Origin of the sequence: Peribacillus sp. NPDC097295, assembly GCF_044761665.1 — a bacterium.
Taxonomy (GTDB): Bacteria; Bacillota; Bacilli; order Bacillales; family DSM-1321; genus Peribacillus.
Map to the genome: position 1 here is coordinate 313,022 of NZ_JBIWCW010000003.1, position 57,671 is coordinate 370,692.

The following is a 57,671-nucleotide window of genomic DNA, read 5'->3' on the forward strand; positions in this document are numbered from 1 at the left end:
TGTTTTTTACTCTTATTAGTTTAGCACGTAACGGTAAAAATACAATCACTACGTTTGTAGAAAGAGAAAATAAGGGGAATTGGCCACTGAAAATAGAATATATTAGGAGGTTTTTTGGTTGTACGGTAACGAGGTAAAGAAAATTTTAGTAGTCATAATTGGTGCATTTTTAAATGCTGTTGCAATGAACTTTTTCCTGATTCCCGCCAACGTCTATGCAAGTGGATTTACGGGGGTGGCCCAGCTATTATCAAGTATTATAGGATCTTTTGCACCATTTAATGTTTCTACGGGTATCTTACTCTTTCTCTTAAATATTCCAGTCACAATAATTGCCTGGAAAAAAGTCGGGAAGTCCTTTACCTTTTATAGCTTCCTTAGTGTTATATTGATGAGTTTATTCATGGAAATCATTCCACTTACACGATGGTCGCCCGACATTTTATTAAATGCTGTGTTTGGTGGTGTAATAGCGGCTGTTGGAGTTGGGATAACCTTGAAATACGGTGCATCAACAGGTGGTATGGATATAATCGCCATGCTTTTATCGCGTAAAAAAGATAAGCCTGTCGGAACTTATTTATTTCTTCTGAATGGCATAATCATCTTGTCGGCGGGCGCAATTTATGGACCGGAAAAGGCTTTATATACGCTCGTTACACTCTATACATCAACTCGAGTGGTGGATGCCATACATACACGCCATGAAAAGTTAACAGCGATGATCATTACTAAGCAAAGCGAGGAACTGAAAGAAGCCATTCATGCGCAATTGGTTCGAGGCATTACAAGGTTACCTGCCAAAGGGGCATTCACCAATGAAAGTAAGGAAATGCTGATGATTGTCATCACCCGGTATGAATTATATGATCTGGAGAGAATCATTCAAGAAGTCGATCCACATGCCTTCACGAATATCATTGAAACGTCAGGAATTGTCGGTACCTTCCGAAGAGAATAAAAGAGCGTTTTTACCATTTTTTTCAAAGTCGTTGCACTTCAGTGACAAATGGAGAGATGAGGTTGATTTACGTTTAGGGCCTGTACAAAATGGATAAATAAGGAACGTAACGCCAAGAACAAATCTTGATAAGGAGTGATTAACAATGGATAAGGCTGAAAAAATGAGTAGGGAAGAAGCCGGACGTAAAGGTGGCGAAGCCACTTCAAAAAATCACGACAAGGATTTCTACCAAGAGATTGGACAAAAAGGCGGAGAAGCAACTTCGGATAACCACAACAAAGAATTTTATCAGGAAATTGGTCAAAAGGGTGGGGAAGCCACATCCGATTCCCATGGTAAAGATTTTTATAAAGAAATCGGTGAAAAAGGCGGCAAGGCCAGGAATAACGAGTAAGAGAGAAAAGCCTCCAGAAATTCTGGAGGCTTTTCTCTCTTACTTATTTAAGATGGTTTTCCAATTTTTCCTGAAGTTCACGCAACTGCTCTTTTTCAGCGTTATTCGTATTGGCATTCGCCGAGGAAAGAGCATTTTTAGCGATTTCCACAGTTTTTTGGTCGCCATCCTGCTCAGAGTGGAGAGCTTCGTCAACAAATTCCCTTGCTTGCTGGAATAATTTGTTTCCCATTAGAAGCCACCATAGCTTTGTTCTGACATAATTCTTAATCTGTCCTTTTCAGCCTCTGCATACGTAGTGTGATAAGGGATTTTTTCAGCGTGTTTGGCAACACTTTCTTTGCCTTGCTGTACAAACCGTTTTGATTTTGTTCCCATTATTATCTCCTCCATATCTGAGCGTTTGACAACAACTTTCAAGATGTTGTCTCTACTAGTGTGGCTTTTTGAAGGAATTTTATAAAGGTAAAAAATGACGTTATTTCAGATTGAATTTTTCCTCAAGGAAAATGGCAATGCCATCTTCTTCATTGGTTAAGGTGGTCGTATTCGCCACGTTTTTCACCAGTTCTATGGCATTCCCCATTGCGACACCAGTTCCTGCGTAATCAAGCATTTCTAAATCATTATCCTCATCCCCGAATGCGATGATCCGATTTTTGGGGATGTCCAAATAAGTGGATACCCTTTGAAGCCCGACAGCCTTACTTAAGCCACTTTTAATGATTTCAATGATGTGAAAGGGCTCTGCCCAACGACGGTGATCCACCAATTCGGCGTGAACATCCGATAAATGCTGCCGGATTTGACCGACATATTCACTATCGGTATGGATGAGCATCGATGTAGGGGAATCCTTCAGGAAATTCCTGAGGTCGCCGCTTGTCATTTTTGGATTTCCCACATTGAACATATCCATCAATTTTTCGTCATGATGATGGACATATAAATCATCTCTGACCTCAGCGATGATGTTATGATAGCTGAATTGATCACATGCATCGACGATTTCTTTGGCAATCTTGATGTCGAGGGGTGAATGGTACATCCCCCAGCTTGTCTGCAAAGGATGGTGGACAAAAGCTCCATTGAAATTCACGATGGGTGTAGTCAATCCCAATTCACGATAATAGAGTGCGCTTGAGCGGTAGGGGCGGCCTGTTGCAATCATGACCTCATGCCCATCGCTTTTCAATTTTAAAAGGGTCTCTTTTGTACGTGGGGATATTATTTTCTTATCGGTAAGTAATGTTCCGTCAAGATCCAATACGATTAAATGTTTTTCAGTCATATATAGCACCTTCTGTTCTTTTTAATTTCATTATATGCGAATATTGTTAAGCTTAGTTTAAAGGAATTGTAATTCTTTTTCATTCTTTATGCATTCCTGTATGATATTACTAAATGAACGGTTATAATATTCACTGGATTGTAGCGGACTATTTTTCGAACATACTTAAAAAGTTTTTTTAAAATTATGGTTGAGTCACCTAGTGGTCAATCTGCTGTAAACATGAATTATTCGGAGGGATTGAATTGGTAATAATTGAGAAGGAATTAATAGGGCATATTCCTGTTTTGCATGTTGGTGAGCAGTCTGTTTTTAATGACGAACTACCGCTTGTGATATTCATACATGGGTTTCAAAGTGCAAAGGAACATAATCTCCATTATGCCTACCTGATGGCTGAGAAGGGGTTTCGCGTGATTCTTCCCGATGTTGTCTACCATGGTGAGAGAGAGGCAGGTCATAGTGAATCCGAGTTGATGCCACGCTTTTGGGAAATGGTATTACAGACCATAAAAGAATTGCCTTTACTTAAGAACGATTTACTTTCTCGTAAATTGATCGATCCTACAAGTATCGGCATTGCAGGCAGTTCAATGGGTGGTATTGTGACACATGGGGCGCTAGCCACCTATGATTGGTTATCAGCCGGGGTGAGCTTGATGGGCACCCCCTCATACGTTGCTTTTGCGGAACTCCAAATTGGGGAAATTAAAAAAAGAGAAATCGATTTCCCTCTTACCGAAGAGGAAATCACCCAATCGATTGCACAGCTCAAGCCATTTGACCTTAGCTTGAATCGAGATAAATTAGCTAATCGTCCATTATTGTTTTGGCATGGTGCTAAAGATCATGTTGTCCCTTATCAATATGCATATCGCTTTTATGAAGAGCTAAAATCAAGTTATAATGAAATGGATGATAAGATAAAGTTCATTCTCGATAAGAGGGCGGCTCATAAAGTAAGTAGGGAAGGTGTACTACAAACGGTGCAATGGTTTGAGAAACATTTATTGCCAACTATACAAAAAGCTTAAATGAACACGTAAAATCTGTTATGATTCTAATATGAAGATAGTGTTAACTATTTTACTATCATCATCCAGCATAAATATCGTGGTATATGGATTACAAAAGGAGTGAATTAGATGGATCAAGATACAAAAGACATTATTATGGGAGCTTTGGAGCAGGTAATTGACCCAGAGCTTGGAATAGATATCGTGAATTTAGGTTTGGTATATGATGTGGATATGGATGAAGCAGGATTAACGACTGTGAAAATGACATTGACGGCAATGGGCTGTCCATTGGCTGGAACTATCGTGGACCAAGTGAAATTAGTGCTGGAAGATATTCCGGAAGTAAAAGAAACGGACGTGCAAATTGTGTGGAGTCCACCATGGTCCAAGGACCGCATGTCCAGATATGCAAAAATTGCGTTAGGCATTAAATAAATTTCCGTGTATAAGAATGAATATAAAGCCAGTCAAAAAACGGTGAATCCTCATTTTGTGGAGCAGCTTTTTATTGGTCTGGCTTTTTCTAATCCACGAGGGCTAGGGGTGGTTAGTTGACCAGTCAAATAAAAGATTCTTTAGATAGGCCATTAAGAGATTTAAGGATTTCCGTCATCGATCGCTGTAACTTCCGTTGTCAGTATTGTATGCCGGCTGAAATTTTTCACGAAAATTTCCAGTTCCTCCCTAAGAGTGAGCTTTTATCATATGAAGAAATTATAAGGATTTCAACAATCTTTGCAAAACTAGGTGTGAAAAAGTTAAGGTTGACGGGTGGGGAACCGCTTTTGCGTAAAGACCTTACTACACTTATTTCTGAACTTGTCTTAATTGAAGGAATAGAAGATATAGGGTTGACCACCAACGGCGTGTTTTTGAAGAAACATGCTGCCGGTTTAAAGGCTGCCGGTATACAGCGGGTGAATATCAGCCTGGATAGTCTGGACGATGATCTATTTAAACAGATGAATGGTCGGAATATCGGGATAAAACCAGTTTTGGAAGGCATTGAGGCCGCTAAAAAAGCGGGACTTGGGGTCAAGGTTAACATGGTTGTTAAAAAAGAAACGAACGAATCCCAAATCCTGCCCATGGCTCGTTTTTGTAAACAAGAGGGCATTCAACTACGATATATAGAATTCATGGATGTGGGCCATACAAATGGCTGGCAGCTTAAAAATGTTATAACGAAAAAAGAATTGCTCGAAATGCTACAGGGAGAGTTCGATTTGGAACCCGTGGAAGAAGATTATTTCGGGGAAGTGGCAAAACGTTATCGTTATAAAGGAACCACAACAGAGGTAGGTTTCATCACCTCTGTTTCCGAGTCGTTCTGTTCAAGTTGTACACGGGCACGTCTTTCTGCAAACGGTAGCCTATATACCTGTTTATTTAATGGAAAAGGGCATGACCTGAAGTCTTTGGTTCGTTCAGAGATGACCGATGAAGAATTGACAGCCCATATCATCTCCCTTTGGAACCATCGTGATGATCGTTATTCGGATGAGCGGGTAGAAGGTACTGTGAAAAAACAAGAAAAAATTGAAATGTCCTTTATTGGCGGTTAACGTTCAATCTTGATAGGACAAGCAAAAAAACGGGGTGGCAATGATGCCATCCCGTTTTTTTGTTTATAGGCATGAATGAATAAATTATGCGATTTTTATGCATGTATATGTTGAAATAAGATATAATTTTTTGATTTATTCAATACAATTGGATGGAGAAGAGCGGAAGTTTTCCAAGTATTCTATGAGAACACATGCAAAAGTACAACTGAAAGAGGTTGGGAGATATGGGAGCCACATTACAAAATGTATAGATAGGTGCATGAAGGTGGCAGTGAAAGCTTTTTATACAGGAAAACACCAGTTGGATCTGACCCTTAACCGAGTGAAAGGCCCAGGGGCCGGCAGCTTAATCGAAAAATATATCAAATAGTAGTAACAAAAGAGAGAATTTTTTATATAATTTAGTAATTTCATAAAAATACATTTGATTTTATTTTTATTCAATCATATAATAGTAGAATCAAAGAATGACAGGGACTAGAATATAGGAGTGGTTTTATGAACGTTTCAATTGTCGGAGCTACAGGATATGGAGGATTGGAGCTAATAAGGTTCCTGAATAATCATCCTCATCTGCAAATAGAATCCTTACATACTTCTTCCCAATTTGGTCGGAGTATTCATGAAGATAATGCGCATTTAATGCATATGAAAGATAAATTAGAAGCCATTGATCCGGAAAAAATCGCAAAAAAATCTGATATTGTTTTTCTCGCTACGCCTTCGGGTGTTTCCTCGCAATTGATTTCGGAATTTTCTGATCTTGATTTGAAAGTGATTGATTTGTCAGGGGACCTCAGGCTTCAAACTCCAGGAGAATATGAACGTTGGTACAAAAAAGAGGCTGCCCCTCAATCAATCATTGAAAAAGCTGTATACGGTCTAGCAGAATGGAATGCCGAGGAAATCAGGCAATCCACTATCATTGCAAATCCAGGTTGTTACCCAACCGCTACATTGCTTGGCCTTGCCCCTTTATTTACGGAGGGATGGGCTACAGGGTCAGATGTTATTATTGATGCTAAATCCGGGGTGTCCGGGGCGGGGAAGTCTCCTTCGGTTGTAACCCATTATAGTGAAATGAATGAAAACTTCAAAATATACAAAGTGAACCAGCATCAACATATACCAGAAATTGAGCAACAGCTTGGACGATGGTCAAAAGATATACAGCCGATATCTTTTAACACCCATCTCGTCCCGATGACAAGAGGGATCATGGCCACAATGTACGTTAAACTAAATCGGCAAACTTCAACGGCCGAATTAAGGGATTTGTATGAAACCATTTATGAAAACCATCCATTTGTCCGAATGCAGCCGCTAGATCGTTTTCCTTCTACAAAACAAGTATATGGCTCGAATTTTTGCGATATAGGTGTCGCTTATGATGAAAGAACAGGAAGGGCCACAATTGTTTCTGTAATTGATAATTTAGTGAAAGGTGCCGCAGGGCAGGCCATTCAAAATGCAAATATACTAATGGGGATGGAAGAAACAGCAGGATTGTGGAATACCCCGCTTTATCCATAAATTTTTTTGGAGGGAAATAATGAATACACTACAGCCAGTTGAAACAATCAAACAAATTAAAGAAGGAAACATCTTAACCCCACAAGGTTTTAAGGCATCAGGCGTTCATGCAGGTTTGCGCTACGCAAAAAAAGATATAGGTGTCATATTTTCGGAAGTCAACGCATCAGCTGCTGCGGTTTATACACAAAATGTCGTACAAGCCGCTCCAATTAATGTGACGAAGGAAAGTATTTCCTTTACGGGCAAACTTCATGGCATCGTTGTGAATAGTGCCTGTGCAAATGCGTGTACAGGAGAGCAAGGTCTAAGGGACGCGTATGAAATGCGCAAGCTTACGGCACATAAATTCGGTTTGGAAAATCATGCATTCGCCGTTGCTTCTACTGGAGTTATTGGTGAATACTTGGATATGGAAAAAATTAAAAATGGAATAGATTTAATTGAAATTTCGGATACCCAAGAAGCTGCAGAAGATTTTGGTTCAGCTATTTTGACAACGGATATCGTTACGAAGAGCTGTGGATATGAAACGGTCATTGACGGCAAGGTCGTGAAAATGGGCGGTGCCGCGAAAGGGTCGGGAATGATTCATCCTAATATGGCAACGATGCTTGGGTTCATCACAACGGATGCAGTTATAGAAGCCGCTTCTCTACAGGAAGCCTTATCTGCGATTACAAATGATACTTTCAATCAGATAACGGTTGATGGTGATTGTTCCACGAACGACATGGTTCTGGTCTTGGCAAATGGAGAAGCAGGGAATGCTTCTTTATCCAACGCGCATCCAGAGTGGCCTGTTTTTTTGCAATTGTTGAAACAGACTTCTGAAAGTCTTGCAAAACAAATTGCAAAAGATGGAGAAGGCGCAACAAAATTAATTGAAGTCAATGTCCATGGCATGGAGGCGAAACAAGATGCTCAGATGATGGCAAAAACGATTGTCGGTTCGAATTTAGTGAAGACGGCAGCGTTTGGGTCGGACGCTAACTGGGGGCGCATCATTGCCGCTATGGGAAGAAGCGGCGTGAATTTTCAGCCTACACAAGCAACGATTGCCTTTGGGGAGATCGTTGTCCTGAAAGACGGTGAACCCGTACAATTTTCTGAAGAAGAGGCTAAAGCCTATTTAGAAAATGAAAATATCACGATTAATGTCTTCTTACAAGATGGTAACGAATCAGGTACGGCATGGGGCTGCGATCTAACCTATGATTATGTGAAAATAAATGGTAGCTATCGATCATAAGGGGGATGAATGTGTGGGGATTTTAGTCATCAAATGCGGCGGCAGCATTATTAACGAATTATCCGAATCATTCTTTACAAGTATAAAAGAATTACAAAGCCGTGGTTTTCAAATCGTCTTCGTTCATGGAGGCGGTCCTGATATTAACTCGATGCTTGAGAAATTTGAAATTGAACCAGTCTTTGAAGATGGTTTAAGGAAAACGACCTCTGAAGTGTTGGAAGTGGTCGAACTGATGCTGGCAGGCAAATCTAATCGTTGCCTAGTACACAAGTTGGAAGAGCATGGAATAAAGGCTGTAGGCCTAAATGGATCGGATGGCGGCATCCTGACAGGTGAATTCATTGATGAAAAGAAACTGGGAGCGGTGGGGGAAATCCATCAAGTCGATACCGAATTACTGGAACTTCTGTTTGAAAAAGGTTACTGCCCAGTATTGACGCCTATCTCGTGTACAGCAAATGGAAATAAACTAAATGTGAATGCCGATATGGCAGCAGGTTCAGTGGCTAAAGCCCTTTCGGCAGGCATGTGTTTATTTGTAACAGATGTCAAAGGGGTAATGAAGGATAACCAAATCATCGAAAAGCTTTCTGAAACGGAGACGAAGGCCTTGATTGCAGATGGTAGCATCTATGGTGGGATGATTCCGAAAGTAAACACTGCACTATCCGTGTTGGATAAAGGTGTGGAAGAAGTGATGATTGTAAGCGGGAAAGACCTTTTCTACGATAATGGAAATTTTATTGGCACGAAGTTTTTACAGAAAGAAGGGGTATTTAAATGAGTTCTTTATTTCCAACGTATGCAAGATGGGACATAGAACCAGAAACAGCGAACGGAACGAAGCTGTTTAGTATCAAGGGTAAGGAGTATCTTGATTTCACATCCGGAATCGGAGTGTTAAACCTCGGTCATTGTCATGAAAAAGTGAAAGATGCCGTTACTGAGCAGTTGAATAAATACTGGCATGTATCGAATATGTTTCAAAGCTCTTTACAGGAAAAGGTTGCAAAGATGCTTGCAGATGCCTCTGGATTGGACCAGGTTTTCTTTGCCAATAGCGGAGCAGAAGCAAATGAAGCGGCAATCAAACTTGCCCGAAAAGCGACAGGGAAAAGTAAGATAGTCACATGCCTGCAGTCTTTCCATGGGCGGACCTTTGCGACAATGGCGGCAACCGGGCAGGAAAAAATCAAGAAGGGTTTCGGTCCGATGTTAAGCTCTTTTGAATATGTACCATTCAATGATAACGAAGCTTTAGCGGCCGCAGTGGATGATGATACGGCAGCGGTCATGATTGAAATCGTCCAAGGGGAAGGTGGGATTCATGTTGTTGAGCAATCCTATTTGGATGCAATAGCGGCTGAATGCAAAAAGCATGGAGCACTCCTAATCGTCGATGAAATCCAAACAGGGATAGGACGGACAGGTAAACCATTCGCCTTTCTTCACTTCGATATCCAGCCAGATATTCTTACTACTGCCAAAGGGCTTGGAAATGGACTACCTATAGGGGCAATGATCGGCAAAAGGGAATTGGAAGAATTCTTTGGGCCTGGCAGCCATGGTTCGACATTTGGAGGAAACCCCGTGAGTGTCGCAGCTGCAGAAGCGGTCCTAACTGAAATATTACAACCGGACTTCTTAAAAGAAGCAGAGGAAAAAGCTGAGTATCTGAAAAGTGGATTGGTTAAGGCGTTTGAGGGTGTAGGAGAGGTAGTTGAGGTTCGGGGTCTTGGGTTGATGATCGGCATAGAATGTAAACAGGAAGTTCAGGCATTTATATTGGAGATGCAAGAGGCTGGTCTGCTTTTATTAAGTGCCGGACCGAATGTTCTTCGTTTGCTGCCGCCCCTTACGGTGGATAGATTGGAAATGGACCAGGCTATCGGGAAGATAACTAAAGCATTGAAAACAAAACAAATATTCTAAATTATTAGTATTTTTATAGATTAAAATGAATAATTATGCTACTGTTTATATAAATATACATCTTCAGAAGAGGTGAAGAACTTGAAAAACTATTTATGCTTAGAAAACGGTTCTGTTTTTGAAGGGGAACTGCTAACTAAACCGACCAAAAAAGCAATCACCGGGGAGATCGTCTTTTTTACCGGCATGACCGGATATCAAGAAGTATTGACTGATCCTTCCTATAAAGATCAAATCGTCATTTTCACCTATCCTTTAATAGGCAATTACGGAATTAATAAAGTGGATTTTGAAAGTAAGAAGCCACATGTGGCCGGTGTTATTGTATATGAAGGTAATATGCACCATTCACATTTTCAAGCCGAATATTCCCTTAGTGAATATTTAGATAAATGGGATATCCCACTGTTGAGCCATGTGGACACAAGGGCTGTCGTCAAGAATATCCGTCAAGAAGGCTCCATGCAGGCGGCCATCGCGGTGGACGGCCAATATACTTTCGAATCCAAGCTAGATGGTCTAGCTGCGCATGTCGCCGTCGTTTCAACTAAACAGTTTGAAAGTTACGGGGAAGGCGACAAGCATATTATTTTGATGGATTTCGGTTATAAAAAATCCATTCTGACTTCATTGATCGAGCAAGGTTGCCGTATTACCGTCGTTCCTTTTGACACCACATTCGAACAAATCGCGAAATTGAAACCGGATGGCATTTTGCTTTCAAATGGGCCTGGGGATCCAAAACAGCTTGAATATTTGTTAGCTAATATCAAGAAAATCATTTCGAATTTTCCTACAATGGGCATTTGCCTGGGGCATCAATTGACCGCACTTGCTTTTGGAGGCAATACGAAAAAAATGCTGTTTGGGCACCGAGGTGCGAACCAGCCCGTGGTCGATTTGAAAACGAAAAGGGTATATATGAGTTCACAAAACCATAGTTATGAGGTGGATGAACCAAGTTTGGAGGGAACATCACTTCAAGTACGGTTCCGGAATGTGAATGATCATACTGTGGAGGGGCTTATGCATAAAGACCTTCCGATTTTTACGACACAATACCATCCTGAAGCAAATCCAGGACCGGTTGAAAGTTCTCTGTTATTCAATGACTTTTTACAAATGATAAATGATTATAGCGGGAGAGAGAAAGCATATGCCTAAAGACAACACGATACAGACAATCTTAGTAATTGGTTCAGGCCCGATCGTCATCGGTCAGGCCGCTGAATTTGACTATGCAGGAACACAGGCCTGCCTCGCTCTAAAAGAGGAAGGATATAGAGTCATTCTTGTCAATAATAATCCGGCGACCATCATGACGGATGAGATGAATGCGGATGCAGTCTATTTCGAGCCATTGACAGTGGATGTATTGGAAAAAATCATTGCCAAGGAAAAGCCAGACGGTCTGCTTGCCACATTAGGCGGTCAAACCGGGCTAAATCTTGCGTACCAGTTAGATGATGCAGGGATTCTTACAAAATACCAGGTCAAATTATTGGGGACACCGATTGACTCCATCAAAAAGGGGGAAGATCGTGAACTTTTCCGTCAACTGATGCTTGAAATTAATGAGCCAGTACCGGACAGTACAATCGTCCATACGTTAGAAGAAGCTTTAGCTTTTGCCGAAAAAATTGGTTTTCCAATCATTGTTCGACCGGCCTATACACTTGGTGGAACGGGTGGCGGGATTGCGGAATCCATGGAGGTTTTCAAGGAACTTGTACGGGGTGGGCTTCAAGAAAGCCCGATTACACAATGCTTAATTGAGAGGAGCATAGCTGGCTTTAAAGAAGTAGAGTACGAAGTCATGCGTGATGGAAACAATACGTGCATCACCATCTGTAATATGGAAAATATCGACCCCGTGGGCATTCACACAGGCGATTCCATTGTCGTGGCACCATCACAGACATTGTCTGATGATGAGTTTCACATGCTGCGTTCTGCCTCTATTAAAATCATTTCCGCCTTAGGGATCATCGGGGGCTGCAATATTCAATTTGCACTTGACCCTAACAGTAAACAGTATTATTTGATTGAAGTGAATCCGCGTGTCAGCCGTTCTTCTGCATTGGCTTCCAAAGCGACCGGATATCCAATTGCCCGTATCGCCGCAAAACTGGCTGTCGGCTATCATTTATCCGAGATTATCAACCCAGTAACGAAGAGTACGTATTCGAGCTTCGAACCTGCCCTGGATTACGTAGCTGTCAAGTTCCCGCGTTGGCCATTCGATAAATTCACCACGGCACACCGTAAATTGGGTACACAGATGAAAGCGACAGGAGAAGTGATGGCGCTGCACCGTAATTTCGAAGGCGGCGTACAAAAGGCCATTGATTCTTTAGAATTAAAAACGAATGGGCTTCAGCTGTTATCGTTAAAGGATAAATCCGTACCCGAACTATGGGAAAAGCTTGCAGAGAAATCGGATGAAAGAGTTTTTGTCATTTTTGAGATGCTACGTAAAGGTGTGACGATTGAAGAAATCCATGAGGCCACCGCGATTGATTACTATTTCCTTCACTCTTTCGCTTTGCTGATCGAGACTGAACATGAAATCTCTGCAAAGACCATCGAATCGGTCACCAAAGAAGAAATGCAGCTGTACAAGGAAAAGGGGTTTTCAGATCGCTACCTCGCTTCTGTATGGAATGTTAGTGAAATCGACGTGAGGGCACATCGTAAATCACTTGGTATAACCGCAGTGTATAAAACGGTGGATACATGTGCTGCCGAATTTGAATCACATACGAACTATCATTATTCGACTTATTTTGGTGAAAATGAACAAAAGACAACGGAAAAGAAGAAAGTCCTGATGATTGGCAGTGGCCCAATCCGAATCGGCCAAGGAATCGAATTCGATTACTGTTCCGTTCATGGCGTTTATGCACTTCAAGATGAAAATGTGGAAACGGTCATGATTAATAATAACCCTGAAACGGTCAGTACGGATTTTGCGACGGCAGATCGTCTATATTTCGAACCTTTGACTTTGGAATATGTTTTGAACGTCATCGAAGCGGAAGATATCGAGGATGTCATTGTCCAGTTTGGGGGACAGACTGCAATCAATCTGGCAAAAGGGTTAGAAGACTACGGAATCAATCTGCTTGGTACTTCATTTGACATGCTTGATCAGTTGGAAGATCGCGATCGTTTTTATCAACTATTGCACAACCTGGAGATTCCCCATGTACCAGGGACAATGGCGGATAGTGTAGAACAGCTAGTTGAATATGCGGAAGAAATCGGATTCCCGGTCTTATTACGCCCTTCCTATGTCATCGGTGGTCAAGGTATGGAAATAATCCGTTCAAAGGAAAGCTTGCTGAACCGAATCGAAAATGGCGTGGCACTTGTGTATCCGGTCTTGATTGATTCTTATATTCCGGGCAAGGAAGCGGAAATTGACTTGATAGCGGATGGTAAGGAAATCTATATCCCAATTGTAGCCGAACATGTGGAAAAAGCAGGGGTTCATTCAGGAGACAGCATGGCTTTACTGCCTGCACAGTCCCTTTCGGATGATATCAAAGAAAAGATGACAATGTATGCAGAAAAGCTTGTAAGAGAGCTTGGATATAAAGGGCTTATGAATATCCAATTCGTCATCGAAGGCAGCAATGTCTATGTACTCGAAGTGAATCCGCGTGCTAGCAGGACGATTCCAATCATCAGTAAAGTGACGAACGTCTCCTTAGTGCAAATTGCGACAAAAATATTGCTTGGGAAATATTCTTTAGCAAATATGTTTGAAAAAACAGGTTTAATGGAGGATATTCCGTATTCGGTCGTTAAATATCCAGTGTTCTCAACCTTCGCCTTAAGCGGCCTTGATTCAAAAGTAGGACCGGAAATGAAATCCACAGGTGAAGGCATCGCAATCGGGGAAACCATGGCTGAAGCGCTAACGAAAGTGTTTCACGCTCAAAAGGCCAAACATACGACAGGTGTATATCAATCTGAATCAGTCCAACTAAGCGAAGGGTTGCTTAAGCAAATCCATGGGGCCGACCTGGAACTAACAAATTCGGACTTTGATCAATGGCTAAAGGAAGGCAATGCTGCCGTTGTTTTGGCTTATGGAGCCACTGAAGAAGATAAGAGATTAAGGTTATTGGCTGCCAAATATCGACTGCTGGCCTTCACAGAAGAAGAAACATTTAAAGCTTATCTACAATCACTGAAGCAGGCTGACCCAACTGTTACCTCATTGCAGGAATGGCTTGTAACTTATTCGAAAGGGGTATCACACGTATGAATGCATTGATGGCACAGACGCACTCGAAAATTTTGAGCGGAAAAGATTTCTTGACGATGAAAGAGACTACATCAAAGGAAATTTCAGCGTTGTTAGAATTGGCACAAAACATAAAAGCCAAATTACATGCTGGCGAGGAATATAAGCCATTGACAGGGAAAACATTGGGGATGATTTTTGAAAAATCCTCCACTAGAACCCGTGTATCCTTTGAAGTCGGTATGTTACAGCTTGGGGGCAACGCTTTGTTCCTAAGCAGCAATGATTTGCAAATCGGGCGTGGAGAACCCATTTCCGATACGGCGAAAGTCCTTTCCGAATACATCGATGGCATCATGATCCGTACTTTCGAACATGAAAAAATCATGGAATTGGCTGAGAATGCATCCATTCCAGTCATTAATGGGTTAACCGATCTTGCACATCCTAGCCAAGTGATGGCGGACTTCCTGACCATTCTGGAATTGAAAGGGAAGTTGACAGGGTTAAAAATGAGTTACATTGGCGACGGAAATAATGTAGCCAATTCCTTGATGGTTGGCTGCGCCAAAATGGGGATGAATTTCTCTCTTGGATGTCCGGAAGGCTATAAACCGGACGAAGAAATCGTTGCCTATGCGAAGGGAGTTGCAGCTGAAAACAACTGTGAAGTGGTCGTTACGACTTCAGCAGTGGAAGCAATTAAGGACGCAGATATCGTTTATTCCGATGTGTGGACATCCATGGGCCAAGAACTGGAAAACAGCATCCGTTTAGAAGCGTTCAAGAGTTATCAAATCAATGGGGAACTGGTTAAGCATGCAAAGAAAGATTATATATTCATGCACTGCTTACCTGCACATAGAGAAGAAGAGGTGACTGCGGAAGTCATCGATGGACCGAATTCAGTCGTTTTCCATCAAGCGGGTAACCGTCTGCATGCCCAAAAGGCGCTTCTCGTAGATTTACTGTCCTGATAAATTAGGCGCCTGCTTTTTATGGCAGGTGCCTTTTAGATTTGCACCACCTCAAGCTCTTTTCCCATATAAAGTTTCGGTCATGAAAGTAAAAAAGGTGGCAATAATAACAGGGAAAGCAAGTAAAGGGGTGAAATGCATGGGGCAAAATCGTCAATTCAAGCCAGGGCAAAAAGCGCCGAATAATGGGGCATATGTGGAAATAGGTGAAACAGGCAGTATGGTAGTCAATCCGAAAATGGTAAAGCTTGAAGCAGGGGACACCTTTCCTGAAACTTCGAATCATAACCGGATATGGACCTATCAAAGAAAGCCATAATAAAATGAAAAGCAGGAAAAGGATGTAACTTCCCTTTCCTGTTTTTTTATTGGTACATTATTCTTGAGTATATCCGAAAATATTCGAGATTTCTAAAAAACTCTTCCGTAAATATCTACTTAAAGGCTTTTCGTGATGATCTGGTATACTTTCCGTGAATCCGACTGCTGTAATGGCTCCCAAGAGTTCGGCATTATAATTGAAAACGGGTATCGACATGGATGAAACGGAAGGTACCAGAGGTTCTTTTGCAAAAGCAATTTTATGGTTCTGGATCGACTGATATTCATTCGTTCCTGGAAGCAGTGCTTTGGAAACGTGCTTTTCATTTTTTATCCAATCTGCCGTCAAGGACGGGTCCTGAAATACAGTGAAAATCTTTCCGGAAGAAGAAGCAGGAGGCAGCCTTGTACCCAATTGGGCACCGATATTTAAGATCTGATTGGAGTTGCAAATTTTTGCCGTAATTGGTCCTTCGTATGTCCACAGGGAAAATAGGATAGTGCAGGAGGTTTGGTGGCTGATTTCCTGTAAATAAGGAGCAATGCGGCTTGTGACATCCTCATTCCCTATGGCGGCCATTCCGTATTGAATTAGCTTGCTACCAAGATGATACATTCCGGTTGTTTTATCACGATATAGAAGGTCAAGCTGAGTTAAAGTATTTAAATATTTATAAAGGTTGCTCTTTGTGATCGTAGTCAATTCTTGAATATCTGAAAATCTAAGAGGGTTTCTTTGTGAAGCAAGTAAATCGATAATACTCATCCCAATTTGTAAGGATTGAATCGTAGAATTAGATTTTACAATTTCCATATAACAATCTCCCTAATCTGTTTTAATTATGTCTAGTATATCAGAGTCAATAAAACTACTAAGAAAACAAAGCTCAATTGTATCAGGTTTAGAAAAAGATTTTGGAGACTCCAGCACATGTTGTAGATAATATCATTTTTACAAAAAAAATCAAATTGGATTCTTGACAATTTTCCGAAAATTAAGTTATTATTTATATGCATAGTGAACAAAGTTATCTATAAGTGAAAAAATGTGGTGTGTGAAAGGTGTATTCTTTTTGCTGAAAATATGCTGTCTCAGTTATTATCTATTGAAAGCGAATACAATTGATAAAGTATACAATCACAGGCCCAGTAACGTGCATCAATAAAATTAACGAGGTCTTTAAACAAATATGTGGGAATAAAGGAGAATGACATGAAATTAGTTACTTTTAGCCGCGAAGGATTTACACGTATCGGAGCAATTATCTCAGATAAAGAAGTAGTGGATTTAAACTATGCTTATCAAGCTCTTTTGGAAAGTGAAGGAAAAATCCGTAGTGAACAAATTGCTGAAGCGTATGTTCCTTCCACAATGGAAGCGTTCTTACAAGGTGGTAAAGAAAGCGTTTCACTTGCAAAAAAAGCAGCTGACTTTGCGTTGAATAACCGTGACTCTTTCAAACATAAATTGATACATGCTACTGAAGATGTAAAATTAGAAGCACCAGTAACGAAACCAGGAAAAATCATTTGTGTAGGACATAATTATCGTGAACATATTGCAGAAATGGGACGCGAATTGCCGCCATTCCCTGTCGTATTTGCGAAATTCGCCAATACTGTCATCGGGCCTCAAGATGATATACCTTTCTTCCCGATTTCAGAACAATTGGATTATGAAGCGGAATTTGCATTTGTAGTGGGACAACGGGCACGGAATGTTTCTCAAGAAGATGCGCTTGATTATATAGCAGGTTATACGATTGCAAACGACGTAACATACCGTGACATTCAGCGCCGCACGCTCGAATGGCTACAAGGGAAAACCGTGGAAGGCAGTGCACCGATGGGGCCATGGTTGGTGACATCAGATGAATTGACTGATCCTTCTGGTTTAAATGTGCGTTTGACTGTCAATGGCGAAGAACGTCAAAAAACGAATACGTCTAACTTTGTATTTGATGTAAAATACTTAGTCGAATTTTTATCCAACTTAATGACTCTAGAGCCAGGCGATATCGTTCTTACTGGAACACCAGGAGGAGTAGGTGTGGCACGTGATCCACAAGTATTTCTAAAAGATGGTGATGTTGTCAAAATTGAAATCGACAAAGTTGGCTATCTTGAGAACCGCGTTAAACGTGCGGAGGGGGGCAAATAAGGATGAGTTATCAAACAATTGGAACATCGATTCCATCCATTAAACAATCAATCGATCAAATTCTAGAGGTAACGGCTAACCTTTCTGAAGACACAATCCGTTGGAACCCTTCAGAGGAAGAGTGGTCAATCTTGCAAATTCTTTCTCATTTGACGGAAGCCATTCCTTACTGGTTAAGTGAGATTGAAACGGTCGTAGATGCTCCAGGCTCAAAATGGGGTCGTGGTTTGCAAGATCCAGCTCGTCTGGCCGCAGTTACAGACACGGAAAAGCTTTCTGTTGAAGACATACTAAAGCAAACAGAAGAATTGAAGCAAAAAGTTGAGGACGGACTTGGGAAATTAGATGAAGAAACATTATCTAAAAAATCACCCCACCGTAATTTTGATAAATTTGGTAACAAGTCCGTTTCTTATATCGTAGATCATTTCATCGATGAGCATATTGCAGGTCATTATAATCAAATTAAGCGAAATCTTTCTAAAATTAAATAAAAATTTTTAAAAGGAAAGCAGGGATTAATGTGGCTGAAAAAACGGAATACATGAACAGTACAATCGTAAAGGATTTTACAAGGGATATTCAGCAGTATAATCTTGGTCCTCTGTGGGAGGCCATTCCCGCATTAATGGATCATGAACCTAAACCTCATGCCCAAGCTTATTTATGGAAAGAAGAGCTATTGAACAAAAAGTTAATGGAAGCTGCTGAAATCTTTACACCAGACCGTGGTGGAGAGCGAAGAGCTATTTATTTCCAAAACCCAGGTTTAACTTACCGTCAGCCTTGGGGCTGGGCTTCAACCACTCAAACGCTTTATGCAGCGGTTCAATTATTGTTGCCTGGTGAAATTGCACCTTCACACCGCCATTCACAAAGTGCGCTTCGGTTCATTACGAATGGCGAAGGTGCCTATACGATTGTTCAAGGTGAAAGAATCTTCATGGATGAGGGAGATTTTTTAATAACGCCTAAAAATCTTTGGCATGGACATGGTCATGTAGGAAATAAACCGATGATTTGGATGGATGCCCTTGATATCCCTACTATCTATTCAATCGGCGGTACTTTCTTCGAACCATATCCAGATCGAATTGAAAAGCCAAAAAGTCCGGATAATTTTTCAGAACTACGTTACCAAGGCGGGATGGTCCGTCCGGTATCTGATCGTTATTCACAAGTCGCACCTCTTGCTAACTACAAGTGGAAAGGCACGAAAGCGGCGATTGATGGTCTCATGAATTTTGATCCAGATCCATATGAAGGCTTTGCAGTAGAATACATTAATCCGTCTAATGGACAAACGGCAAACCCAACGATGGGGGCCTGGATGCAAAAACTTTCTAAAGGATTCCATTCTAAAGCCCATCGCCATACGCATTCAACAATTTATCAAGTGCACGGGGGGGCTGGCTATACTGTCATTAACGGAGTGAGGTTCGATTGGGCTAAAGGAGATTACTTTGTTGTTCCGAATTGGGCTTGGCACGAGCATGTGGCAGAAGCTGATTCTTACTTGTTCTCGGTCAACGATCTTCCAATCATGGAGCGTTTTGACTTGGAACAACAACAGGAGCTCGATACGAACAATGGCTTTCAAAAGGTCGAAAGTGAATTCAAGCCAGTTTTAGTTTGAAAAAACAATCAGGTTGGATATCCAGCTTGATTTTTATAGAACGAATGAAAACGCTTACCTAACGTTTGTCTGACTGTATTTTAAGGGGGAATGGATGATGAATACTAAAGGAAACCCATTTATCGTTATCGGTGGAGGAATCGGCGGATTAGCTACAGCACTTGGGATTGCTGAAACAAATCAATATGTAAAAGTCTTAGAGCAAGCTCCTGAATTTGGCGAAATTGGAGCCGGCATTCAGCTTGCGGCGAATGCAACTAATGTTTTGCAACGCTTGGGAGTTATGGATAAAATAAGTGAAATCGCCGTTTTTCCAAAAAGATTAGTGTTGATGGATGCTTTTACTGGTAAAGAGCTTTCAGCGTTAGACTTAGGTGACGTATACAAAGAAAGATATGGCGCGCCTTATATCGTGTTGCATCGATCAGATTTACATAAAGTGCTAGCTGAAGAGTGTGCCAGCAATCCATATATTGAACTAGTAACGAATCAATCAATAGTTGAAACAGTTGAGAATGAGGGGCAAGTTACCGTTACATCTGCAAATGGCGATCAGCATTCAGGAACAGCTGTAGTTGGTGCGGATGGTTTATGGTCTAAGGCTCGCAAATTATTCGCAGAGGATCAACCGGTTTGTTCTAAGTATGTCGCTTATCGTGGAGCCATTCCGATGGAAGAGGTTACGAGCCATGAAGATTTAGATGATGTATATATGTGGATTGGACCGAATCTTCACCTTGTCCAATATCCAGTTAGAAGAGGAGAGCTTTATAATCAAGTGGTAGTTTTTAAAAGTTCCCAATATACTGAGGAAATTGAAAAAACGGATCAATGGGGTACCCCTGAAGAAATGGACCATGTCTTTGCAGGAACATGCGACCTAGTGCAAAATGCGATTTCCTTTATTCAACGACAACGTCGCTGGCCAATGTATGATCGTGTACCAATTAATAACTGGACAAAAGGGCGTATTACACTAACGGGAGATGCGGCACATCCTATGCTTCAATACTTGGCGCAGGGAGCGTGTCAAGCTTTGGAAGATGCTGCTTACTTGTCCGATATGATACAAAAACATGGCGAAAATGTTGAGCAAGCATTTTTGGAATATCAAGAAGAACGCATGCCTCGTACAGCGAATGTTCAAACTAGTGCAAGGATGTGGGGAGAAATCATCCACAATACTACAGATGCGGGGATACTGCTTCGAAATACCATTCTATCCAATCGAACCGAAAAGGATTTCAAATTCATTGATCCGTTCCACGGCTATAATAAATCACTTGTTAAAGCCTAGCATGTTGGAACGAATAGGTGATAAACATGCTAGTAGTGGGATAATCTTATAAAAAAGCAATGGCCTTTCTTCTCATTGAAGAGAGGTTTTTGCTGTTTTAACTTCAGTTCACAAACCGAGGCCATACCTGTATAGATCTCTGGAAGTTAGGTTGTAATGTGTTTATAGCGGAAATTATCAATGTCCCATATAACTTTTCTTTACAAGGAAAGAATAAGCAGTATAATGAAAATATAAAAGGTCAAAATTGGTCAAACGCTATGGGAGTTCGTATATGGAAACATTGAATGGGAGGTTTTAAGATGGATTTTAATGCTATGACAGAAAGAACCCAGCAAGCATTTATAGGTGGACAGGAGCTGGCCAAAGATAGGAAAAATCCAGAACTTACCGAGCTTCATCTATTAAAAGCCCTCATGACACAGGATGAAAGCTTACTAATAAGAATTTTATCGGAAATGGATCAGTCGCTCAGTCATTTTGAAACGGCGCTGAATGAAGAACTGAATAAGTTACCTGAAGTGAGCGGAAGTTCCGCTCAAGTTTATATGTCGAATTCGCTTCAAAATGTTCTATCGACGGCTGAAAAGGAGATGAAGAGCTGGGAGGATGAGTATCTTTCCGTTGAACACGTTTTACTTGCTCTTTTAAAGGAAGGTAAACCGAATGTAAGAAAACTATTTGCAGACTATGGGATAGACTACGGGAAAGCGAAGCAAATTATCCAATCAATCAGGGGGGATCAGCGAGTGACTAGTCAAAATCCAGAAAACACATATGAAGTCCTTAAGAAATATGGAAGAGACCTTGTAGCCGAAGTGAAGGCAGGGAATGTCGATCCTGTCATTGGCCGTGATACGGAAATTCGAAATGTCATTCGGATTTTGTCACGCAAGACAAAAAACAACCCTGTTTTAATCGGAGAACCCGGGGTTGGTAAAACAGCCATCGTCGAAGGCCTGGCACAAAGAATTGTCAGAAAAGATGTACCGGAAGGGCTGAAAGATAAAACGGTTTTCTCACTTGATATGAGTGCCCTTGTTGCTGGGGCCAAATTTCGCGGTGAATTTGAAGAACGATTGAAAGCTGTTCTGAATGAAGTGAAAAAGAGCGATGGGAACATCCTTTTATTCATCGACGAGTTGCATACCATTGTCGGTGCGGGTAAAACGGATGGGGCACTGGATGCTGGAAATATGCTGAAGCCAATGTTAGCGCGGGGGGAATTGCATTGTATTGGTGCGACCACCCTCGACGAATATCGTAAGTACATTGAGAAAGATCCTGCCCTTGAACGCCGTTTCCAGCAAGTCCTTGTTCCAGAGCCAGACGTAGAAGATACGATTTCCATTTTGCGTGGTCTGAAGGAGCGGTTTGAGATACATCATGGGGTAAGAATCCATGATCGATCCATTGTTGCAGCGGCGGTCCTATCGAATCGCTATATTACGGAAAGGTTCTTACCTGATAAAGCGATAGACCTTGTGGATGAGGCTTGTGCGATGATCCGGATGGAGATCGATTCGATGCCTTCGGAACTAGATGCCATAACACGGAAGGTCATGACGCTGGAAATAGAGGAAGCGGCCCTGAAAAATGAAGAGGATCCTCAAAGTAAAGCAAGACTGGAGGTGCTCCAAAAAGAACTTTCCGAATTGCAGGATCAAGCTACCAGCATGAAGGCCAAGTGGCAAATGGAGAAATCTTCCCTTCAGAAAGTTCAGGATCAGAGGGAAGCGCTTGAAAAGTTAAGGCACGAGTTGGAACAGGCGGAAAATGATTACGACCTGAACCGGGCTGCCGAGCTTCGACACGGGAAGATTCCTCAGCTTCAAAAGGAATTGGAAGCAATGGAAGATGAACTGGAAAATGGTAAACAAGAGTCGAGATTGCTCCGTCAGGAAGTGACAGAGGTAGAAATTGCTTCGATCGTTGCCAGGTGGACGGGTATTCCCGTAAGCAAGCTAGTGGAAAGTGAGAGAGAGAAACTGCTTCGCCTTTCCGATATTCTTCATGAACGGGTAATCGGTCAAGGGGAAGCGGTGGAACTTGTGTCGGATGCGGTTTTACGGGCTAGAGCCGGAATCAAGGATCCAAACAGGCCGATAGGTTCGTTTATTTTCTTAGGACCGACAGGGGTTGGGAAGACAGAATTGGTCAAAGCATTGGCAGAAACGCTATTCGATAGCGATGAACATATGATACGAATCGATATGTCTGAGTATATGGAGAAACATTCGGTTTCCCGTTTGGTCGGGGCGCCACCGGGATATGTGGGATTTGAGGAAGGCGGTCAATTGACCGAGGCTATTAGACGAAATCCATACTCAGTCGTGCTGCTTGATGAAATCGAAAAGGCCCATCCGGAAGTTTTCAATATCTTGCTGCAAATGCTGGATGATGGAAGGATTACGGACTCCCAAGGCAGAACGATCAACTGTAAAAACACGGTAATTATCATGACCTCCAATATCGGCTCACATTTCTTGCTACAGTCCAATAGAGATGATGGGGCCATTGAAGAGGGGATAAAAGAACAGGTTTTCACAGAATTAAGAGGACATTTCCGTCCGGAATTCTTGAACCGTGTAGATGATATCGTACTTTTCAAACCGCTCACGAAACAGGAAATCGTCGGCATAGTTGAAAAGATGATTCAACAGTTACAAGTAAGGCTGACTGAGCAGAATATCACTCTTGGTGTCACGGATGCCGCTAAGGAATTTATTGCTGAACAAGGATATGATCCTGTTTATGGAGCAAGACCCTTGAAGCGATTTATCCAAAAGCATGTCGAGACGAAAGTTGCCCGCAAAATCATCTCGGGAAGCATAGGGAATCAAGAAAGCATCACGATCGATTATAATCAAGATGAATTGGTCTTGAGGTAAAATTTTCTAGTTAAGTTTAAACCAAGGCTGAAAACGGTATAGAAAAAGGACATCCAAGTAAAAGGATGTCCTCTTTTTGCTTCTTAATGTTGATGTGAGTCTTTTGATGGCCCTTCAGGCATAACAGCAGGGATGATACAAACTAAAACAGCCGTAATAAGTCCTAGAATTGTTCCCTGTGTAGCATCGTATGAAACTCCGATCATGGAAGAAACAACATATACAAGCATATGCACTAATAAGAATGTCCAAAGAATTGTCCAAGCATAACGCATCGAATTTCACCTCATTCCACTACAATCTTTTTTATCTTACCATAATTAATATACAGTTAAAACGGCTTTTTCATAATAACTGATAAATAATTCGTAGCCCTTTAACTTATGTAGAACGATTAGGCATAATGAGCCAAGGTTTTGGAAGGATTGCTTCCAATATCATTGAAATCGCTGGTTAAAGATAAATTAAGATTGGAAGATAGGCGTCCCCCCTTACCCTTTTGATATCTCAACATAAATTACTAATAGTACTATTTATTCCTAAAAGGAGTTAGTTTAGATGGAACAGAGAACTTTTCAAATTGAAGACCAATGGAATATCGTCTATTATCCGGAACAGCCTAGTGGATTTTCCGTCTTGGTTATTGGGGACCGCAGTTCTTTTGTAGATAAGGATAGTAGCTTTTGGCTTCAGCATCCTGGCAGGTTACGTATATTAGAGTATTTGAAACAATCCGGCTATACCCTATTTTCCTCGAATTTTTACGGAGCCAATTGGGGGAGCTCGAAGGCACTTGCTCTGTCGTTGAACTTATATATGCTCTTTATGAAAAATGAAATAGTCAATCGTAAAATCCATGTTCTTGCAGAGGGGACAGGTGCTCTTCTTGCACTAAAACTAATGAAAGAGATGGGGAGTCAAATTCGTTCCGTAGTCCTCATTGACCCCATTTTATCTCTTAAGGTACAACTTGAAAAAGAAAAGGAAAATAAATTTTTTTATAAAAAGTGGTTATCGGAGGCAGCTGCTGCTCACGAGTTGGATCCAACTGAAATGGAGAAGGAAATAATTGATTCTCATGAGCAGGCATTTCCGGAAAACATACCAGTGAAAGTGATTCTAGTTTTCGGAAGTTTTCGTAAAGAACAAGCCTCCTTCTATCGAAGAATCCAAAGAACTAGGAGAGCCCACTTGCATTTAACCTATTTATTAGCCGAAAAAAGATATAAAATCCCTTATCAAATCCAGAAATTCTTTAAAGAGAATGAAGAGTCTTTATGAGAATGGATATATTTTCACTGTGCTTTGCATACGATACAGCATCTGAAAAAAAATGTGGTACCGGATAAGCGAGCTATTGCATAAGGGGAGGCTGAATCATGGGAACATATATTGTCGTTGGGGCTTATCAATTTGTAGGATTTCATATGACACAATATCTGTTGGGGCAGGGGGAAGAGGTAATCGGAATTGATTGGGAAGATTCTCAAACCAATCAATATATTATAGAAGAAAAGGAACTTGAAATTGGGCGTAACGCCAATTTTACTTATTTTCCAATAAACAAACTTCGGTTATTGGATGTTTCGGAGCAATTCACCGTTATTTTGTCTTTTTATGATAGTAGAAAAGGTAAAGTAGGCTTAACCGATCTTCAAGTAGATGATATTGTTACTTTTTTGGGGAAATGCAAAAGAAATGACCATGTCAATAATTTGGAAATCATGATCCTCTTGCCGATTGATGGTGATACAGATGAATTTCAGCCTGTACTAAGCGCCTGCGAAGGACTTAAATCAGTCAAAATGGTTTTTTTACCGACGGTTTATGGTCCTTGGCAACCCGAAAGCATGAGTTTCGAAGCGGCAACCAGACAACTTGAACAAGCGGCCATCGAAGCTACCCTTGCTTCGGAATTCAGGGAGGATGCACTCTTCATCACGGATTTTCTCGCTGCTTTTGAACAAATCCTTTCCTCAAAAGATAAAAATATTCACCTTTGCAGTAGCATAGAGGATCACTGGGAGAAATGTGCCAAGCTTGTGTTCAACCAAGAGGTGATGGACTCACTAACCCCACAGCCTCCTTCTAAGGCTAAGAAAGGGACCATTTATAAAGTCCCTAATAAAACGAGTCCTGAAGAAGGCATCCGATTACAAAACGAGCAGAATAAACGGTTTAACCTTCTTGAAAAATGGCGAATGCGTGACGAGAAAGAATAAATATTTCGTATATTCAGTGGTATAAGAATTATCCAAGAAACGGTTCATACCTTAGTAACGGGGAGTTATCCTTTGCTATCCTTGTGGTGGGAAACGCTTAGAATATTCATTTAGGCACGTTTCTGGCTTTACGAATGAACTTTGGGGAATTATGATAAGAATGAACCCTATTCTTTGGTTTTAATGGGGTTACGGCCCATTGGCCAAATCAGTTCCATAAGTCATAAAGGTAAAAGTATTGTAAAAGACCAAGTATATAAGGAGGCAAAAAAATGAGTTCAGATAAAACCCTTGAATTTATGGGCATTGCTATGAAGTACTTCCCGGAAGCGAAAGCAAAGTTAGAGGCAAGCGGGATTCCCGTTTCAATGGACATGGCAGAGCCGTTTATGGATCTATTTAAGAAAGTCATGCAAGAAGCTTATGACCTTGGTAAACAAGATGCCCAAAGGTAAGTAAGAGAAGGCTGCCCAAGGTATTCGGGCAGCCTTCTGACTTATTCTTCCTTTTTTAGCATTTTCGTAATCATGGGGTTCACTTTCTGAATGGCAGGTTTAAATTGGTCATATAAACCTACTAACGTCTCCACACTGGTCATCAATTGCATATAATCAATCTCTGTCCCCTCTTGATCAGGCTCTTTTTCGGGTTCGTTCTTTCCTGTTCCAAACATCATTTTGGAAAAGGGATCCTGGTTCCTTCGATTGTTGCGGTTAAAGATATCCATAGTGACATCCTCCCTTCTTTTTTCTATAATGTATGCGAATGTGAGGCCTTGGGTTAGGCCCTTGTCCGATTTCATAAGCGGATTAATTTTGACTTTCAAACTATACTCTTGCAAGGAGATGTTTTTTTATATAAAATTAGTACCAGGTAATAATAGATGATGATAATAACTCATTAAAATATAAGAATAAGGGGTTGGCATAAATGAATGCTGGTATATTGGGGCTTGGTCGTTACTTACCCGAGAAGATTGTCACAAATGCGGACTTAGAGAAAGTAATGGACACTTCCGACGAGTGGATTCGAACGCGTACAGGTATCGAGCAAAGAAGAATAGCCAATGATGATATAGATACTTCGGATATGGCATATGAAGCGGCTACCGCTGCTTTGAAAAATGCGGACGTTTCGGCTGAGGAGATAGATTTAATCCTCGTTGCAACGGTAACGCCGGATCGGCCTTTCCCTTCCATGGCTTGTGTGATTCAGGAAAGGTTAGGTGCAAAGAAGGCAGCGGCAATGGATGTTAGTGCGGCATGTGCTGGCTTTATGTATGCAATGATCACGGCTCAACAATTCATTCAAACAGGTGTCTACAAGAATGTATTGATTGTAGGCGTAGAAAAGCTTTCCAAGATCACCAACTGGGATGATCGCAATACGGCTGTCCTATTTGGAGATGGAGCTGGAGCCGCTGTTGTAGGACCTGTATCGGAAGGTAGAGGGATCCTTTCCTTTGAATTAGGGGCAGACGGTTCTGGTGGAAAGCATCTATTGCAAGATGGCGAATACATTACCATGAATGGACGAGAAGTATTTAAATTTGCTGTCCGTCAAATGGGAGAATCCAGCTTGAATGTACTGGATAAAGCAGGATTAAAGAAAGAAGATGTGGACTTATTGGTGCCACACCAAGCTAATATTCGTATAATGGAGGCCTCAAGGGAACGTTTGGGCCTGCCTGTTGAAAAAATGGCAAAGACCGTTCATAAGTATGGAAACACTTCAGCAGCTTCCATACCAATTGCTCTTGTGGAAGAGATGGAAGCAGGTAAAATTAAAGAAGACGACTTGATTGTCATGGTTGGTTTTGGTGGAGGACTCACTTGGGGAGCTATTGCCCTAAGATGGGGGAAATAAAAACAATTAAAAAAATATAGATTACCTTTAAATAAGGAAGGAGCCATTTTAATGACGAATCGCCGTGTTGTTGTTACAGGACTTGGAGCAATTTCTCCAGTTGGAAATGATGCAGAAACTGGATGGAAGAATATAATTGAGGGAAAATCCGGGATTGGGCCACTAACCCGTCTTAATCCAGATGATTTTCCTGCTAAAGTTGCGGCTGAAATAAAGGATTTTGATATTGAAACATATATCAATCGTAAAGAAGCGCGCAAAATGGACCGTTTTACACATTATGCCATAGCTGCATCGGTCATGGCTCTCAATGACAGCAAGCTAGAAATTACAGATGAAAACGCCACGCGGGTGGGAGTTTGGATTGGTTCTGGTATCGGTGGGCTTGAGACGCTTGAAACACAGCATGAGAACTTCTTGAACAGGGGCTATAAGCGTGTGAGTCCGTTCTTCGTCCCAATGATGATACCGGATATGGCAGCGGGCCAGGTATCCATTTTACTTGGTGCCAAAGGGATCAACTCATGTACCGTCACAGCTTGTGCAACGGGAACGAATTCCATCGGAGATGCTTTTAAGGCCATTCAGCGGGGAGATGCTGATGTCATGATCACTGGTGGTGCGGAAGCGCCGATAACAAAAATGGCTGTTGCAGGCTTCTGTGCGAATACCGCCCTTTCCACCAATCCGGATCCCAATACGGCAAGCCGTCCATTTGATGCAAACCGCGACGGGTTCGTTATCGGAGAAGGTGCCGGTGTAATCATTCTGGAAGATTTAGAACATGCCATAAAACGTGGAGCGACTATTTATGCCGAAATAGCAGGATACGGTTCAACCGGAGACGCTTTCCATATTACAGCTCCAGCACCTGGTGGTGAAGGCGGTGCAAGAGCCATGAAAATAGCGATTGAAGATGCAGGGTTAAAACCTGAGGATATCCAGTATGTTAATGCCCATGGTACAAGTACACCTTACAATGATAAATATGAAACGATGGCTGTCAAAGAAGTGTTTGGAGAGCATGCTTCTAAACTAGCATTGAGTTCGACAAAATCAATGACAGGCCATATGCTGGGTGCAGCAGGCGGTATCGAAGCTATTTTTACGATTCAAGCGATCAGGGATAGCATCCTGCCCCCGACTATTAATATAGAAACACCTGATCCTGAGTGCGATTTGGACTATGTGCCAAATCAAGCAAGGGAATGTGAAATCAATGCCGCTATCAGTAACTCACTAGGTTTTGGCGGACATAATGCAACCATCCTATTCAAGAAATATCAATGATAAAGAGGAAGAGCAAATCTTTGGATTTGCTCTTTTTTGTGTGGAAGATGAAGTGTGAATTATGTGTCATTGGGCATTTATGGAACATACAATATAATAGGATTAAGATGTGGGGGCGAAATGGATGGGAGTTATTTCAACGAATGAGTGGATGAAGAAAGACTTTGACCGTCCGGTTAAGATGATGGAGAGGTTGAAAGAGGAATTCGATGAAACTGTAGAGGTAGACATGATCTACCGCCATTTACAAAGCCACGGAATGTACCTGCCTAACCAATATACGAAAAAGACACTCGATGACTTGCAAGAAAGAAGTGCATGGGCCAAAACACAAAGTTTATTTATTACGTATAAGAAATTATGGGAAGGACCGGATATCCCCATCTATATCTTTCCTCTAGTAGCCTCAGGAAGAAAGCAATCGAATGATTCAAAATCAGGATTGGCTTTCAAAGATAAATTATTTCTTTTTTATGATAATGGAATATCCGAAAAAGAAATGGAAGCGGTGCTGATTCATGAATACCATCACGTCTGTCGTTTGCATCACTTGAAAAAGTCAGAGGAAAACTATACCCTACTCGATACGATGATCATGGAGGGGCTAGCCGAGAGGACAGTCGGCAAGTATTTGGGATCGAACTATTTGGCACAGTGGACACAATTATATTCAGAAGAAAAGCTTCAACAGTTTTGGAGTAGCTATCTAATAGAAAACGTGAACAAAAAACGCTCGGATCCACTACATGATACCCTGCTTCTAGGGAAAAAAGGGTATCCGGCGATGTTAGGCTATTGCAGTGGTTATCGTCTAGTAAATAGGTTTAAACATTTCTCCGTTAAAAAGTCTTTCATTATCCCATCTGAAGAATTCATATCAGAAAAGGGTTAATTTATACTGATTTTTTTCAAAATCTGTTTTTTGAAATAGGAATAAATTGTCTGGTTTCTGCCTATACTGATTGACAAACAGAAATTTGTTTAAGTGAGGGATGGATGATGTTATATCTTCATGATGTATGGGTCAATTGGTTTGAAGGAGAGGAAAATGGCTATAATATTTGTCATTTTCACGAATGGAGGAAGGATGACGGCATTGAACTGCTAGATCAAGTTCCTCTAATGAAAGTTTCAGCAACTTTGTTCCACTACATAGAAAATGACCTATCTGAATTACCAAAGGCATTACTGAATGATGTCTACCAAAAAGCATATGCCAGGAAAAATCATGAGCGGATTCAGCTTGACTACTGTTTTATCGTTACAGATGGACAGGGAATACTTGCTGTCGACACAATAGGGTACCATATCCCCATCCGGAAAAGCAGAATTATTCCTCGTCAGGAACAAATTGTTTATGACATGATTGAAAATCACGATGAGATGGATTATACCTTTACCGAAAATCCTGCAGCGGAGAAGGAATATCATATTTTGTCTCCCTCGCCTTTATTCATGAATGGATTGACCAGAAAAGAAAGGCAGCTGAAACAGCTTCTTTTCATGGCCATGGACCAGCTGTTCACTGCCAAGAATACAGCTGAAATTCGATACTGGTATACTGAGTGGGCTCCAGAAAAGTATGAGAGCATTCAGGATATGGATTTCCAACTAGCATGGCTTGAGTTATATGAAGAAATGAAGGCAGGGTGGTCAGAGAAACACCTTCAGCTATGTGAGAATTTGGTGAAGGGGCAACCCTTTTTTGAAAAGCTTTGGCAAGTAGAAGCTGGCGATAGTCCATCCATATTATAGCTCCAAAAAAGACGATCCGATGCGGATCGTCTTTTTCTATTATCTTTTTCTGCCAAGTCCCATGCCGTTATACATTTTTCTGATCATTTTATTGGCTTCCATATTTGCTTTTTCAGCCCCGCGATCTAAAATTTCATCAAGTTCAGGGGAATCGATCAACTTATAATAACGCTCTTGAATTGGTAGGATTTCGCCCAATACCACTTGAGCTAAATCACTTTTGAAGTCGCCATATCCTTTTCCAGCATACATCTCTTCAATTTCATCGTACGTTTTTCCACTGAAGATGGAATAGATGGACATTAAGTTCGATACACCCGCTTTATTTTCTTTATCATACCGAACGATGCCTTCAGAATCAGTTACGGCACTCTTAATGTTTTTCTCGATTTGCTTAGGATCATCGAGTAGGGCAATTGTGGCTTTTTTATTAGGATCTGATTTGCTCATTTTCTTAGTTGGTTCTTGAAGAGACATAATACGCGCACCAGCCTTTGGAAGACTGATTTCAGGAATCTTGAAGATATCATTGTACTTATTGTTGAATCGTTCAGCTAAATCTCGGGTTAATTCGAGATGCTGTCTTTGATCTTCACCAACAGGAACAACGTCCGTATTGTAAAGAAGGATATCAGCTGCCATCAATGGCGGATAGGTAAGAAGTGCTGAGGAAACCCCTTCTTTACCAGCTGATTTGTCTTTGAATTGGGTCATTCTTTCCAGTTCGCCAATATAAGCAATACTTTGTAATATCCAACCTGCCTGTGCATGCGCAGGAACTTCGGATTGAATGAAAATCGTATTCTTTTCAGGATCCAGGCCAATTGCCAAATATAAAGCGGCAAGAGTTTTGATGTTATTTCTTAATTTAAGTCGATCTTGCGGAACTGTAATTGCATGCTGGTCAACGATACAAAAGAAACAATCATATTCATCCTGTAAGTTGACAAATTGCTTCATTGCACCGATATAATTTCCTATCGTAATGGAACCAGATGGCTGAATGCCAGAGAAAATCCTTTTCAACTGCTAGTCACTCCTCTAAATACGTTTAATTAATTCATTGGATATTCGCTCTTCATTATTGTAAGGATAAATAGGGAAGGAATCCACTTCAAGTAAGTGAAGTGTAAGAGCTCATTTATTTCTTGCAAGGCAGGCCATATAGAACGAGGCTTACCTAGAGATACGAATTTCCCACTATATTTGTATTTTAGCATTTATTCATAAGAAATGTAATCCAAACAGCATGTCCTTATTTCCTTATATATATACGTTCCTTAATAAAGCTGATCCGTCATTTTTTTGGTTTTTTTTATTCATCAATGTGATATCGATTTTAGGGCAGGATAATAAATATAATTGAATTGAATACAAAAAACGATATGTAAAAGTTACTTTTTTCATAAGAATTCCCAGGGCAAAGCGTGAAGACAGCCACTTTTTTGAGATTTTTCATTTTATAGGAGTAAAACTTTGCTGTTGTGGTATTAAACAAAGGAGTCTGTTGTATTATTTGTGAAAAGTAATTAATGATGATGCTGATGTGAATGAGGTGGAGGCGTGAGAACACTAAGTAAATGCTTGATGGCTGGTGTGTGTCTGTTCATGATCCAGCAACCTGCCCAGGCCGAGAGTGCTCAAGGTGCCAGACAGGTGGCGCTTGAACAGAAGGAAATACCAAAGATGGTCCCAAGGTTCGTATATGATTCTGGCTTGAAGTTTGAGTATCCTGATGCGGTACGAGGACTTTATGTGACAGGACATGCTGCTGGCGGAAACAAGTTAAACGAACTCATAAAATATGTGGATGATACAGATTTAAATGCAATGGTCATCGATATCAAGGATGACCGGGGGAATGTCACATATAAACCTGAAGATCGAGATTCTCCTTATATGAACATTGGGAAAGACTACATAAAAAATCCGGTGAACATGCTCAAAAAACTTGAGGATAAAAAGATTTATCCGATTGCCCGTGTCGTGGTGTTCAAGGATACCCTTCTTGCAAATGAAAAACCCCAATGGTCGTTTAAAGATGGTGATGATGTCTGGAAGAACGGGCGTGGAGAATCTTTCGTCAACCCATTCATGAAAGAAGTATGGGATTATAATGTTGGCATTGCCATCGAAGCGGCAAAGATGGGGTTCAAAGAAATTCAATTCGACTATGTTCGATTTCCTGAAGGGTTTGAGAATAAAGAAGATGACCTAAAGTATGATATGGGTGAGTATGAAAATGGAAAAATGACTCATACTGAAAAACGGGTACAGGCCGTAACCGATTTTGTCGCATATGCAAAAAAACAGTTAGAACCATACGGAGTGGAAGTATCGGTTGATATATTCGGCTATGCTGCCACCTTACCTGAAGCCCCTGGAATCGGGCAAAATTTCTCCAAAATATCTGAAAACGTGGATGTTATTTCCTCGATGATTTATCCGAGCCACTGGACATCCTATTTCGGGATCGAAAAACCCGATTTAAAACCATATGAGCTTGTTCGGGAATATGCAAAATTGGAAAAAAAGAAATTGAATGAATTGGAGACACCGCCTACTTCTAGGCCGTGGTTGCAGGATTTCACCGCTTCTTACTTAGGTGAGGGGAATTACCAGAAGTATGGCAAGGAACAAGTGGAAGCCCAAATAAAAGCGTTAAATGATAATGGAATCGAAGAATATCTATTATGGAATGCAGCGAATCGTTATACAAAAGGTGTAGATTACACTCCATAAAAGAGGGATGACCGAAATCGAGTACGTTCGGTCATCATATATCCAGAGGAATTATCGCTTACGTTTCCCACCGACTTGATTCCAACCTGATTGAATGCGTTTCGATTGATCGAAAATGTGGGAATGACGTTTTCCGCCAAACAACTTTTCTCCAATGGCATTTGTCATGACACCATTTATGGCTGTAATACCGATAACGCAGATGGCCACTAAAATCAAGTCTAGAAAATATATGAACATGTTTAGCCCAACCCCTTATTGAAAAATTCAAGATATATACATTTTTATTGTAAACGATAAGAAAGAAAAGATAAAATGATGAAGCGGAGATGAAATTTATGAATTGGTACGATAAACTTAATCAATATTTTCCAATAGAAGAAATGAAGTCGAAAGAACATATAGAAATTCTATTAAAGGATAAACAAGATATATACAAAAAGGATGAAGGACCTGACCATGTTTTACTATATGTGGAAGGGAAAGAATTTATTTTCGTGGATTACTTATTCGTAGCTGAGACTGCACGAGGTCAAGGTCTTGGGAAAAAATTGATTCATCAATTGCAAGAAAGACAAAAGACAGTCTTCCTTGAGGTTGAGCCAGTCCAGGAAAAAGATGAGGACACGTCAAAACGATTAAGATTCTATCAGAGGGAAGGGTTCTTGCATGCTTCTTCCATTGCTTATAATCGCAAGTCGCTGGCAACTGACGAAGAAACCCCGATGGAGATCTTATATTGGCCGGCAAACCCTTCAGTAAAAGAAGAAGATGTGTTTAATTATATGAAAAAGATTTATTCGGAAATTCACACCCATAAAGATCAGCATTTATATGGAAAGTCCTATCAACCTGTGGATGAAGTACTAAATATAGAGAAAAATGTAGAACATGATAGGGTTTAAAGAATTCGGAATGTAGATGAGCTGGCAAATTTGCCAGCTTTTTTTATTTTTGCAGAACACATAGTCCTGAATAAGAACAATTGGACGGTTTCTTTTTAGATATAAGTGCTTTAAACAGTCTAAAGGATGGTTTTTATAAAGGAAGAAGGAATCAGAGGGAGTTTAAAGAAATTATTAATGATACTGATTTTGTTTATAGCTGATAAAAGGGGGTAAATAAAAACTAATGAAAGAATAAAACAAAATGAGGGGTAAATTTTCGTTTAATTGAGAATGCTAAGTATGTATTTTCAATTAGGAAAGTAACGTTAAAATGTATTACATAAAAAAACGTTTTTCCTGTGGTACAGATAAAATAGGAAGTTTTAAAGGTTATTTTCAATTTTGAAAAAGGGTATTCATTTTAAATGAATTAGTGTATAATTAATTATATGAAATACTTATTTAAAATTATTTTAAATTAGAATCGTAATTATGAATAGTAGTAGATTTCCCCTCATAGATCACTGATTCTATATTTAGGGAGTGTGGGTAAACATGGTAACATTATATACATCCCCAAGTTGTACTTCATGCAGAAAAGCAAAAGCATGGTTAGAGGAACACGAGATTGGCTATACAGAAAGAAACATCTTTTCAGAACCTCTTTCGATTGAGGAAATTAAAGAAATTCTACGTATGACGGAAGATGGGACAGATGAAATCATCTCGACCCGGTCAAAAACCTTTCAAAAGTTAAATGTTAACTTAGAGAGCCTGCCTCTACAAGAATTATATAAATTGATTAAAGAAAACCCAGGGTTGCTAAGACGTCCTATCATCCTTGATGAGAAACGACTTCAAGTTGGGTATAACGAAGATGAGATCCGTCGCTTCTTACCACGAAAAGTCCGTACGTTCCAGTTGCTTGAAGCACAGCGTATGGTCAATTAATAAGTTTCCCAAGCTCTGCTGAGAATGTGCAGAGCTTTTTGTTTTTACATATTTATTTTTTCTTTCGATTAAACCGGAAAACCTACCTTTTTCGGGACTACTAGGCTCTTATTGACAAGGGTATGTGAGGGATCAGATAAAAGAAGCATGTAATTACCCATTAAGTGTATACAATATAGAATATTAATTAAAATGCAGACTGTCAGCGTGATAGTTGCATGTGGATGACTTTTTTTATAAAATGAATGGAATATTAGGCAAACAATTGTTTTTTTGATATTGATGTATTTTATTTCCCTTCTTCAAGGTTTTGTCATAAAATGATGTAAAATAGTCTGTTTTAAAGGATAGCATGATTTGCAGTAAGTACTAACGGGTAAAGAGCTTTTAAGAGCAATTTTCGCTTGGGGGTTATTATCCCTTCAAAATGAGAAAGGAAGGGAGAGGGGAATCATGGAAATCGAACGCATTAATGACGATACAGTAAAATTTTATATATCCTATATAGATATCGAGGAAAGAGGTTTTGATCGCGAAGAGATTTGGTACAGTCGTGAGAGAAGTGAAGAGCTTTTTTGGGAAATGATGGATGAAGTGCACCAGGAAGAAGAATTCATGATTGAAGGTCCTTTATGGATTCAGGTCCAGGCATTAGAAAAAGGCTTGGAAGTTTTGGTCACAAAAGCCCAACTTGCCAAAGATGGTCAGAAACTTGAATTGCCTCTATCGGATGATACGTTAAAAGATTTAAGTGTAACAGACAAGGTGGATACGCTCCTTGATCAGCACTTTGAAGGCAAAAGCGAAGAAAGTAGCATGACATTTGAAGATGGAATGATCGAATTTATCACGATATTCGAAGATTTTGAAGATGTCATTTCATTAAGCAAGCGTTCTGGTTTGGATACTTGGACAACGAAGCTTTATGCTTATCAAAATAAATATTATCTGTATATAGAATTTTCCGAAGCTGAAATTGACGAAGAAGAAATCGATAATGTTTTAAGTCTTTTGTTGGAATACAGTGAGGAATCCCCAATAACGGTACACATGCTTGAAGAATACGGAAAAGTAGTCATAGAAAACGACGTATTCTCGACAGTGGATAAATTTTTCGCATAATATTTTGGACCGATTTCTTTGGGAATCGGTTTTTTTAAACCCTTTTGCCTCATTCAGATGAAAGCTTTTTAACGCGTGCCTGTGTTTTGTTAATTGGAGGTCGTCTTAGATGAACGGGAAAGTTGGTATTGGTTTATTCATTCTCATGTTGGGTAGCACATGGTATCTATTATTGGAAGAAGTGGGGGTTAGGGGCTATCTCAGTCTGTTGTTAACACTTTCGTTAATGATTATAGGATTTAGTATTTTTCTCGAAAATCGTCATCCGATTCAAACGATCACATGGATCATTGTATTCGGGGGCTTCCCCATAATCGGTTTTATCTTTTATTTTTTGTTTGGACGCAATTTTCGAAAAGAGCGGAAGTTTCAAAAGAAGTATTTTTTGGATAAGCATGATTTTTTAAAAAGTCCAGACGATGCGAAATATGATATCCGGAAAAAAAGGGGAGTGGAAACACGGCATCGGAAGTTATTTTCTTTCATCGAAAAACTTGGCAATAGTCCCATGTCCTTTGCAACGAAAACGACCATTTTAACAAATGGAAAAGAGACCTACTCCACCATCCTGAAGGAACTGATGAATGCTAAGCATCATATTCATTTGGAGTATTATATTGTTAGAGATGATGATATCGGTGGTGCTTTTAAGGACGTTTTAATACAAAAGGCAAACGAAGGAGTACGTGTGCGTTTTTTATATGATGCGGTGGGATGTTGGAGTTTAGCCCGCTCCTATATTGATGAATTGAAACATGGAGGAGTGGAAATCGTTCCCTTCGGTCCTATAAAGTTCCCTTTCTTAAAAAGTACGTTTAATTTTCGGAATCATCGTAAAATACTCATTATTGATGGTTCTGTTGGTTTTATTGGTGGTCTAAATATAGGAGACGAGTATTTGGGTCTAAACAAGAATTTCGGCTTCTGGCGAGATACTCATCTTATGGTAGAAGGTGAAGCGGTCCGAACGCTACAGCTCATTTTTTTACAGGATTGGTATTACAGTACGAACCGAAGCTTTTTAACGGATGACTATCTATGTACAAGTCAGTCACTCCAGCCTGACCTAGGGGGTGTGCAAATGTTAGCTGGTGGTCCTGATAATCGAAGGACGGTCATTAAAGATCTTTTCTTCACCATGATTACATCGGCGGAAAAATCAATCTGGATTGCGTCCCCGTATTTCATCCCCGATGATGATATTTTTCAGGCATTGAAGGTGGCGGCATTGAGTGGGTTGGATGTGCGGTTGTTGGTGCCGAAGAATCCAGATAAACGAATCGTATTTCATGCTTCTATGACCTATTTTTCAGAACTCTTGGAAGCAGGAGTCAGGGTTTTTCAATATGATACAGGTTTCATGCACAGCAAGATAGTCATCGTGGACGGCGAACTGGCTTCCATTGGCAGCTCGAACATTGACATGAGGAGCTTTCATTTGAATTTCGAGGTCAATGCCTTCCTTTACCATACAGAAAGTACACAGACGCTGGTAGAGGACTTTTTGAAGGACTTAGAGGTATCGAATGAATTACGTTTCGATGTATTTTCTAACCGTCATTTAGGGCTGAAAGTACTGGAATCTACATGTAGGTTATTATCACCACTCCTTTAATGGTGAATCCTTTTATGCCATCACGGCATTTTTTTATTTTAGAAGGAATTTAACGGCTCAGGAGAGAATGAAATATACTAGGAAAGGAGGCGGAATATGCTTACCGCAATGAAGGAGGATGGAACCTGGATCACCCTCCCCGAAAGATTGACCGGAAACATGTTAAAAGTCATGAAAGAATCTACAGGTTATTTCTGTCCCTGCTGTGAAACGGAAATGATTATCAAAGCTGGAACGATGAAAGTCCCTCATTTTGCCCACAAGAATAACTCTTCGTGTCATGCCTCGTCAGAACCTGAATCAGCTTACCACTTAATGGGAAAAAGAACACTGTATGAATGGTTCGTAGCGCATAATTTTCGTGCGGAATTGGAAGCCTATATACCTGAAATCAAGAAAAGGGCAGATATATTGGTTACTCTCGATGAAAAGCTCTATGCGATAGAGTTTCAATGCTCCACCATTCCCGAGACCGAATTCAATGAGCGAACAAGGGCTTACTTGAGTAGGGATATCACTCCCATCTGGATTTTGGGTGCCAAACGTCTGCAAAAAAAGAGTGAAAATGAATTCAGTTTATCGGCCTTTCAGTGGCTGTTTGTCAATGGAACCTGTTTACATCCATTTCTGTGGTTGTATTGTCCGGAAACCCTTCAATTTGCTGCCTTAAAAAATATCACCCCATTTTCTAAAAGAGGGGTCTTTGCAGAATTAACGTCAGCGCCTTTAAGCCTTTTATCCCCCTATCACATATCACCCCGACATTGTATGAACTTCCCATTTTTATTGGCTTGGAGGACGAAACGAAAAAGTTGGTGCTTCCACCGGGTAAAAACCGCCAAGAGAAGTGATCCTTTCTTTTATGAACTCTATATACATCACCTTTCTCCTGCAACGATCCCCGTAGAAATCGGGATTCCGATTTCTGGTATGTTCCAAATTGAAACTCCTGCAATCGAATGGCAAGCATGGCTTTACATGGATGTGTTTCAAACGAAAAAACTTGGGGAAAAAATTTTAATGAAAGAAGTGCTCCATCATTTTAGGAAGCGGGTCATGAAGGGGGATATAAAACTGCGCTCCTTACCTGTTCTTAAGGGAAAAGATGTGGAAGACCCAGTTAAAAACTATATCCGGTTCATAGAGGAAGTGGGTTATATAAAAGAAGGGGAAGCAGATACCTTTACGGTTACCCGTCAGTTTACGGTTCCAACTACAAGTGATGAATGCATGACACTAGAAAGTATTTTCTATCAAAAGAGCAAGTTGATGATAGAAAGGGCATATATCCATTATAATGAGATATAGCCACCATATTCCTTTTCGAATGGGGATGTAGGGAGGATTATGATGGTTTTTGGAGAAATAGTAAGAGAAGCAAATTTTAGACGTTTAGAATGCAGGACTTAGAAGGATGTAAATAAGTCGTTCCAGCCCGGGCAAACTAAAGGTAATCATGGATAAGTCTTTTTAGAATGGAGAGGAATAGAATATGACACAGGAAACGAAAGTAAATACATTGCCTTCAAGAAGTGAGATTCCAGCAGAAGACACATGGAGACTTGAGGACATATTCGCGACTGAAGAAGACTGGGAAGCGGCCTTCAAAGATGTAAAAGAGAATCTTCTAAAAGCTGAAGCCTTTAAAGGGACCTTGGGTGAAAGTGCAGAGAAGTTGTTTGCCGCACTTCAATTCCAGGATGAAATATTTGAAAAGATGGGGAAAGTGTATGCTTATTCCCATATGCGCAATGATCAGGACACAACCAATCCTTTTTACCAAGGCATGGAAGACAGGGCAAAGGCTCTATACGCCCAAGCTGCTGCTGCCTTCTCATATGTTGTTCCAGAACTGCTAAGCGTTGATGAAAACAAAGTGCAAGAATTTTTGGAGGAAAAAGACGAACTGAGATTATATAAACATTCACTTGAAGAAATTAACCTTCAAAGACCGCATATTTTAAATGCTGAGCAAGAGTCATTACTGGCACAGGCATCCGAAGTGCTTGATAATTCCGGTAACATATTCAGCATGTTGAATAATGCGGATTTGAAATTTCCCATTATCAAGGATGAAGAGGGCAATGAAGTTGAGATCACCCACGGAAGATACATTCGATTCCTTGAGAGCGAAAATCGCCGTGTGCGTCAGGAAGCATTTAAAGGTGTTTACAGCAAGTACGGAGAGTTTCGCAACACATTTGCCTCAACCTTGTCGGGTGAAGTGAAGAACCATAATTTCAACGCGAGTGTACGTAAATACGAATCTGCGCGTCAGGCGGCATTAAGCAATAACAATATCCCGGAGAGCGTCTACGATAACCTCGTTAAAACGGTCAATGACAATTTACCGCTACTTCACCGGTATCTTGAGTTACGAAAAAAGGTTCTCGATTTAGAAGAACTTCATATGTATGATCTATTCGCACCCCTCGTAAAAGAAGTGAAAATGGAAGTGACGTATGAAGAAGCTAAGGAATATGTACTTAAAGGTCTTGCCCCACTTGGAGAAGATTATATAAATGTTCTAAAAGAAGGATTTGATAATCGCTGGGTGGATGTGCAAGAGAATATAGGAAAAAGAAGCGGGGCCTATTCCTCAGGTACATATGGAACGAATCCTTATATATTGATGAATTGGCAAAATAACGTGAATAACTTATTCACTCTCGCGCATGAATTTGGTCATTCAGTTCATAGTTACTATACACGGAAGCATCAGCCGTATCCGTATGGGAACTATTCCATTTTTGTAGCGGAGGTTGCCTCCACATGTAATGAAAATCTTTTGAATGATTATTTACTGAATACGATAGAGGATGAAAAGAAACGGATCTATTTATTGAATCACTATCTAGAAGGCTTCCGTGGGACACTTTTCCGTCAAACGATGTTTGCTGAATTTGAGCATACGATCCATATGAAGGCACAAAATGGCGAAGCGCTAACCGCTGAAATGTTGACAGAGGAATACTATGAATTGAACAAGAAATACTTTGGAGAGAATGTAGTAATCGATGAAGAAATTGGTCTGGAATGGGCTCGTATTCCTCACTTCTACTATAATTACTATGTTTATCAATATGCGACAGGTATTAGTGCGGCGACTGCATTAAGTAAGCAAATCCTTACAGAAGGCGAACCAGCTGTGAAAAGGTATTTGGAATTCCTGAAATCAGGTAGCTCAGATTATCCGATTGAAGTATTAAAGAAGGCGGGCGTCGATATGACGAAAGCTGAACCTGTCCAAGAAGCGTTGAATGTATTTGAAGAAAAGTTAAATGAATTAGAAGCACTTTTAACAAAATAAACAGCAAAATGGCCAACCCATTAAAGTAATGGGTTGGCCATTTTATGCATTCTGCTAAAATCCCTTAAATCGATTTCTCTGATTGAAGCTGTGAAGGATAATAAAAAGGACGAAAAATAAGATAGGGGATGTGAAATACAAAGGAATGAGCTGCATGATGCCAAGTAGTTGGATGAATAGTGAACCGATTAGGAGGATAATTAAAATAATACGTTTCATTACAGGCACCTCCAGTAGAAAATGTCGGTAAACTCTATAAAACATATGATTTAATAGTAACGTTTATTCAAAGAATATGGCGATAATGTGAAATAAAGCACAAACTACTTGCGCATAGAGGCTTCAATCTGATATAGTACAGAAATAGAAGTTATCACTCCAACTTATACCCCTTTGTTGATTCGTGAAATTTCTCCCATCCCCTTATTCGTATAAATATAAAAACCCGGAAAATTTCGCGATTTTTCGGGTTTTTATGCATGCTATGACCTTAGAAAATGGGAGTATGGAAGGTTTTGTTAAGGATAGTTACTTTGGAACGAACATGAAATATTTTACTTGTGAACAATTTGTGAAATAAAACACAAAGTGTTGAAATGCATTTCACATTTCTGATATATTACTTACATGAAGTAAATCACATCCAAACTTATACCCCTTTGTTTGATCGTGAAGATTTCTCCATCCCCTTTGTTCGTATAAATATATAAAAAACCCGGAAAATTCCCCAATTTTCCGGGTTTTTTAGTATAGCGAATGTATAATATGTCCAATTCGGAAATTGCAAAAAAATAAAAAAAATATCGCCTTTTGATAAATAATGAACATATTGTGAACATATGAACAAAGTGGTTGTAATAAAGGTAGAATATCTGTTATATTACTATATGAAGTGAATCACACCAAACTTATACCCCTTTGTTTGATCGTGAAATTTCTCCCATCCCCTTTGTTCGTATAAATAGAATGAAGAAAAACCCGGCAAATTCCCCAATTTGCCGGGTTTTTTATATGCATTCGATTACTTCTCTATATACCTCCAAAATGTACCGTACTTAGCAGGGATTTTTTCTGCTACCTGTTTCAAAACGAGTTTTTTCATTTCTAGCTCGACGGTATTCTTGCTCATATTGTAGACTGTTTCGATTTCTTTGGTGGCGACTAGTTTAAAGTAACTCATAAATTCTTCGAGAGAAGGTGGTGCGGCTGGTTCAGGGAGACCATTCAATATGTCTCTTAAAATTTGTACATATACCTCATAGGCATAAACGCCAGATACCTTTATGCCTTCTTCTTCAATATTCTGATTGAAGAATACGAGGGAAGGTATTTCGGTCACTTCCATTTCACTTGTAATCTTCATGTCACACTGAAAGCCTTTGGCCGCACTGGAAGAATTTATATCTTGAAGGAATTCCTCGATATCTAATCCTACGGTTTTGGCACATTCGGTTAAGACCATGATGTCCGAAATATCTCGTTTTCCAATGAATACATACTCTTGGAGTTGTCTCAAGAAACGAATGGCCAGTTTCCTGCCCTGAAGTTCTGCGGCTTTAATGGCAATGGAGGCAGCATAGGGTGAAGAAATGGGATTCTCGGTCCATAAACTGCCATCACACGACATTCCAGAACGGCTGGCTGTCTTTTCCCATACCTGAGCTATGTTTTCATAACTTTTTGGATTTCCTATATTTAGAGAATTAATCTTTCCACTTAAAACATGGCGTAAGCTGAATAACTGGCCATATTCTACCTGTAGTTTCCTTATGATCGGTTCAAGTCCCCAGCATTCGGGGCAAAGTGGATCAACAAAAACATAAATTTCTAATGGCTTTTTTCCTATATCATAACAATGTTGTGTTTTTATCCAATCGGAAATATTGAAAACTGGTTTATGTGCGCTCAACTGTCTTCTCCTTTCCCGTCTATACCGGATGTATTGATCATATGTTGGGCGGTCAAATGGAGGCGATGATAGAAAAATTCGCGAATTTCACCTTCAAGACCGATTTCGTCCATAGCGTGATACATGCAGGAAAGCCATGCTTTTGCACGATCAGGTGTAATTTCAAAAGGTATATGTCGAGCCCGCAACATAGGGTGACCGTGTTCCTCGGTGTAAAGGGAGGGCCCACCTAAATATTGAGTCATAAACTGTTTTTGTTTACGGACTGTTTCGGATAAGTCGTCAGGAAAAATCGGTTGCAGTTCCGGATGTTGACTAACGTTGGAGTAAAATACATCAATTAACCTGTGTAATTGCCCTTCTCCAATTGATTCATATGGTGTAGGGTTCTCTTTCATCATGTTGATTACTCCTTTAAAAGAAAGATGTTTGATATTTAATCATATTTTAACAATCGTGTACCCATATAACAAATATCTAGCTTGAATATACTTCACATCTGTATTATTACACAGTTATAGGGGGACAAAAAGAAGTTTTCATATGGATGGATTTCATGGAGAGGGAACTTTGATAGACAAGATGAGCCTAAAAAAATAGCCGACCCCGTGTGATTTAGGGTCGGCTTGGGGTTTTAGCCCATATAGTTTTTAAACACCTTTTGAACGTAATTTTGCGTTTCTGAAAAAGGTGGGATGCCATTATACTTATCGACATTACCAGGACCGGCATTATAAGCGGCCAAGGCCATTTCAACGTCACCGTTATACCGGGAGAGCATTTGGCTTAAGTATTTACTGCCACCCATGATATTTTGTTTGGGATCGGTTACATCGTCCACTCCCAGGCTTCTTGCGGTAGCAGGCATCAACTGCATGAGCCCTGCTGCGCCGGCATAGCTTTTGGCGGAAGGGTTGAAGTTAGATTCCTGTTTAATCACGGATTTAATCAGTTTTTCCGGAAGGTTGTATAAGGTAGCAGCCTCGCTGATCATATCATCAAAGTTCGTGACGGTTTCGCTTGTTTGTTTGGTAGTGACAGCGGCTGTCGACGGATTGAGTGAAGTTAATGCGTTAGGTTGAAGCATGGACTGTGCCTCGGTTTCGACGGTGGAAAGTAGGGATCCCAATGATTGCGACGTATTTTCAAGAGTATCGCTCGACATGATTCCTGTCAGCATCTCTTGAAACATGGATCGCGATGAAGTTGTATTGGTGATATTGCCTGTCGAGAATTGCTGTATGGCTTGCAAATCCATTAATGTCCTAAAGTCTTGAATTTTCACGTTGTTCCACCTCCATATAAGATTTGGACGGAATTACTCACTGAATTTTGCCCGATAGAATCTCTTTACTTTATTTTCGGTTTCTCGTACCGGGATTTGAAGCGATTCCAGGAGATTTAAAAACTTTTTTTGCCCCCCCTCAAAATCGGTAACTTCATATTCGAGCTCGTAATCTTCTTGTCCCATATATGAGCTATGATCTAAAACAAGCAAACCTCCTTGAAACGGGAATTCCGAACGGTCCGTCTGTAACGTTCCGAAACAGGTGAAATCGTCTGGATTCAGGTCGCTTTTCATAATCAGGTTACGGACAGGCCCTTCAGGGAAGATTCCTTCTTTTAAGAAGGAATGGGCCATTTCCCCTGAAATAGTCTGATTGGTTTCCAAGAGGCCCTCGCTTGCAGGTTGCTTTAACGTTAATTCGTGCTGATTATTTTTTTTCCGGATACGGAGGGCTGAGTTTTGACTTTTTAAACTGAAATTCGCTGTATCGAAATAATGATTTTGCTGAGTATGGAAGGTGGATGGGTCAATGTGGAAATGATCGATCAGCTGGCTGAATTCCTTTTCATTCAAAAGATTTTTAAATTCAATCTCGATATGTTGATTCATGGATTATCCCTCTTTAGCAGTTATTTTATATTAATCATATAAGAACCATTTCGGCTGTCAAATCGAATTTAATAATTTTTCATTATCGTACTTGATTATTTAGGAATCAATTGCTGAATATGATAAAATATAAACATTGAGCATGAGTGATTGGTTCAGAATTTATCAACGTTAAAATTATACATATTTATATAATAAATATTGGGGAGAAGCAGTTTTCAGGACTGCTTGGAGGATCTCATAAGAAGATTCGAATCGTCCTGCCCATACCAGAGTTGAACAGGCGTTTCGAAAGAAGTGGGTGGTGTGGCAATGGAGAGTTGGGACGATTTTTTAGCGCCTTATATACAGGCCGTTGAAGAATTAAAGGTTAAATTAAAGGGTTTAAGGAAACAGTTTGAAAGAGAAAATATTCATTCTCCGATTGAATTCGTAACGGGCAGGGTGAAGCCGACCGACAGCATATTGGATAAGGCAAGTCAGAAGGACATTCCCATCGATAAGTTGGGAGAAGAGATACAGGATATCGCAGGCCTTCGGATGATGTGCCAGTTCGTCGATGATATTGCGCAGGTTGTTGATCTTTTGAGAAGCCGCAATGATTTCGAGATTGTTGAGGAGAGAAATTACATCTCCCATAAAAAAGCAAGTGGTTACCGTTCCTATCATGTTGTAATCCGCTATCCCGTCCAGACCATTCATGGCGAGAAAAACATACTAGCCGAGATTCAAATCAGGACCTTGGCAATGAACTTTTGGGCGACGATCGAACACTCGTTAAATTATAAATATAAAGGGGCTTTCCCCGAAGATATACAATTACGATTGAAACGGGCTGCTGAGGCCGCTTTCCTACTTGATGCAGAAATGTCACAAATTCGGACGGAAATTCAGGAGGCACAGCGTCTTTTTTCAAGAAAAAAGGATTCATGAGACCTTTAAGGGTAAAGAAGGAAGAAACCAAAATGAGTTAGGTGGTATTGTATGAAATTTGCGATTACTTCAAAGGGAGATGCAAAATCCAATACGTTAATGCAAAGGATGAGAACGTATCTCCAAGACTTTCAATTGGATTATGATGAAGATCAGCCAGATATAGTCATTTCAGTCGGCGGTGACGGTACACTGTTATATGCTTTTCACCGTTATAAGAACCGACTCGATAAGACTGCCTTTGTCGGTGTGCATACAGGGCACCTTGGATTTTATGCGGATTGGACCCCGGATGAAATTGAAAAATTAGTGATAGCTTTAGCAAAAACTCCTTTTCAAATTGTCGAATACCCACTGCTGGAAACGATTGTCCGCTATCAGCATGGAGGACGGGAAACGAGATTTTTGTCCTTGAATGAGTCGACTGTCAAGAGTGTTGAAGGCACGTTAGTCATGGATGTGGAAATTCGTGGACAGCACTTTGAAACATTCCGGGGTGATGGACTATGCATTGCTACCCCTTCAGGGAGCACCGCTTATAACAAAGCTCTTGGAGGGGCAATTGTCCATCCTTCGATTGATGCCATCCAGATTACGGAATTGGCGTCGATCAATAATCGGGTATTTAGGACGGTTGGCTCGCCACTTTTGCTGCCTGGACATCATACTTGTATGTTCCGGCCCGTCAATGCCGTCAATTTCCAAATCACGATTGACCACTTAACACTCCTACAAGAAGATGTGAAGTCCATTCAATGCCGTGTAGCGGATGAAAAGATCCGTTTCGCAAGATTTCGTCCGTTTCCTTTCTGGAAAAGGGTCCATGATTCATTCATTGCCAATTAAGGAGCTAATGTTACGATATGTCTAATCAAAAATTTTCTTTAACTTGGTCGGTTGCTGAAGAGGATTCTGGTTCTTTATTGCGAGAGTTCCTCAGCAAATACGATATCTCAAAACGGGCGTTAACGGATATTAAATTTAAAGGCGGGTATATCTTGGTCAATGGTCTTGAAGTGACAGTGAGGGAACGGATAAAAATGGGTGATAACATCACGGTCATCTTTCCACCTGAACAAGGAAGTGAAGGGCTTTTGCCTGAGGACATCCCCCTTCAGATCCGTTATGAAGACGATTTTGTGTTAGTCATAGTGAAGCCACATTCCATGAACACCATTCCTTCTCGTGAACACCCGAATGGCAGTCTGGCCAATGCATTGGCAGGATATTATAAGAAAATGAATATACAGGCGACGATCCATATCGTGACAAGGCTTGATCGAGACACATCGGGATTGGTCTTGGTTGCCAAGCATAGGCATATTCATCACCTTTTATGTGAACAGCAAAAATTGGGTCAAGTGAAACGGCGCTATCAAGCTGTGGCGGAAGGGCGTATTGGGGCTTCAGGAAAAGTAGAGGTGCCCATCGGCCGGAAATCGACAAGTATAATTGAACGTGAAGTGCGGGATGACGGCCGTTATGCTTGCACTCTTTTTGACGTCCAAGCCCGTACTGAAGATCATACTGTCCTTAATCTGGAACTCTTAACGGGAAGGACCCATCAAATCAGGGTGCATATGGCTTATATCGGACACCCGCTTGCAGGGGATGACCTATATGGGGGACACCGAGATAGGATTGACCGACAGGCCCTCCATTGCTATGAGTTGAAATTCCTACATCCTTTTACTAAAAAGACACTGAAATTCCAGGAAGAGCTACCACTGGATATGTCGGTTCTGCTAGAAGGGAATACGAGTGAAACAGTGTGCTGTGAATAAGAAAAATGAAACCAAAAAAACTCACCAAAACCGGCGAGTTTTTTTGGTTAGTCAAAAGAAGTCCTGAATTTCTCTGCTATATAAGGTAAAGAAGAGGGCACGCTCTGCAACGCCATTTCTGGGTAACGAAGGGCAGTGAGCTTACCGCCAAAGACACAGCCGGTATCGATGTTGTATGTATGATTGACACATCTAGCTTCTGGGACCGGGGTATGACCGTATACAATCCAGGCTTTCCCTTTGTAGGCTTGGGCCCAGTCCCTTCTGACCGGTGAGCCGTCTGGATGCTTGGCACCATTTATGTCGCCATACAGGACAAAGGTTTTTACCTTATTGCCATATTGACCGATGAGGTCGTTACGAATGCCGGCATGGGCAATAATTAAACGGCCTTCATCGATTAATTGATATAGAGGGGATTGTTCATACAACTCCATGAACTGCTTTCGGACTTTCTTTTGTTCTCGGTTACCCAAAGTTTGATATTCGGCTACGGTAGTCTCCAGTCCATGGGATATTTGCACCTTGTTTCCTGAAAAATACCGATACAGTTTATTACAGTGATTCCCTGGTGCATAAAGTGCAACCTTATTCTTGATCACCAATTCATAGACAACTTCAATGACATGGAGTGACTCAGGACCACGGTCAGTCAAATCACCCACAAATCCTAGGATTCTTCCGTGGGGATGGACTGGAATGCCGCTATCCCAGCTATATCCCATTTGCATCGTCAAATTCTTGAATTCAGTGAAGCAACCGTGAATGTCCCCGATGATATCGATCTTCATACTTCACGTCCTTTGTTTGTTTTATTTATATTTATGGTATTAGTATAGTATTATTTCAAAAAATAATATATTAAGTACAAAAAAATATGTTATGGGAGGTGTACCCTTGGAAGAAATGCAGGAGAGAGAAATCAATAAACAGAATAAAGAGCTGTTGGTTAAAGCTCTAGAAAGAGAAGACATAGATCAATTCCGTACAGAGTTCCTCGATATGCATCCATATGATCAAGCCCAATTTTATACGAGCTTAAAGGATGAGTACCGGCCTGTTGTGTATACTTTTTTATCACCGGAAGAAATGGCGGATCTTTTTGAAAACATTGAAATAGATGAAGAAGAATATGAAAACCTGTTAGCTGAAATGAATCCTACCTATGCAGCAGATATGCTTTCCCATATGTACGCAGATGACGCGGCTGATGTTTTAAACGAGATTAACGATGAACAAGCCGTTAGCTATTTGACGATTATGGATGACGAGGCAGCCAGTGAGATACAAGAACTTCTTCATTATGAAGAGTCGACTGCCGGAAGCATCATGACGACTGAATTCATTGCAATCGAGGCAAGTGAAACAGCGCGTTCTGCCATGCAAATTTTAAAAAGGGAAGCACCGCAAGCGGAGACTATTTATTATGTATTTGTTACGGATCAAGAGAAAAAGTTACTGGGTGTTTTATCTCTCCGGACTTTAATCATAGCGGAAGAAAGTGCTCTAATTGGTGATTTGATGGATGAACGGGTTGTTTCCGTCCCTGTAACCGAGGATCAAGAAGAGGTGGCCCGTAAGATAAGGGACTACAATTTTCTCGCCGTACCGGTTGTCGATTTCCAAAATCGTTTATTGGGAATCATTACGGTAGATGATATCATTGATGTCATGGACGAAGAAGCATCGGATGATTACTCTAAATTAGCGGGTGTATCCGATCTTGACCATGTTGATAAGAGCGCTTTTTCCGCTGCGAAAAAACGGTTGCCATGGTTGGTGATCCTTCTGTTCCTCGGATTATTGACAGCTAGCCTTATTGGAAGATTTGAAGAGACACTCAGCCAGAAAGCTATTCTAGCCGTGTTTATCCCGTTGATTGGTGGGATGGCAGGGAATACAGGGACACAAGCTCTTGCAGTCGCCATACGAGGAATTGCGACAGGTGACTTGGAAGAGGAAAGTAAATGGAAATTAATTATTCGGGAGGCAGGGACTGGTTTTATCACTGGTTTGACATGTGGTATCGTCATCACTGGTATTGTCTACTTTTGGAAGCACGATTTCATGTTAGGATTATTGGTTGGTATTTCCATTTTTATTACATTGATCGTTGCGACACTTGCAGGGTCATTGGTTCCGCTGTTCATGCATAAAATGAAAATCGACCCAGCCGTTGCGTCGGGTCCTTTCATCACCACCATCAACGATATCATCAGTATCCTCATCTATTTCGGGTTGGCCACATTATTGATGGGCTATTTATTGTAAGCGAAGGAGAAAGACTTTCGCTTACTTCTTTCTAAAATGAGAAAACGGTATTTTTCTTTCCTGATATTTGGTATACTAAAATTAGTATCAGGTACTAATAACTTGTAACAAAATAGGAGGTCACATACGCATGACTTTTTCATTAAAAGGAAAAACGTTTGTTATTATGGGTGTTGCCAATAAAAGAAGCATTGCTTGGGGAGTTGCCCGTTCCTTACATAAAGCGGGGGCCAAGCTAATTTTTACATATGGGAAAGAACGTACAGAGAAAAGTGTCAAGGAGTTGTCTTCCACTTTGGACGGGGAACCCGCAATCATCCTGCAATGCGATGTAACGAAAGACGAAGATATCGAGAAATGCTTTGCAGACATTAAAGAAAAGGTAGGCGTCATTCATGGTGTCGCACATTGTATAGCCTTTGCCAATAAGGAAGAGCTGGATGGGGATTTCGTCGATACAAGCCGTGAAGGGTTCTTGCTTGCTCACAACATTAGTTCCTTCTCGTTAACCGCTGTAGCTAAAGCGGCGAAAGAGATCATGCCCGAAGGTGGTAGCATTGTCACAATGACCTACCTTGGCGGTGAGCGGGTCATGCCGAATTATAATGTCATGGGTGTGGCTAAAGCTTCGCTTGAGGCGAATGTACGTTACTTATCCAGTGATCTAGGCAAGGATAACATTCGTGTCAATGCGATATCCGCTGGCCCGATCCGTACGCTATCAGCCAAAGGTGTACGTGACTTCAATACAATTTTGAAGAAAATCGAGGAAGAAGCGCCGCTTCGCCGGACAACAACCCCGGAGGAAGTCGGAGATACTGCAGTTTTCTTATTCAGTGATATGTCACGCGGAATCACTGGTGAAAATATTCATGTGGATTCAGGGTACCATGTCATCGGATGATAAAAAGGGGGCGGTCAAACAGACAATTTCATCTATTGACGCCCCATTTAACCAGGATGCTTAAAGGCATTCTGGTTATTTATTTGCTTATGATTGCTACATGGATGAAAAATTTTATTAATCTTTATGCCCCTTATCCTCTTGGTTTTCAAAAATTGGTGTCAATTTATCCTTTCCGGTATCTTGGAATTGTACTTCAATCTTGATCGATTTAATCGTGTCATCCTCTAATGGAATATCCCCATTTTTTTGAATTTCCTTCCACTTTTTAATGTCTTTTCGGTAAAGGATTTCGGAAAACCTGTACAGGTCCACTTTTTTTTCTTGCGTGTATTGATAGGTATACCTGATTTCCTTTTTGAGGATTCGTTTTAATTCTTTTTCATATTCTTTAGATGATGTATCCTTTTGCATCGTCTCGATACTAGCTTTAAGCTTCATTTTTATATGGAAACGCACCTTTCCATCTTTCTCTATAACAGGTGTCATCTTCGTCTTTTTTTCGTAAACGATAACAGAAGTATCTCGTTTTGTTCCCGGGAAAAGCGTAACACTATCACGAACAAAGTTTTTATTTACTAATCTTCCGCCTTTCATCACACGGGTAGGAAGAATGGTTTTAATCTTATTTTCTGAAATGATTGCAATGCTATCCAACAGCAAATCTTTCTTTTTTTCTTTCTGGCCGCTCCATTGATTTGTAATTTTTAGGAAGGGAATGGGTACAAAATAAGATGGTTCGTCCATATCAATGATAATTTCCCGCAAATCTATGGGGGGGATGAATGAGCTTTGCTTATAGTTTCCCTCTGGGTCACTTAATTTAGAAAATGCTAGTGATATGTTTTCAATTGGTGAAACTAACATGGCTTCTTCAATGGATCCCTTCGTCATATAAAAGTAAATGCGATACCGAGTTTCACGATAACGGTCTAGAAAATCCACTGTTTTTTTGAATCCCCCTGCTTTAAGGGCTTCATCCGAAAAAATGACAAAAGAGAGATGGCCCCAATAAACGCGTCGATCTGATGTATGATATAAATCGAATATTGCTTCTTCTAGTGTATCTCCAGTTCCGACACCCACATCACTCGCATTTGAAGAACTAGGATCACCCCCCGCTTCGGTTTTAGCGAGCCCTTGTAAATTGATGATTTGAAGGTGGATAACGACCTTGCCGTTTTTATAATCGATTCCTACTCCATGGGCATATACGAGCCGTTCCGGTTCATTAGAATCCCAACATCCAGAAAGAATGATGACAAGCACCAGTACTGGGATGAACTTGTACTTCATTATTATTCATCATCGCCTTTCCTCGTAGAGTCTTTAGTAGCGATGATGGTTGGCCTTCTTTTATCGGAAGTGGGGGGGACCCTTAAAAGAGTTTTAAAGATATTGGTTGGGCTCAAGTTAGCGGTCACTTCAAGGTAAGGGACACCTAAAATCCGAATATTACTCACGTAAGCACATAAAAATAGAGCGAGAAGGAAAAATGCGAATAGTCCTAAAAAGGACGCCGAAGCAATCGAGACAAGCCGGATCAAACTGATGACTCCTATGATTGATTGGTTAACGAGTGTGAAGGTGGCTACGGCTGAACCTGCAATCACGACTAGCATGGCTGGGCTGGTTAAACCGGATCGGATGGCTGCGTCCCCGATGATCAAGGCGCCCAGCACACTTAAAGTCGGTCCAATTGAACTTGGAAGGCGCATACCTGCTTCTTTGAATATTTCAAACACGATGACCATGATTATGGCCTCCAAGGCTGTAGGAAGCGGTAATCCACGCCTGGATTCAACGACAGTGGCAAGAAGGATCAAGGGAAGCTGGTCTTGATGGAACGTAGTTATGGCAACCCAAAAGCCTGGTAAAAGCGCAGCGACAAAGATCCCGAAGATGCGAAGTCCCCTTTCAAAGGAAGCATAGGTCGACGTATATTCATTATCTTCCGAGGTCTTTAAGATGATAAAAAGGTTAATAGGGGTGATCATGGTGTACGCAACCCCATCAATGAGCAACAATAATCTCCCTTTCAACAGGCACTGTACAGCAAAATCTGGCTTCCCCGAATAGTGATGTCTCGGAAAAAGGATTGCGGGTTTTTCCTCTATCAATTCCATGAATTGATTACCGCTATAGATTCCATCTACATCGAGGGATTCGATATTTTTGGAAAGTTGATTGACCATATCGGGGTCTGAAATATCCTCCATATATAAAAGGGCTATTTTGGTCCGAGTACGTCTACCGACTTCAAAGTGCTTCACACTTAAGGAATTGGTGCGCATCCGCTTTCGTATCAAAGCGACATTGATGGATAAATCTTCAATGAAATTATCCCTTGGTCCTTTAATCGTGACTTCTGCTGAAGTTTCCTCGGGACTGCGTTGCGGTCGGTTCGCAATATTGGAAGATAATAATCGGTTGGTACCTAATACATGGATGATCAATTTCCCCGAGTATATGTCGGCGAATAACTGTTCCTTTGTATTCAGCTCCGTTAATTGAGGGAGGTGAAGGGAAGACTTCAAGTCCTCGACAGTGACCTTTCCTTTTTCGAATTTCTGAAAAAAGAGAGTTAATCTTTCGAATACAAGATTATTCAATAATTCATTGTCGATTAGCCCCTCACAGCCAATCAGTGTGACTTTAACAGGTGCATCGTCACGATATAAAGTAGTTTGAAAGAAAACATCCTCGGAATTACGGAAAACCTCTTTCAAGTACTCTTCATCTGTACGAAGGGGTTCTTTGGACACCGAGGGTTGGTCAATCGGATTGGATGCTTGCTTTTTCTTTTTGTTGAACATCTGATGTGGTCCTCCTTTTTCTTCGGTTTTTGAAAAATATGAAAAGGCTCAGCAGAATGGATACCATAAAAAAGTAATAGAAAGTTCCAGGCATGACAAAAGTTTTAATGATGAAGAATAGATTGATATCACTGATCCTGAATGAATTGGAAATGATTAATATCAGGGAAAAAGTGATGAGTAGAATCGTTTTATTCCGTTTCTTTTTAATGGAAAGCACCTCAAGCGCCAGAAATAATAAAAAGGAAACCCTTACGAAAGCACCCGTTAACCATTGGTAAATGGACAGGAAGTCAACGTGTTCGATGAAGCGACCTAAGGTGACTAACCCCCATTGCTCGAATGCGGGGTATTTTTGCCTGGCAGCTTCCTTCGGTCCAAACTCAGTAATTGAGCCGATGAGAGGTCCGAGTATGAGTAATGTAAGTATCAAGGCATTGAAGAAAAAAACCTTGAATTTTAACGGACCATGAATTTTTTGCTGCATGAACAAAAGGACGATCATTTCTATTAGGCCGGACAAAGGATAGATAATGCCGGAAAAAACTGGCCTCCACCCATGTTCAAGAACAGGTCTTAATAGCGAATAATCTTTAAATTGAATATTCGTGAAGGCCACAAATAATCCGAACAAGATAACTGCTGTCAAAACGAAGGTATTGACGATGGCGATCGTTTGTATGTTTGTATTTGCGAGAAAAAAGCATAATCCCGTGAATAGGATGATTTCCATAATGGGCGGGGTAACCGGCAAGTAGGATACTTTGGTCCATACCACCATCTCCTTTAATGAGACTGCCGCCAATATGACGAAAAGAGTGCTTAGAGAGATGGAGAAGATTTTCCCAGGAATCTTGCCCACGTTCATTTCGACCCATTTGGAAATGTTCTCATGGTCTGTTGCTTTATGAATATAGGATAAAAGCACACACCAACCCAAGATGAGGAAAAAGGAAATGAGGACAGTGATCCAGCCATCCCTCTTAGCGGCTGGTAATAAATGAGGGAGGATCGTTACATGATTTTTTAAACCGACTGCCGTCATGATGATCAAAGATAATTGCACGGTGGATATTTTCCCATTTTTACTCATCTTCATAGACTCCTTCACCTATCAATATTCGTTTAGTTATCTCCATTTCATTCCTTATTATCCAGTGGCAGATCATTATCCAATTTTGTTAAGGACGATATAGCACAAGCATAAAAAAAATCGTATTTCATATAGATGATACATAGAGCGAATATTGAAAAAGTGGCAGAAACCTCTGTTGAAACCATTGGTTAAATGAATGAAGGGGGAGAAGGAATATGGACGTTAAAAAACTGCGTCTTTCTTATACCGATGGGGTACAAACCAAACAAACTACGTCAGTTAAGGCTTTAAACCATATCAGCAAAAGTGGAAGCAACTTATACAGTACGGAGGAAAAGGTTGAGTTATTGGGGCGTCTGCCTGCCTTTGCTCCAAAACCGGTTTGTAAATTCATCATCGATGGCCAGACTCTTTTCGGTAAGTTGGAGCATAAACAAGAAACTAATCTTTTTATCAGGCATAAATTTGGTAAAAAGGTCGTCAAATATCATATAGAGCAGCTTCAGTCCGTGGATATCCTGAAATATTAAGGAGGATTGGCATGTCGGATAATATAAATGATAAAAAATCAAAACCTCTATTATATGTTGATCAGGTGGAAGTGAAGGCACAAAGAGGGAATATGCAAAGTGATTACCGGACGAAGAAAGGAAAAAATGCCGAATCAAAAAAAACTGATTTGATGGTAGATAACCAAAAGGTTGAACCGACAGAAAAGACGGAAAAGATAGAAAAGATCAAACATGAATTTGGTGTATACGATGCGATGAAAGAAATAGAATCGGAAATAAGCGAAATAAAAAAACTCACGAATCAATACTCACCTGAACAAGCCCCCGTAGAAAATTCCGAAGAAAATCTCGAAAATCCTGCACAGGAAAAGAAAAAAACCAAAAAGAAAAGAAAGGTGGAAAAGGTTTCGACAAGCGAAATCATTACGCGTCTTTCCAATCATAAAGGGTATCCAAAGCCTGTTTGCGAGGCAGTCATACATGGTGAAACGGTTAAGTTTCAAGTAATGGGAATGAGGGGGGAATCAGTAAAAATCAAAAGGGGGAATCATATTCGATTCGTCAGGTTGCCGGATATCCTAAATGCTAAAGTTATCGAAGATTCCAATTAGTGAAGGAGCAGAATACACATGTTTCTCTCGCAGTCTGAGTTTACAATCGTCCTTCTGTTAGGTTTAGCTTCTTTCAGGCTGACCCGTTTAATCGTTTTTGATAAAATAACCGAGCCTTTGCGTCGGCCTTTCTTTAAAGAAATAGAAGAAAAGAATGAAGAAGGGATTTCAGAAATTTTTTTAGTTCCACAAGATAAGGGACTGCGTGGGTGGGTCGGACAATTGCTGAGTTGTTTTTGGTGTGTAGGTGTTTGGTCCAGTCTCTTCTTGGTCCTTCTATATCTTGAACGTGTGTTCATGGGGGAAGTTCTGATTTTAATCCTTGCAGTAGCCGCTATTGGATCCATAATCGAGGTAATTATCAGCAGAATTTTGGATATTTGACGGAGTACAACTTGTCTTTTTTATCATATAGTATGGTATAGATGGTAAAGGAGGGTCACAAATGAATAACAAACAGAACCCATGGCAGTATGCCGTTAAACCAATCAAGAAAGACCAGCCAATTAAAATTAAGAAGGACTGTGGCTGCAATAAAAGTAACAAGAATAAAAACAATAGAGCATATTAAGTAAAGAAACCTTTCCAATCTGGAAAGGTTTTTTCATTTCCTAATCCTACCATTCATAAAAATGGGATAAAACAAGAAGATAATAATAGACCGTTAAATTAGGATGTGATTCTATGTTCAGAAAACGAAGATTTATACATGTAAGCTGCATGTCTTTTTTAACCGCCTTGTTGTTATTGACAGGCTGCAGTAGTAAAGAAGATGGGAAAACAGAAGGGTTAGCTTTAATCAAGCGGACGAATCCTGAACCGATGGACATCATCTATGGGGAAGATCAAGAAAATGAGAAAGGTGTCATTTCAAAAGTCAAGGAGATGGTGAGTTCAGAAGATGCTATTTACGATGTGATTGTTGTGAAAAATGGAAAAAAAATCATCGTTGCTTATAAAGTTAAGCATCTACAACGTTTTCACATGAAAAAAATTGATAAAAATGTAACGAAAAAATTGGAAGACAAGTATCCAAAGTATACATTCATCATTTCCAGCGATTATAAAATCTTTCTGGAATCAGTAAGGTTGGACGAACTGCTTAAGGAAAAGGATGTCCCAGAAAAAAAGGCGAAAAAGAAGTTCAAGGAAATAGTGGAACTTCATAAAGAACTTATATAGAAGGTGAGGTTCAAGATTATGAGCGGCAAGGATAAGACGACCCCTCAGCAGGAAGAATATCAACAACTTCAAGGCAAGCATGAAATCAAAAGGCCAGTCTTTACAAATTGTCTGAAAGCTTTTTTTGTCGGAGGCATTTTCTGTGCGGTTGGACAAGCCATTTCTTATTTCTATATTTATTTCTTTAATTTTACGGAACAGACAGTGGGCAGTCCAACTACTGCGACTATGGTATTTCTTGCTCTTTTAATGACGGGCTTCGGATTTTATGACCGAATCGGGCAGTTTGCGGGAGCTGGAAGTGCCGTTCCTGTTACAGGATTCGGAAACGCCGTCATCTCGGCAGCCATTGAGCACCGTACTGAGGGATTTGTTCTCGGTGTTGGAGCCAATATGTTCAAATTGGCGGGATCCGTCATTCTATTTGGTGTATTTTCTGCTTTCGTCGTGGCTTTGATCAAAACGATTTTACAGATGATAGGAGGATGACCAATGTTAAAAG

Annotated in this window: 60 protein-coding genes and 1 pseudogene (1 of these 61 cut by a window edge); 44 read left to right on the forward strand and 17 right to left on the reverse strand. The window is 40.5% G+C overall.

What is annotated here, in order from left to right:
• Positions 1-118 precede the first annotated feature (118 nt).
• Positions 119-961 (forward strand): YitT family protein, encoded by an 843-nt coding sequence (locus ACIQXN_RS07860; RefSeq protein ID WP_402964269.1) that lies wholly within the window; start codon positions 119-121, stop codon positions 959-961.
• 145 nt (positions 962-1,106) lie between these two features.
• A pseudogene (gsiB, locus tag ACIQXN_RS07865) lies at positions 1,107-1,352 on the forward strand (glucose starvation-inducible protein GsiB); the annotation flags it as partial.
• A 49-nt stretch (positions 1,353-1,401) separates the two neighbouring features.
• On the opposite strand, the gene ACIQXN_RS07870 reads toward gsiB, so the two are convergent.
• From ACIQXN_RS07870 to ACIQXN_RS07880, 3 genes are all read right to left on the reverse strand, one after another.
• Entirely contained in the window at positions 1,402-1,590 is a 189-nt protein-coding gene (locus ACIQXN_RS07870; protein ID WP_402964272.1) for a DUF3813 domain-containing protein, read from the reverse strand.
• Positions 1,590-1,736 carry a hypothetical protein gene (locus ACIQXN_RS07875; RefSeq protein ID WP_402867766.1) on the reverse strand — a complete coding sequence of 49 codons (147 nt, stop codon included), beginning with the start codon at positions 1,734-1,736 and terminating at the stop codon, positions 1,590-1,592. Before ACIQXN_RS07875 ends, ACIQXN_RS07870 begins: the two co-directional genes overlap by 1 nt.
• A 100-nt stretch (positions 1,737-1,836) precedes the next feature.
• The gene (locus ACIQXN_RS07880) at positions 1,837-2,649 is read right to left on the reverse strand and encodes a Cof-type HAD-IIB family hydrolase (RefSeq protein ID WP_402964275.1); all 813 of its coding nucleotides are present in this window, start codon (positions 2,647-2,649) and stop codon (positions 1,837-1,839) included.
• Between the two features lie 245 nt (positions 2,650-2,894).
• On the opposite strand from ACIQXN_RS07880, the gene ACIQXN_RS07885 reads away from it, so the two are divergent.
• The 11 genes from ACIQXN_RS07885 to ACIQXN_RS07935 all read left to right on the forward strand — a co-directional run bounded on the left by ACIQXN_RS07885 (position 2,895) and on the right by ACIQXN_RS07935 (position 15,507).
• Positions 2,895-3,683, forward strand: a complete 789-nt coding sequence (locus tag ACIQXN_RS07885) for a prolyl oligopeptidase family serine peptidase (RefSeq protein WP_402964278.1) — start codon at positions 2,895-2,897, stop codon at positions 3,681-3,683.
• Between the two features lie 111 nt (positions 3,684-3,794).
• Entirely contained in the window at positions 3,795-4,103 is a 309-nt protein-coding gene (locus ACIQXN_RS07890; RefSeq protein WP_402867769.1) for a metal-sulfur cluster assembly factor, read from the forward strand.
• Between the two features lie 116 nt (positions 4,104-4,219).
• Positions 4,220-5,233: a GTP 3',8-cyclase MoaA gene (gene moaA, locus ACIQXN_RS07895; RefSeq protein ID WP_402964281.1), complete on the forward strand. Its 1,014-nt coding sequence runs from the start codon at positions 4,220-4,222 to the stop codon at positions 5,231-5,233.
• A gap of 501 nt (positions 5,234-5,734) precedes the next feature.
• Positions 5,735-6,769: an N-acetyl-gamma-glutamyl-phosphate reductase gene (gene argC / locus ACIQXN_RS07900; protein ID WP_402964284.1), complete on the forward strand. Its 1,035-nt coding sequence runs from the start codon at positions 5,735-5,737 to the stop codon at positions 6,767-6,769.
• Positions 6,770-6,788: 19 nt separating this feature from the next.
• Entirely contained in the window at positions 6,789-8,021 is a 1,233-nt protein-coding gene (gene argJ, locus ACIQXN_RS07905) for a bifunctional ornithine acetyltransferase/N-acetylglutamate synthase (RefSeq protein WP_402964287.1), read from the forward strand.
• A 13-nt stretch (positions 8,022-8,034) separates the two neighbouring features.
• The gene (argB, locus tag ACIQXN_RS07910) at positions 8,035-8,808 is read left to right on the forward strand and encodes an acetylglutamate kinase (RefSeq protein WP_402964290.1); all 774 of its coding nucleotides are present in this window, start codon (positions 8,035-8,037) and stop codon (positions 8,806-8,808) included.
• Positions 8,805-9,956 carry an acetylornithine transaminase gene (locus ACIQXN_RS07915; RefSeq protein ID WP_402964293.1) on the forward strand — a complete coding sequence of 384 codons (1,152 nt, stop codon included), beginning with the start codon at positions 8,805-8,807 and terminating at the stop codon, positions 9,954-9,956. Before argB ends, ACIQXN_RS07915 begins: the two co-directional genes overlap by 4 nt.
• Before the next feature lie 81 nt (positions 9,957-10,037).
• Positions 10,038-11,120, forward strand: coding sequence for a carbamoyl phosphate synthase small subunit (locus ACIQXN_RS07920; protein WP_402964296.1), 1,083 nt, complete (start codon positions 10,038-10,040; stop codon positions 11,118-11,120).
• A complete protein-coding gene (locus ACIQXN_RS07925; protein ID WP_402964299.1) occupies positions 11,113-14,232 on the forward strand; it encodes a carbamoyl-phosphate synthase (glutamine-hydrolyzing) large subunit in 3,120 nt (1,039 codons plus the stop codon). The genes ACIQXN_RS07920 and ACIQXN_RS07925 overlap by 8 nt, the downstream gene beginning before the upstream one ends.
• Entirely contained in the window at positions 14,229-15,188 is a 960-nt protein-coding gene (gene argF / locus ACIQXN_RS07930) for an ornithine carbamoyltransferase (protein WP_402964302.1), read from the forward strand. The genes ACIQXN_RS07925 and argF overlap by 4 nt, the downstream gene beginning before the upstream one ends.
• A gap of 139 nt (positions 15,189-15,327) precedes the next feature.
• The gene (locus tag ACIQXN_RS07935) at positions 15,328-15,507 is read left to right on the forward strand and encodes a YjzC family protein (protein WP_402964305.1); all 180 of its coding nucleotides are present in this window, start codon (positions 15,328-15,330) and stop codon (positions 15,505-15,507) included.
• A 57-nt stretch (positions 15,508-15,564) separates the two neighbouring features.
• Here the strand turns inward: ACIQXN_RS07935 and ACIQXN_RS07940 are convergent, their stop codons facing one another.
• A complete protein-coding gene (locus ACIQXN_RS07940; protein WP_402964308.1) occupies positions 15,565-16,323 on the reverse strand; it encodes an IclR family transcriptional regulator in 759 nt (252 codons plus the stop codon).
• A 399-nt stretch (positions 16,324-16,722) separates the two neighbouring features.
• Between ACIQXN_RS07940 and ACIQXN_RS07945 the strand changes: the two genes are divergently transcribed.
• The 5 genes from ACIQXN_RS07945 to clpB all read left to right on the forward strand — a co-directional run bounded on the left by ACIQXN_RS07945 (position 16,723) and on the right by clpB (position 23,494).
• The gene (locus ACIQXN_RS07945; protein ID WP_402964311.1) at positions 16,723-17,670 is read left to right on the forward strand and encodes a fumarylacetoacetate hydrolase family protein; all 948 of its coding nucleotides are present in this window, start codon (positions 16,723-16,725) and stop codon (positions 17,668-17,670) included.
• A gap of 2 nt (positions 17,671-17,672) precedes the next feature.
• Positions 17,673-18,164 (forward strand): DinB family protein, encoded by a 492-nt coding sequence (locus tag ACIQXN_RS07950; protein WP_402964314.1) that lies wholly within the window; start codon positions 17,673-17,675, stop codon positions 18,162-18,164.
• A gap of 29 nt (positions 18,165-18,193) precedes the next feature.
• Positions 18,194-19,306, forward strand: coding sequence for a cupin domain-containing protein (locus tag ACIQXN_RS07955; protein WP_402964317.1), 1,113 nt, complete (start codon positions 18,194-18,196; stop codon positions 19,304-19,306).
• Between the two features lie 97 nt (positions 19,307-19,403).
• Positions 19,404-20,603 (forward strand): FAD-dependent monooxygenase, encoded by a 1,200-nt coding sequence (locus tag ACIQXN_RS07960; protein WP_402964320.1) that lies wholly within the window; start codon positions 19,404-19,406, stop codon positions 20,601-20,603.
• 302 nt (positions 20,604-20,905) lie between these two features.
• On the forward strand, positions 20,906-23,494 hold the full coding sequence (clpB, locus tag ACIQXN_RS07965; protein WP_402964323.1) for an ATP-dependent chaperone ClpB: 2,589 nt from the start codon (positions 20,906-20,908) through the stop codon (positions 23,492-23,494).
• Positions 23,495-23,577: 83 nt separating this feature from the next.
• Here clpB and ACIQXN_RS07970 read toward each other — a convergent pair whose 3' ends face one another.
• Positions 23,578-23,769 carry a YjzD family protein gene (locus ACIQXN_RS07970; protein ID WP_402964326.1) on the reverse strand — a complete coding sequence of 64 codons (192 nt, stop codon included), beginning with the start codon at positions 23,767-23,769 and terminating at the stop codon, positions 23,578-23,580.
• A 283-nt stretch (positions 23,770-24,052) separates the two neighbouring features.
• Between ACIQXN_RS07970 and ACIQXN_RS07975 the strand changes: the two genes are divergently transcribed.
• The 3 genes from ACIQXN_RS07975 to ACIQXN_RS07985 all read left to right on the forward strand — a co-directional run bounded on the left by ACIQXN_RS07975 (position 24,053) and on the right by ACIQXN_RS07985 (position 26,171).
• Positions 24,053-24,775: a hydrolase gene (locus tag ACIQXN_RS07975; protein WP_402964329.1), complete on the forward strand. Its 723-nt coding sequence runs from the start codon at positions 24,053-24,055 to the stop codon at positions 24,773-24,775.
• Positions 24,776-24,873: 98 nt separating this feature from the next.
• The gene (locus ACIQXN_RS07980; RefSeq protein ID WP_402964332.1) at positions 24,874-25,716 is read left to right on the forward strand and encodes a Rossmann-fold NAD(P)-binding domain-containing protein; all 843 of its coding nucleotides are present in this window, start codon (positions 24,874-24,876) and stop codon (positions 25,714-25,716) included.
• A 272-nt stretch (positions 25,717-25,988) separates the two neighbouring features.
• Positions 25,989-26,171, forward strand: a complete 183-nt coding sequence (locus ACIQXN_RS07985; RefSeq protein WP_402964335.1) for a ComZ family protein — start codon at positions 25,989-25,991, stop codon at positions 26,169-26,171.
• Positions 26,172-26,212: 41 nt separating this feature from the next.
• On the opposite strand, the gene ACIQXN_RS07990 is transcribed toward ACIQXN_RS07985, so the two are convergent.
• Positions 26,213-26,443 (reverse strand): hypothetical protein, encoded by a 231-nt coding sequence (locus ACIQXN_RS07990; protein WP_402964338.1) that lies wholly within the window; start codon positions 26,441-26,443, stop codon positions 26,213-26,215.
• A 203-nt stretch (positions 26,444-26,646) separates the two neighbouring features.
• Between ACIQXN_RS07990 and ACIQXN_RS07995 the strand changes: the two genes are divergently transcribed.
• The 4 genes from ACIQXN_RS07995 (at position 26,647) to ACIQXN_RS08010 (ending at position 30,627) form a co-directional block, all read left to right on the forward strand.
• Positions 26,647-27,582: a beta-ketoacyl-ACP synthase III gene (locus ACIQXN_RS07995; protein ID WP_402964341.1), complete on the forward strand. Its 936-nt coding sequence runs from the start codon at positions 26,647-26,649 to the stop codon at positions 27,580-27,582.
• Between the two features lie 51 nt (positions 27,583-27,633).
• Positions 27,634-28,872 carry a beta-ketoacyl-ACP synthase II gene (gene fabF / locus ACIQXN_RS08000; protein ID WP_402964344.1) on the forward strand — a complete coding sequence of 413 codons (1,239 nt, stop codon included), beginning with the start codon at positions 27,634-27,636 and terminating at the stop codon, positions 28,870-28,872.
• A gap of 124 nt (positions 28,873-28,996) precedes the next feature.
• Positions 28,997-29,764: a DUF2268 domain-containing putative Zn-dependent protease gene (locus tag ACIQXN_RS08005; protein WP_402964346.1), complete on the forward strand. Its 768-nt coding sequence runs from the start codon at positions 28,997-28,999 to the stop codon at positions 29,762-29,764.
• Between the two features lie 107 nt (positions 29,765-29,871).
• Positions 29,872-30,627, forward strand: a complete 756-nt coding sequence (locus tag ACIQXN_RS08010) for a YjbA family protein (RefSeq protein WP_402964349.1) — start codon at positions 29,872-29,874, stop codon at positions 30,625-30,627.
• Between the two features lie 39 nt (positions 30,628-30,666).
• On the opposite strand, the gene trpS is transcribed toward ACIQXN_RS08010, so the two are convergent.
• Positions 30,667-31,653 (reverse strand): tryptophan--tRNA ligase, encoded by a 987-nt coding sequence (gene trpS / locus ACIQXN_RS08015; RefSeq protein ID WP_402964352.1) that lies wholly within the window; start codon positions 31,651-31,653, stop codon positions 30,667-30,669.
• A 582-nt stretch (positions 31,654-32,235) separates the two neighbouring features.
• Here trpS and ACIQXN_RS08020 point away from each other — a divergent pair.
• Complete coding sequence (locus tag ACIQXN_RS08020) at positions 32,236-33,369, forward strand: putative glycoside hydrolase (protein ID WP_402964681.1); 1,134 nt, start codon at positions 32,236-32,238, stop codon at positions 33,367-33,369.
• 51 nt (positions 33,370-33,420) lie between these two features.
• Here ACIQXN_RS08020 and ACIQXN_RS08025 read toward each other — a convergent pair whose 3' ends face one another.
• The gene (locus ACIQXN_RS08025; RefSeq protein ID WP_402964355.1) at positions 33,421-33,609 is read right to left on the reverse strand and encodes a hypothetical protein; all 189 of its coding nucleotides are present in this window, start codon (positions 33,607-33,609) and stop codon (positions 33,421-33,423) included.
• A gap of 98 nt (positions 33,610-33,707) precedes the next feature.
• On the opposite strand from ACIQXN_RS08025, the gene ACIQXN_RS08030 reads away from it, so the two are divergent.
• The 6 genes from ACIQXN_RS08030 (at position 33,708) to pepF (ending at position 41,254) form a co-directional block, all read left to right on the forward strand.
• Complete coding sequence (locus tag ACIQXN_RS08030; RefSeq protein ID WP_402964358.1) at positions 33,708-34,274, forward strand: GNAT family N-acetyltransferase; 567 nt, start codon at positions 33,708-33,710, stop codon at positions 34,272-34,274.
• A gap of 537 nt (positions 34,275-34,811) precedes the next feature.
• Entirely contained in the window at positions 34,812-35,207 is a 396-nt protein-coding gene (gene spxA, locus ACIQXN_RS08035) for a transcriptional regulator SpxA (RefSeq protein ID WP_402867793.1), read from the forward strand.
• A 453-nt stretch (positions 35,208-35,660) separates the two neighbouring features.
• A complete protein-coding gene (gene mecA, locus ACIQXN_RS08040) occupies positions 35,661-36,329 on the forward strand; it encodes an adaptor protein MecA (RefSeq protein WP_402964361.1) in 669 nt (222 codons plus the stop codon).
• A gap of 109 nt (positions 36,330-36,438) precedes the next feature.
• Positions 36,439-37,944 (forward strand): cardiolipin synthase, encoded by a 1,506-nt coding sequence (gene cls, locus ACIQXN_RS08045; protein WP_402964364.1) that lies wholly within the window; start codon positions 36,439-36,441, stop codon positions 37,942-37,944.
• A gap of 96 nt (positions 37,945-38,040) precedes the next feature.
• The gene (locus ACIQXN_RS08050) at positions 38,041-39,252 is read left to right on the forward strand and encodes a competence protein CoiA (RefSeq protein ID WP_402964367.1); all 1,212 of its coding nucleotides are present in this window, start codon (positions 38,041-38,043) and stop codon (positions 39,250-39,252) included.
• Between the two features lie 184 nt (positions 39,253-39,436).
• A complete protein-coding gene (gene pepF, locus ACIQXN_RS08055) occupies positions 39,437-41,254 on the forward strand; it encodes an oligoendopeptidase F (RefSeq protein WP_402964370.1) in 1,818 nt (605 codons plus the stop codon).
• Positions 41,255-41,308: 54 nt separating this feature from the next.
• On the opposite strand, the gene ACIQXN_RS08060 is transcribed toward pepF, so the two are convergent.
• The 5 genes from ACIQXN_RS08060 to ACIQXN_RS08080 all read right to left on the reverse strand — a co-directional run bounded on the left by ACIQXN_RS08060 (position 41,309) and on the right by ACIQXN_RS08080 (position 45,060).
• On the reverse strand, positions 41,309-41,473 hold the full coding sequence (locus ACIQXN_RS08060) for a hypothetical protein (RefSeq protein ID WP_402964373.1): 165 nt from the start codon (positions 41,471-41,473) through the stop codon (positions 41,309-41,311).
• Between the two features lie 802 nt (positions 41,474-42,275).
• Positions 42,276-43,163: a ClpXP adapter SpxH family protein gene (locus ACIQXN_RS08065; RefSeq protein WP_402964376.1), complete on the reverse strand. Its 888-nt coding sequence runs from the start codon at positions 43,161-43,163 to the stop codon at positions 42,276-42,278.
• On the reverse strand, positions 43,160-43,564 hold the full coding sequence (locus ACIQXN_RS08070) for a globin domain-containing protein (protein ID WP_402964379.1): 405 nt from the start codon (positions 43,562-43,564) through the stop codon (positions 43,160-43,162). The genes ACIQXN_RS08065 and ACIQXN_RS08070 overlap by 4 nt, the downstream gene beginning before the upstream one ends.
• 233 nt (positions 43,565-43,797) lie before the next feature.
• Complete coding sequence (locus tag ACIQXN_RS08075; protein ID WP_402964382.1) at positions 43,798-44,448, reverse strand: lytic transglycosylase domain-containing protein; 651 nt, start codon at positions 44,446-44,448, stop codon at positions 43,798-43,800.
• Between the two features lie 33 nt (positions 44,449-44,481).
• On the reverse strand, positions 44,482-45,060 hold the full coding sequence (locus ACIQXN_RS08080; RefSeq protein ID WP_402964385.1) for a CYTH domain-containing protein: 579 nt from the start codon (positions 45,058-45,060) through the stop codon (positions 44,482-44,484).
• A 312-nt stretch (positions 45,061-45,372) separates the two neighbouring features.
• On the opposite strand from ACIQXN_RS08080, the gene yjbM reads away from it, so the two are divergent.
• The 3 genes from yjbM to ACIQXN_RS08095 are packed head-to-tail and all read left to right on the forward strand — an operon-like array spanning position 45,373 to position 47,777.
• Positions 45,373-45,993, forward strand: a complete 621-nt coding sequence (gene yjbM, locus ACIQXN_RS08085; protein ID WP_402964388.1) for a GTP diphosphokinase — start codon at positions 45,373-45,375, stop codon at positions 45,991-45,993.
• Between the two features lie 51 nt (positions 45,994-46,044).
• Complete coding sequence (locus ACIQXN_RS08090) at positions 46,045-46,839, forward strand: NAD kinase (RefSeq protein ID WP_402964391.1); 795 nt, start codon at positions 46,045-46,047, stop codon at positions 46,837-46,839.
• 17 nt (positions 46,840-46,856) lie between these two features.
• The gene (locus ACIQXN_RS08095; RefSeq protein ID WP_402964394.1) at positions 46,857-47,777 is read left to right on the forward strand and encodes an RluA family pseudouridine synthase; all 921 of its coding nucleotides are present in this window, start codon (positions 46,857-46,859) and stop codon (positions 47,775-47,777) included.
• A gap of 47 nt (positions 47,778-47,824) precedes the next feature.
• On the opposite strand, the gene prpE is transcribed toward ACIQXN_RS08095, so the two are convergent.
• Positions 47,825-48,568, reverse strand: coding sequence for a bis(5'-nucleosyl)-tetraphosphatase PrpE (gene prpE / locus ACIQXN_RS08100; RefSeq protein ID WP_402964397.1), 744 nt, complete (start codon positions 48,566-48,568; stop codon positions 47,825-47,827).
• 115 nt (positions 48,569-48,683) lie between these two features.
• Here prpE and mgtE point away from each other — a divergent pair, with 115 nt between their 5' ends.
• Both mgtE and fabI read left to right on the forward strand, forming a co-directional pair.
• Entirely contained in the window at positions 48,684-50,048 is a 1,365-nt protein-coding gene (gene mgtE / locus ACIQXN_RS08105; RefSeq protein ID WP_402964683.1) for a magnesium transporter, read from the forward strand.
• Between the two features lie 130 nt (positions 50,049-50,178).
• Positions 50,179-50,952, forward strand: a complete 774-nt coding sequence (gene fabI, locus ACIQXN_RS08110) for an enoyl-ACP reductase FabI (protein ID WP_402964400.1) — start codon at positions 50,179-50,181, stop codon at positions 50,950-50,952.
• Between the two features lie 117 nt (positions 50,953-51,069).
• On the opposite strand, the gene ACIQXN_RS08115 is transcribed toward fabI, so the two are convergent.
• From ACIQXN_RS08115 to ACIQXN_RS08125, 3 genes are read right to left on the reverse strand one after another with little or no spacing between them, the layout of a single operon-like run.
• Positions 51,070-52,248 carry a Ger(x)C family spore germination protein gene (locus ACIQXN_RS08115; RefSeq protein ID WP_402964403.1) on the reverse strand — a complete coding sequence of 393 codons (1,179 nt, stop codon included), beginning with the start codon at positions 52,246-52,248 and terminating at the stop codon, positions 51,070-51,072.
• A 2-nt stretch (positions 52,249-52,250) separates the two neighbouring features.
• Positions 52,251-53,768 carry a spore germination protein gene (locus tag ACIQXN_RS08120; protein WP_402964406.1) on the reverse strand — a complete coding sequence of 506 codons (1,518 nt, stop codon included), beginning with the start codon at positions 53,766-53,768 and terminating at the stop codon, positions 52,251-52,253.
• Entirely contained in the window at positions 53,728-54,861 is a 1,134-nt protein-coding gene (locus ACIQXN_RS08125) for a GerAB/ArcD/ProY family transporter (RefSeq protein ID WP_402964409.1), read from the reverse strand. Before ACIQXN_RS08125 ends, ACIQXN_RS08120 begins: the two co-directional genes overlap by 41 nt.
• Positions 54,862-55,079: 218 nt before the next feature.
• Between ACIQXN_RS08125 and ACIQXN_RS08130 the strand changes: the two genes are divergently transcribed.
• The 7 genes from ACIQXN_RS08130 to spoVAD all read left to right on the forward strand — a co-directional run.
• On the forward strand, positions 55,080-55,394 hold the full coding sequence (locus ACIQXN_RS08130) for a hypothetical protein (RefSeq protein WP_402964412.1): 315 nt from the start codon (positions 55,080-55,082) through the stop codon (positions 55,392-55,394).
• Between the two features lie 11 nt (positions 55,395-55,405).
• Positions 55,406-55,987, forward strand: coding sequence for a hypothetical protein (locus ACIQXN_RS08135; RefSeq protein WP_402964415.1), 582 nt, complete (start codon positions 55,406-55,408; stop codon positions 55,985-55,987).
• 18 nt (positions 55,988-56,005) lie between these two features.
• A complete protein-coding gene (locus tag ACIQXN_RS08140) occupies positions 56,006-56,371 on the forward strand; it encodes a DUF1360 domain-containing protein (protein ID WP_402964418.1) in 366 nt (121 codons plus the stop codon).
• A 61-nt stretch (positions 56,372-56,432) separates the two neighbouring features.
• Positions 56,433-56,558, forward strand: coding sequence for a hypothetical protein (locus ACIQXN_RS08145; RefSeq protein ID WP_402964421.1), 126 nt, complete (start codon positions 56,433-56,435; stop codon positions 56,556-56,558).
• 113 nt (positions 56,559-56,671) lie between these two features.
• Positions 56,672-57,169 carry a YhcN/YlaJ family sporulation lipoprotein gene (locus ACIQXN_RS08150; protein WP_402964424.1) on the forward strand — a complete coding sequence of 166 codons (498 nt, stop codon included), beginning with the start codon at positions 56,672-56,674 and terminating at the stop codon, positions 57,167-57,169.
• Positions 57,170-57,187: 18 nt separating this feature from the next.
• Complete coding sequence (gene spoVAC / locus ACIQXN_RS08155) at positions 57,188-57,658, forward strand: stage V sporulation protein AC (RefSeq protein ID WP_402964427.1); 471 nt, start codon at positions 57,188-57,190, stop codon at positions 57,656-57,658.
• 3 nt (positions 57,659-57,661) lie between these two features.
• Positions 57,662-57,671, forward strand: the beginning of a protein-coding gene (gene spoVAD / locus ACIQXN_RS08160; protein ID WP_402964430.1) for a stage V sporulation protein AD. The gene runs 1,016 nt beyond the window's last position; only the first 10 of its 1,026 coding nucleotides appear in the window; the start codon lies at positions 57,662-57,664; its stop codon lies beyond the right edge, outside the window.

Coding starts and splice junctions, on each gene's coding strand:
- yjbM (WP_402964388.1), top strand. CDS start 45,373: ATGGAGAGTTGGGACGATTTTTTAGCGCCTTATATACAGGCCGTTGAA.
- argJ (WP_402964287.1), top strand. CDS start 6,789: ATGAATACACTACAGCCAGTTGAAACAATCAAACAAATTAAAGAAGGA.
- fabI (WP_402964400.1), top strand. CDS start 50,179: ATGACTTTTTCATTAAAAGGAAAAACGTTTGTTATTATGGGTGTTGCC.
- ACIQXN_RS08140 (WP_402964418.1), top strand. CDS start 56,006: ATGTTTCTCTCGCAGTCTGAGTTTACAATCGTCCTTCTGTTAGGTTTA.
- ACIQXN_RS07960 (WP_402964320.1), top strand. CDS start 19,404: ATGAATACTAAAGGAAACCCATTTATCGTTATCGGTGGAGGAATCGGC.
- ACIQXN_RS07925 (WP_402964299.1), top strand. CDS start 11,113: ATGCCTAAAGACAACACGATACAGACAATCTTAGTAATTGGTTCAGGC.
- ACIQXN_RS08150 (WP_402964424.1), top strand. CDS start 56,672: ATGTTCAGAAAACGAAGATTTATACATGTAAGCTGCATGTCTTTTTTA.
- ACIQXN_RS08115 (WP_402964403.1), bottom strand. CDS start 52,248: ATGAAGTACAAGTTCATCCCAGTACTGGTGCTTGTCATCATTCTTTCT.
- ACIQXN_RS08090 (WP_402964391.1), top strand. CDS start 46,045: ATGAAATTTGCGATTACTTCAAAGGGAGATGCAAAATCCAATACGTTA.
- ACIQXN_RS07940 (WP_402964308.1), bottom strand. CDS start 16,323: ATGGAAATTGTAAAATCTAATTCTACGATTCAATCCTTACAAATTGGG.
- ACIQXN_RS07975 (WP_402964329.1), top strand. CDS start 24,053: ATGGAACAGAGAACTTTTCAAATTGAAGACCAATGGAATATCGTCTAT.
- cls (WP_402964364.1), top strand. CDS start 36,439: ATGAACGGGAAAGTTGGTATTGGTTTATTCATTCTCATGTTGGGTAGC.
- ACIQXN_RS07875 (WP_402867766.1), bottom strand. CDS start 1,736: ATGGGAACAAAATCAAAACGGTTTGTACAGCAAGGCAAAGAAAGTGTT.
- ACIQXN_RS07915 (WP_402964293.1), top strand. CDS start 8,805: ATGAGTTCTTTATTTCCAACGTATGCAAGATGGGACATAGAACCAGAA.
- ACIQXN_RS07880 (WP_402964275.1), bottom strand. CDS start 2,649: ATGACTGAAAAACATTTAATCGTATTGGATCTTGACGGAACATTACTT.
- clpB (WP_402964323.1), top strand. CDS start 20,906: ATGGATTTTAATGCTATGACAGAAAGAACCCAGCAAGCATTTATAGGT.
- prpE (WP_402964397.1), bottom strand. CDS start 48,568: ATGAAGATCGATATCATCGGGGACATTCACGGTTGCTTCACTGAATTC.
- ACIQXN_RS07995 (WP_402964341.1), top strand. CDS start 26,647: ATGAATGCTGGTATATTGGGGCTTGGTCGTTACTTACCCGAGAAGATT.
- ACIQXN_RS07990 (WP_402964338.1), bottom strand. CDS start 26,443: ATGGATATCTTTAACCGCAACAATCGAAGGAACCAGGATCCCTTTTCC.
- ACIQXN_RS08060 (WP_402964373.1), bottom strand. CDS start 41,473: ATGAAACGTATTATTTTAATTATCCTCCTAATCGGTTCACTATTCATC.
- mgtE (WP_402964683.1), top strand. CDS start 48,684: ATGCAGGAGAGAGAAATCAATAAACAGAATAAAGAGCTGTTGGTTAAA.
- spoVAC (WP_402964427.1), top strand. CDS start 57,188: ATGAGCGGCAAGGATAAGACGACCCCTCAGCAGGAAGAATATCAACAA.
- ACIQXN_RS07935 (WP_402964305.1), top strand. CDS start 15,328: ATGGGGCAAAATCGTCAATTCAAGCCAGGGCAAAAAGCGCCGAATAAT.
- spxA (WP_402867793.1), top strand. CDS start 34,812: ATGGTAACATTATATACATCCCCAAGTTGTACTTCATGCAGAAAAGCA.
- ACIQXN_RS08005 (WP_402964346.1), top strand. CDS start 28,997: ATGGGAGTTATTTCAACGAATGAGTGGATGAAGAAAGACTTTGACCGT.
- fabF (WP_402964344.1), top strand. CDS start 27,634: ATGACGAATCGCCGTGTTGTTGTTACAGGACTTGGAGCAATTTCTCCA.
- ACIQXN_RS08135 (WP_402964415.1), top strand. CDS start 55,406: ATGTCGGATAATATAAATGATAAAAAATCAAAACCTCTATTATATGTT.
- ACIQXN_RS07980 (WP_402964332.1), top strand. CDS start 24,874: ATGGGAACATATATTGTCGTTGGGGCTTATCAATTTGTAGGATTTCAT.
- ACIQXN_RS08010 (WP_402964349.1), top strand. CDS start 29,872: ATGTTATATCTTCATGATGTATGGGTCAATTGGTTTGAAGGAGAGGAA.
- ACIQXN_RS08145 (WP_402964421.1), top strand. CDS start 56,433: ATGAATAACAAACAGAACCCATGGCAGTATGCCGTTAAACCAATCAAG.
- ACIQXN_RS08020 (WP_402964681.1), top strand. CDS start 32,236: ATGATCCAGCAACCTGCCCAGGCCGAGAGTGCTCAAGGTGCCAGACAG.
- ACIQXN_RS08080 (WP_402964385.1), bottom strand. CDS start 45,060: ATGAATCAACATATCGAGATTGAATTTAAAAATCTTTTGAATGAAAAG.
- pepF (WP_402964370.1), top strand. CDS start 39,437: ATGACACAGGAAACGAAAGTAAATACATTGCCTTCAAGAAGTGAGATT.
- ACIQXN_RS08125 (WP_402964409.1), bottom strand. CDS start 54,861: ATGAGTAAAAATGGGAAAATATCCACCGTGCAATTATCTTTGATCATC.
- ACIQXN_RS08025 (WP_402964355.1), bottom strand. CDS start 33,609: ATGTTCATATATTTTCTAGACTTGATTTTAGTGGCCATCTGCGTTATC.
- ACIQXN_RS08050 (WP_402964367.1), top strand. CDS start 38,041: ATGCTTACCGCAATGAAGGAGGATGGAACCTGGATCACCCTCCCCGAA.
- ACIQXN_RS07970 (WP_402964326.1), bottom strand. CDS start 23,769: ATGCGTTATGCTTGGACAATTCTTTGGACATTCTTATTAGTGCATATG.
- ACIQXN_RS08030 (WP_402964358.1), top strand. CDS start 33,708: ATGAATTGGTACGATAAACTTAATCAATATTTTCCAATAGAAGAAATG.
- ACIQXN_RS08070 (WP_402964379.1), bottom strand. CDS start 43,564: ATGATGAAAGAGAACCCTACACCATATGAATCAATTGGAGAAGGGCAA.
- argC (WP_402964284.1), top strand. CDS start 5,735: ATGAACGTTTCAATTGTCGGAGCTACAGGATATGGAGGATTGGAGCTA.
- argF (WP_402964302.1), top strand. CDS start 14,229: ATGAATGCATTGATGGCACAGACGCACTCGAAAATTTTGAGCGGAAAA.
- ACIQXN_RS07890 (WP_402867769.1), top strand. CDS start 3,795: ATGGATCAAGATACAAAAGACATTATTATGGGAGCTTTGGAGCAGGTA.
- ACIQXN_RS07950 (WP_402964314.1), top strand. CDS start 17,673: ATGAGTTATCAAACAATTGGAACATCGATTCCATCCATTAAACAATCA.
- ACIQXN_RS08120 (WP_402964406.1), bottom strand. CDS start 53,768: ATGTTCAACAAAAAGAAAAAGCAAGCATCCAATCCGATTGACCAACCC.
- ACIQXN_RS07870 (WP_402964272.1), bottom strand. CDS start 1,590: ATGGGAAACAAATTATTCCAGCAAGCAAGGGAATTTGTTGACGAAGCT.
- ACIQXN_RS07985 (WP_402964335.1), top strand. CDS start 25,989: ATGAGTTCAGATAAAACCCTTGAATTTATGGGCATTGCTATGAAGTAC.
- ACIQXN_RS07945 (WP_402964311.1), top strand. CDS start 16,723: ATGAAATTAGTTACTTTTAGCCGCGAAGGATTTACACGTATCGGAGCA.
- ACIQXN_RS08095 (WP_402964394.1), top strand. CDS start 46,857: ATGTCTAATCAAAAATTTTCTTTAACTTGGTCGGTTGCTGAAGAGGAT.
- mecA (WP_402964361.1), top strand. CDS start 35,661: ATGGAAATCGAACGCATTAATGACGATACAGTAAAATTTTATATATCC.
- ACIQXN_RS08130 (WP_402964412.1), top strand. CDS start 55,080: ATGGACGTTAAAAAACTGCGTCTTTCTTATACCGATGGGGTACAAACC.